The organism is Blautia sp. St.27G3, assembly GCF_059728505.1.
In genome coordinates this window covers 634,385-675,834 of record NZ_BAAGFO010000003.1, presented here as the reverse complement: position 1 = coordinate 675,834, position 41,450 = coordinate 634,385, and the positions used below count along the sequence as shown (strand labels likewise).

The following is a 41,450-nucleotide window of genomic DNA, read 5'->3' as shown; positions in this document are numbered from 1 at the left end:
TATTTATGAAAGGAGAAAAAAAGTGAGCAAAAACAGAAAAGCATTTAAGCAGTAAGATACGCATATTTGAGGATATGCTGCTACGAAGTAAAAATGTCTATGAAATGGAAACACTCAGAAGTGAACTTGCAAAGATGCGTATATCATTACAGAAATTACAGTATGAGAGAGAGTCCTAACAAGGGCTCTTTCTTTTTGCGCTTAAAATACAACCCCCTTTATGAAAAACCAACGTTTGGAAAGGAGAAAAAGGAGTATGGACGAAATGAAAATCAACTCAAAATTCTTGAGGAACTTGATTGCCAAGTTTGTAAAAAGAGAGGTAAAGAAAAAAGCCGGATATGAAGTGGATATCCAGTTGAATGAATTCACCGCAACGGTTACAGACGGAACGGCTCATGTTCACTTGAATATAGATGCGGAATTGGGAAAAGATGAGCTTACAAAGCTCCTGGCAGCGATTGGTTTATAAAGAGTTGAGACTGTGGAAACACGGTCTCTTCGCTTTTACATACGCAAAATTTACAACTTCTTTTATGAAAAAAATAGAAGGAGGATGAAAGTATGCTTACTATTATTTTATTGGTTACGGGGATTCTTATTTTGGGGACGCAGTTTAAAATCGTAAGAATGCTGAAACAAATTGGGAAAGAAATTAACCAGATCGAAGGATGGAACGGTATACCGAAAGAACACTATTTTTAACAGGAGTGGAGTCCTAACAAGGGCTCTTTCTTTTTGCGCGATATTTACATTGCGTATTATGAAAGGATGGTGAAGAGTTATGACTTTATTAGGATGTGCACTGATTTTGATTGGGGTGTTAATTCTGATAAAAGGTAGAAACGATACCAACGATTAGCAAAAATGTAAAAAGGGAATGCGTTTAAACGGGTTCTCTTTTTTCTTCGCATAAAATACAACTTCTTTTATGAAAAAAATAGAAGGAGGATGAAAGTATGCTTACTATTATTTTATTGGTTACGGGGATTCTTATTTTGGGGACGCAGTTTAAAATCGTAAGAATGCTGAAACAAATTGGGAAAGAAATTAACCAGATCGAAGGATGGAACGGTATACCGAAAGAACACTATTTTTAACAGGAGTGGAGTCCTAACAAGGGCTCTTTCTTTTTGCGCGATATTTACATTGCGTATTATGAAAGGATGGTGAAGAGTTATGACTTTATTAGGATGTGCACTGATTTTGATTGGGGTGTTAATTCTGATAAAAGGTAGAAACGATACCAACGATTAGCAAAAATGTAAAAAGGGAATGCGTTTAAACGGGTTCTCTTTTTTCTTCGCATAAAATACAACTTCTTTTATGAAAAAAATAGAAGGAGGATGAAAGTATGCTTACTATTATTTTATTGGTTACGGGGATTCTTATTTTGGGGACGCAGTTTAAAATCGTAAGAATGCTGAAACAAATTGGGAAAGAAATTAACCAGATCGAAGGATGGAACGGTATACCGAAAGAACACTATTTTTAACAGGAGTGGAGTCCTAACAAGGGCTCTTTCTTTTTGCGCGATATTTACATTGCGTATTATGAAAGGATGGTGTAACGATATGATATTATTTACGGTGTTATTGATTCTGTTACTGGTATTTAGTGTATGTGCTATTTTCACGATTGGAACATGTGGAATAGTATTTATACTGATGTTTGGTGATGTGATTATATGTATCGGTCTAATAGTTATCATTATTAGATACATTATCAAGCGAAGGAAGTGAGCCGCTAACAACGGCTCTTTTTCTTTTTACGCGAAATTTACAGGTTATATTATGGAGAGACAGTAGCTCAATTGGTAGAGCGCCACACACCCGTGGAAGTTATAGGTTCGAGTCCTATCTGCTTCTCTTAAGTTTGGAGTCGGCAACGGCTCTTTTATTTTTGCCAAAAATGAAAGGAGAAAACATATGGGCAAATTTACAATGGGGTTGCGACGATCATCCCCGACAATCCTAACTGCTTTAGGAATCGTCGGCGTTGTTGGTACGGCTGTAACGGCAGTACGAGCAACACCTAAAGCATTGCGGCTTATTAAAGCCAAGAAAGATGAGCTGGAAACGGATAAGCTTACACCTATGGAACTTGTACAGACGACTTGGCAATGTTATATTCCGTCAGTCTTGATAGGTATTGGCACCGTTACGTGTATTGTTGGTATTGGTGTAATGGACAAGCGCAATCAGGCGGCTTTGACGAGCGCATACGCTATGCTTAACGAATCCTACAAGCAGTACCAACAAGCAGCCAAAAAAGTTTATGGCGAAGATGCTGATAACAAAATCCATGCTGAAATAGCTAAAGAAACCTATATTTCGGCTGACGGGTTAGGTGTCTATTCGGCGGATATGGACTCGGAAAGCGAAAAAATTCTTTGTTATGACATGTTTTCCAAGAGATATTTTACTGCAACAATGGCCGCCATAGTGAACGCTCAGTATCATATAAATCGAAATCTTCAACTTCGAGGCTATACAACTATAAATGAGTTCTATGATTTCCTTGGTCTTGACGGAATCAAATACGGAGATGAAATAGCCTGGGCTATGGACGATCTTATGGAAGGTGGAATTATGTGGCTTGACTTTGAAAATCATCGCACTGTGATGGAAGACGGTTTGAAATGTTGTGTGATATCCGCTGTCTGGGACCCTAACAAATTTGATGGGAAATTGGATATTTCTTAGTTCGCAAAAATTGCAAGTTCTATTATGAAAAGGAGGTAATCGCTTTATGGCTACTAAGAGTAAATTGATTAAAGTTCTTGGTCTGGCGGCGACTTTTATAGGAGTGGCGGCAACGCTTGTAACCGATTGGGTCAACGAGCAGAAGATGGATGAAAAAATCGAAGAAAAAGTAAACGAAGCACTTGCCAAAAGAGATGACGAAATTGAGGAGTCCTAACAGGGACTCTTCTTTTCTGTTATAAGGGGAGAGCTATGTCTAAGTATGAACAGGTTATTTTGATTATTGAGGATTATATTTTCGATTTCACAGAACCACAACGAAGTTGGGATAAGCATTGGTTCAAGGAAGTTAGTTATCAACGATGGGCTGGAAACGAACTCTTGAATTGTATTCGCAAAAATCCGGAACAAGACCCAATTGATATCATTTCGGACTTCGCAACAAAGACACGAGAATTTTCTATGAAAGACCACGCTGATAAAAGAGACAGGCAGATATTTAATGTTGCCTATGAAATAGCAACAGACATCTTGGAAATTACAAGATGTTTGAAATAATTAGCCAAAATTGAAAGGAGAAAAAAATCATGAAGGTAGCAAGAAAGGTGCTGTTCAAGACAAACGAAATTTGTGTAGGAGATCAGATTACGGTGAGGCTGAGCGGCTTCGGAAAGTTTACGGCCACGGCTCAGAGAGTGACGGACAAGGGAATTCTTTTCCTGTTTGACGAGGTTATCGCCCGGCATCCGATGAATGAGACCAACACCAATGAGGGTGGTTTCGATAAATCGGATATGTGCAGGTGGCTCCGCGAAACGGTTCTTCCGGAAATGCCGGAAAAGCTGAGAACCAGAATCCGCGAGATTACGCTTCCTACATACGGGGAGATTTTCGGCCATGACGATTTTTACGAAAACTTTGAGCCGGATAATGATGAACAGTTCGAGCTTATGAAGCGGCGCGGAAACAGAGTCTGTGATTTTGAGGATGACTGGTGTTGGTGGTGGCTCCGCAATGCTACTAAGAAAAACATTTCTTCGGCTTATTTCGCTCGTGTGAGCGCCGGTGGCTATACGGGCTCCGGCGGCGCTTCGGCCTCTGGTGGGGTTCGTCCGGAGTTCTGGTTGGTTAAATAATCGCCGCCCCTTGTGGGCGGTTTTATATTTTTGAAAGGGGATGCGCTTATGTGCGACCAGAATCGAAAGGAGAACATCAATGGACAAAAAAACAATAGCGGCAACTATTCGAAACATGCAAACTGCCGTGAAAAAACACAGTCCGGAAATTCTAACCGGAATCGGGATTGCCGGAATGATTACAACAACCGTACTGGCGGTCCGGGCTACACCAAAGGCTTTAATTCTTATTGAAGAAAAGAAAGATGAGCTGGAGGTAAATGAACTTACACCGAAAGAAACCGTTCAGGCTGCATGGGCTTGTTATATTCCGACGGCTGTTATAGGAACTGTTTCGATAGCTTGTTTAATCGGAGCCAGTTCAGTAAATATGAGGCGTCGGGCTGCTCTTGCCACGGCTTATACACTCTCGGAGTCCGCTTTGAAAGAGTATCAGGAGAAAGTAGTAGAGACCATCGGAGAGAAGAAAGAACAGAGTATACGGGATGCGGTCGCCAAGGACAAAATCGAGAAGAATCCAGTAAGCAATCGTGAAGTGGTTATCGTTGAGCGAGGAAATACTCTTTGCTACGATACCGTGTCTGGACGATATTTTAAGTCGGATATTGACAAGATCAAGAAAGCTGTCAATGAACTTAATCTCCGGATGCGGGACGAGATGTATATTTCCCTGAACGAGTTCTATTATGAAATCGGTTTGAACGGGACTCTCCTTGGCGATGAACTCGGCTGGAATATTGACCAGGGATATATTGATGTGTCATTCAGCTCTCAATTGGCTGACGATGGGACTCCCTGTCTCGTAATTGAGTATCATATTGCTCCGAGATACGATTTCAGCAACGGCTAATACGCGAAAAAAACAATGTCTTTAATGGAAGAACCACCTATTTTTCTAACTATGAAAGGAGAACAAAAATGGAAGCTAATGAAATTATGACGAACGAAGAGGTTATGGAAACCACTACTGAGGAAATCGTTAAAGCAAGTTCCGTGAGCGGATTTAAGACCGCGGCTGTTTTCGGATTGGTGTTTATCGCCGGCTATGTGGCTGGTAAGTACATCATCGACCCGACGATAGCACGTATCAAGGCCCGCAAGCTGAACAAGCAGACGGTTATGCAGGACGACTTCGATGACTTCGAGGAAGCAGCTATCGTAAGCGGAGAAAGTGTTGAAAATCCGGAATAAGGATTAGAAAACAGGGTTCGGACGAGGGAGAGTGCCTGAAACAAGGTGCTTTCCCTTTTCCTTTTTGCAAGGAGGTGCTATATGAACCAGTATGCGTATGATGGACCGGTTATGGAATTTGAAAACTGTGTAGCGCATCGTTGGAAATCAACCACCTATGCCGTGTCTGAGAAAAAAGCAAGGAGTAACCTTGTATATCAATTTAAAAAGCAGCACAACAGACTTCCTAATACGAAAATTACGTTACCTGGGAAGCTGATTGCTGTCTAGGGAAAGGAGAAAGTAAATGGAGGAGTACAAGCCGAATTCTCATAAATCAAAAGAGGAACAGCGAGAATCCGATGCTTTGCCTGAGAAAAAAGTGGGGAAAGTAATCACCGGCTCTGCGAAATCAAAAAAGAAAGGTGAAATGCAGAAGTTCGCAGATGTCTTTATCTCCGAGGATGTCGGGAATGTCAAATCTTATATCATTATGGAGGTGCTGGTACCGGCGGTAAAGAAAGCCATCTCTGATATAGTGACAAACGGGATTGACATGATTCTGTATGGAGAAACGGGCCGCACCAAGAAAAATTCAACCGCTTCCAAGGTATCCTACGGAAAATTCTATGACAGGGAATCGGACCGGAGGCGGGATTATCGCTCGTCTGGAACCCGAAGCGGGTATGACTATGATGACATTATATTTGAAACCCGTGGGGATGCGGAATCCGTTCTCGATGCCATGAATGACATTATCAGTCAATACGGAGTTGTCAGTGTTGGAGACCTGTATGACCTCGCTGATGTATCAACAAACAATTATGCCGTGAATAAGTACGGCTGGACAGATATTAGCGGATGCAAGCCTGTTCGGGTGAGAGATGGTTATATTCTCAAATTACCTAAGGCACTGCCACTGAATTAAGGAGGGGTTATCATGTATGAATCAAACGATAAAATGGTATCCCATCCGGATCACTATCAGTCGGAAACAGGTCTGGAAGTGATTCAGGCGATAGAGGCTTTCACATTTGATCTCAAGGGTATCGAAGCAGTGGATACCGGTAACATCATCAAATATGCGTGCCGCTGGAAGAAAAAGAACGGAATCCAGGATTTAGAGAAAATCATGTGGTACACGCAGCATCTTATCGATCATCTTAAAAATTTGGAAAAGGAGACTATTTAACCATGAAAAAAGAAGAGATTGTGACGAAGGTAAGCGGAACCTTCAATAAAGTCGGATTTCAGTTGAAGAAACACAGCCCGGAGATTCTCATTGTGGCGGGTATCGTTGGAACGGTGGCAAGTACAGTTATGGCGTGCCGGGCGACAACGAAGGTCGGAAAAATCATCGACAAGACTAAGAACGACGTGGATGAGATCCACGATGCAACAGAAAAGGGCGTAACAAAGGCTGGCGAGGATTACTCAATCGAGGATTCCAAAAAGGATCTGTCGGTTGTCTATCTTCAGACCGGGGTAAAATTGGCTAAGCTGTATGCTCCGGCTGTAGCTCTTGGAACTTTATCCATCACCAGCATTCTGGCATCGAACAATATTCTTCGTAAGCGGAATGTAGCGCTGGCAGCGGCCTATGCGACAGTGGACAAGAGCTTCAAAGAATACCGGAAACGGGTTATTGAGCGCTTTGGTAAGGAGATTGACCGGGAACTAAAGTATAACATCAAGGCGGAAAAGGTAAGCGAAACCGTTATTGACGAGGAAACCGGCAAGGAAAAGAAAGTGAAGAAGACCGCTTTTGTCGTGAATCCGTCTGATGTAAGCGGATACGCCCGGTTCTTTGAGAAGTATACGATGGATGAAGACGGAAACAGTGTCCTGAACCCTCATTGGGAAAGCAACAATGAATACAATCTGATGTTCCTGAAAGCACAGGAGAAGTATGCCAACGATTTGCTCCGGGCAAAGAAGCGCCTTTTCCTGAACGATGTTTATGACATGCTGGGACTGCCCCCGACAAAGGCCGGCCAGGTTGTTGGATGGGTTTATGACGCCGAACATCCCATCGGCGATAACTATGTTGATTTTGGTTTGTATGCGGATAATCTGAGCTATTCGGACTTTGTAAACGGCGCTGATCCGGCTATCCTTCTCGACTTCAATGTGGACGGAAACATCTGGGAATTGATGTGACTGACAGATGGATTGGATGGTTTTGGCTCAGGAAATCCATATCGGGACATGACTGACTGCCCTTGGTTTGGTTCTAAAGACTGGCGGAGGGCAGCCGGATATTTTTAAGGAGATGTACATGAAAAAAATAACTGCAATAGCTACGGCTTTTTCTTTGTGTATGATTCTGATATTTTCAATCACTACACACTCTGCCGGAAGTGAAATCCCTGCTGATTCACAGGCAATAGAAATCATTCCGGTATCTATGCCGGTGGTTACTTATATTCCGATAGAGGGAATCTCAGAGTCAAATGTGGAAGAAGTTACAAAGGAAGAACTTTTATCGGAGGAAGATATTTCGCTGATAGCGTTAGTAACGATGGCAGAGGCTGAAGGAGAATGCGAAAAAGGAAAGCGATTGGTAATCGACACCATACTTAACCGTATGGACTCAGAGTATTTTCCTGATACAACCTATGATGTTATTTATCAGCCGTATCAGTTTTCTTCAATGTGGAACGGACGTGTAGACCGCTGTGAAGTAAGGGAGGATATTTGTCAGCTTGTCCAAGAAGAACTGGAGGTTCGGACAAACTACGATGTTATATTCTTTACCGCTGGTTGCTACAGCGATTACGGCGTTCCCATGTTTCAGGTAGAAAACCATTATTTTTCGAGTTATGAATGAAAGGTGATTCTTATGAACGGTTTTTTAACATTGGTATCTTATACACTGGCTGCTATGGCCGGAATCTGTTTTGTCGGTGGGCTTGCCGTATTATCCGGCGGAAAGGAGCAGTAATCGTGGATGGTATTGGGAATTTGATATCCATGCTCGATTATGTGCTGGATACAAAAAGAAAAAGGCACATTACCGGCGGTATTCTGCTGAGCGTTTCCTTACTCTTCGGAGGACTGGCGCTTACGGTAATGACTATCAAAAACGAGGAGGACGAAGAAAATGAGTAAAGCAACGGGGTTCGTGATGTTTGTTTTGGGCGCGGCTATTGGCTCCATAGTAACCTGGCAGTATACCAGGAAAAAATATGAACAGATTGCCCAGGAGGAAATTGATTCGGTAAAGGAGATATTTTCCAGACGGGAATCGGCTGCGGATGTTGAAATTACAGCTCCTAAGCCGCAGACGGCAAAGATTGGTAAGCCGGAGGAAAAACCGGATATTACCGAATATGCTGCAAGGCTGGAACGGGATGGGTATACCAACTATTCAAACGTGGGCGCCGAACAGAAAAAAGAGGAGCAGGAAACGATGGAGATTAAACCCTATGTAATCTCACCGGAAGAATTTGGCGAGTTTGAGGATTATGAGAGAATCAGTCTCAGTTACTATGTGGACCAGGTTCTGGCAGATGAAGACGATGAAAAGGTAGACGATGTGGATAATGTTGTAGGTCTTGAATCTCTGACCCATTTCGGGGAGTTTGAGGACGATTCGGTATTTGTCAGAAATGACAGGCTGAAATGCGACTATGAAATTCTTCTGGACCAGAGGACTTATTCAGACGTTATGAAACAGAGGCCGCATCAGATGGAGGTATGATGACAAGGAGCGAGCTGAATAGCGAATACTTCGATTGGATGTGTCGGCTCGTATGCAACCGCCGGTATACCAGAGGTCTGTCCTATCAAAAACTTTTGCGGTTTCTTCGTAACGTGGATTTTAATTACACGATTGAAATGGATGGAAACCGGGAAGAAGATGGGATAGATCTCCGGTATCGGTTTGGCTACGAGAATTCATACGAAAACGCCATGATTTCAAGCTATTTGGATAATAGTCCCTGTAGCGTTTTGGAAATGATGATTGCCCTCGCTATTCGTTGTGAAGAACATATTATGGACGACCCGGATATCGGGAATCGGACCGGACAATGGTTCTGGGGTATGATTGAGAATCTTGGTTTAAGGAAACTGACCGATGCGAGATTTGATGAGGATTATGCGGAGGAAATCGTTCAAAGATTCTTAGACCGGAGATACAAACGAAATGGAGAGGGCGGCCTGTTTACGGTGGAACATTGCCGACGGGATTTAAGAACGGTTGAAATCTGGTATCAGATGTGCTGGTACTTAGACGAAATCGTATAGTTTGGGAGGTTTCGTATGACTCACAACGAAGTGTATAAATGGTTTGAATTATATTTTCCGCTTTATGCGGGCGAGAACGCCGCCGCATGGTTTCCAAACGGTAAAAACAGCATTCGGGTCAGACAGACCAATGGAGCAGAGTTTATATTTACCTATGGCGGCAAAGACGATTGGCGGTTTGAAACCGTTAAAAGTTTTATCAAGGACATGAAAGGAGGAAAAGGCTGATGTGCGAAATGCTTGGTTATATTTTTGGAAATTTACGGTCATCGGAAACGGCGATTAAAGAAATTCGCAGAACACTCAAGTATCAGAGCAGGTTTAACCGCAATGTTGGGATTTGGGTCGGCGCCATCACTGCTTATGTGGTTATTACGGAACTGGACCGCCGGGAACAGAACAAAAAAATAAAGGAACTCAGAAATGAGATTGAGGAATTAAAGCGCTCGGAAGGAGAGTAAAAAATGCGATGATCGACTTTTTGATGATTTCAACACGTAGTACAAAGCGTGGTGTAATAGAAATCTATCCGAAGTTCATTATTAAAAAAAGCTCCGATCTGATGATTCGAGGTGGTGACTTCTACGCTATCTGGATTGAGGAACGTGGTTTATGGTCTACGGACGAGCAGGATGCTTTGCAGCTCATTGACTGCGAACTGGATAGATATGCAGAAGAAAACCGCCGGCGCTTTGACTCCGATATAAAAGTCCTGCATATGTGGGATGCAGAATCCGGAATGATTGATTCTTGGCACAAGTATTGTCAAAAACAGATGCGGGATTCATTTCATATGCTGGACGAAAAACTTATATTTTCCAACACAGAGACCAACAAAAAAGATTACGCCAGTAAAAAGCTGAATTATCCGCTTGAAGCTGGCGATTTGTCTGCTTATGAAAAGTTGATGTCAACTTTATATTCTGAGGAAGAACGGCAGAAGATTGAATGGGCGATTGGTTCGATTGTGTCTGGAGAATCCAAACGGTTGCAGAAATTCATGGTGTTATATGGAGCCGCAGGAACGGGTAAATCCACAGTGCTGAACATCATTCAGCAGCTCTTTGAAGGGTATTACTCGGTATTTGATGCGAAAGCACTGGGTTCATCCAGTAATTCTTTTGCGTTGGAGGCGTTTAAGAGCAATCCTCTTGTGGCGATCCAGCATGACGGCGACTTGTCCAGAATTGAAGATAACACAAGGCTTAACAGTCTGGTTTCTCATGAACTTATGACGGTGAACGAAAAGTTTAAATCGACCTACTCCAACCGGTTCAAGTGTTTTCTCTTTATGGGGACAAATAAACCGGTGAAGATTACGGACGCGAAATCCGGTTTGATTCGGCGATTGATAGATGTTTCGCCAACAGGTAACAAACTGAATCCGAACGATTACAAAGACATTGTGAAGCGGGTTGGGTTTGAACTGGGGGCGATTGCGTATCACTGTCAGGAAGTATATTTATCCGCGCCGGGTATGTATGACGATTATATTCCGATTGCCATGCTTGGGGCGTCCAATGATTTCTATAACTTCATTGTTGATTCATACCATGTGTTCAAAAAAGAAGACGGGACGACAATGAAAGCGGCATGGGAGATGTACAAGACTTACTGCGACGAAGCAAAGGTATCTTTTCCATTCTCCCAAAGAATCTTTAAGGAGGAATTGAAAAACTATTTTCGGGACTATAAGGAACGGTTCAATCTTGAAGATGGTTCGCGGGTTCGCAGTTACTATTCCGGATTTCGGACTGAGAAATTTGAAACCGAAAAAAATCCGGCAGGTGAAAATGCGGAAACAAAACCAACATCCATCGAGTTCAAAGAGCAGGAATCTGTTTTCGACAAGGAATGTGAAACCTGCCCGGCCCAATACGGAACAGATGCTGGTACGCCTGGGAAAAAGTGGGCGAATGTCAAAACAACCTTGGCCTCTTTGGATACTTCACAATTACACTATGTCAAGGTTCCCGAAAACCATATCGTAATTGATTTTGATATTCCGGACGAGGAGGGAAATAAATCTTTTGAAAGGAATGTAGAAGAAGCAAGTAAATGGCCGCCAACTTATGCGGAACTCAGTAAAAGCGGATGCGGAGTGCATCTGCATTATATTTATACGGGAGATCCGGCAAGACTGAGCCGCATTTATGATGACCATGTAGAAGTTAAGGTGTTCACAGGCAACAGTTCATTAAGACGAAAAGTGTCGAAATGCAACAACCTGCCTATCGCGACAATTAGCTCTGGTTTACCGCTGAAAGGAGAAAATAAAATGGTAAATTTTGAAGCAGTTCAAAGCGAGAAAGGGCTTAGAACACTGATAAAACGTAATCTCAACAAAGAGATTCATCCGGGTACTAAGCCCAGTATCGACTTTATTTACAAAATACTGGAGGATGCATATTCCAGTGACTTAAAATATGATGTCACGGATATGAGGAATGCAGTATTGGCATTTGCAGCGAACAGTTCTCATCAGGCTGATTACTGTATCAAGTTGGTAAACAAGATGCAGTTTAAATCTGCCGACACGTCCACAGCCGTGAAAAATGAGAATGCGAAACTGATATTTTATGACGTTGAGGTCTTTCCCAACCTGTTTCTTGTAAACTGGAAAATCGAAGGTGAGGGAAAGCCGGTTGTACGGATGATTAACCCGACGCCATCTGAGATAGAGGACTTAATGAGGTTCCGTTTAGTTGGATTTAATTGCCGCAGGTATGACAATCATATTCTGTACGCCCGGCTTATGGGATATTCAAACGAGCAGCTCTATAATCTGTCCCAGAAAATTATCAATGGCAGCGCAAATTGTTTCTTCGGAGAAGCCTACAATGTCAGTTATACAGACGTTTATGACTTCGCTTCTGCCGGAAACAAAAAAAGCCTGAAGAAGTTGGAAATCGAAATGGGAAATGTCACAGAAAAGGAGCTGAAAAAGAAAGGGTTTTCCGATGACGAAATTAGAATCATCAAAGCGGGAACCCATCACCAGGAGCTTGGCTTACCGTGGGATCAACCTGTACCGGAAGAACTTTGGACAAAGGTTGCCGAATACTGTGATAACGATGTAATTGCTACCGAGGCGTCTTTTGTTTACTTGAAAGCGGATTGGACGGCAAGGCAGATTCTGGCGGATTTGGCGGATATGACCGTCAACGACACGACGAACAGCCTAACTACCAGAATTATATTTGGAAATAACCGAAAGCCGCAGGATCAGTTCCACTACCGTAATCTGGCAGAACCGGTGCATGATTTGGACGAGGAAACCTATTCATTCCTTGCCGAAGCGTGTCCAGAAATGATGGAACGTACTCACGGCGAAGCAGGAAGTCTCCTTCCATATTTTCCAGGATACAAGTTCGAAAATGGAAAATCCACTTATCGCGATGAAGAAGTTGGCGAAGGCGGGTATGTCTATGCTGAGCCGGGTATGTACGGAAATGTTGCATTACTGGATATTTCTTCGATGCATCCTCACAGCGCAATTGCAGAAGTCCTATTCGGCGTGAAATTCACAAGAGCATTTCGGTATATTGTCGAAGGGCGTGTAAGCATCAAGCATGAAGCATGGGATATTGTCAATACGATGCTGGATGGAAAGCTCACACCGTATATCCAGAAAGTAATTGACGGTGAAATGACATCCAAGCAGCTTGCTGATGCTCTGAAGACAGCAATCAATTCGGTTTACGGCCTTACTTCTGCCTCTTTCGAGAACGCATTCCGCGATCCGAGAAACAAAGACAATATTGTAGCTAAACGAGGAGCTCTGTTCATGATTAACCTCAAACATGAGGTGCAGGAACGGGGCTTTACTGTTGCCCATATCAAGACAGATTCCATCAAGATTCCTGACGCTACGCCGGAAATTATCCAGTTTGTTATGGATTATGGTAAACGGTATGGGTACACATTTGAGCACGAGGCTACATACGACCGGATGTGCTTAGTGAATGACGCGGTCTATATCGCCAAGTACAAAGATGGTAAGCACGCCGGCGAATGGACAGCTACCGGTACCCAGTTTGCAGTTCCTTATGTGTTCAAGAAACTTTTCAGTGGAGAAGATATTGCTTTCGAGGATATGTGCGAGACCAAATCTGTAAGTAGCGCTTTATATTTGGATATGAACGAAGGGCTGCCAGATGTGTCTGAACATGAGAAAACATTCTCTAAAGCTGAGAGCGATTACAAAAAGGGGCTTCTTTCGGATACAACTTTTGAAGCGACTTGCGATGAACTCCGTCCACAGATTGAGGAGGGACATAATTATCGTTTCATTGGAAAAATCGGACAGTTCTGCCCTATCAAGGATGGATGCGGCGGCGGACTCTTAATGAGGGAGAAAAATGGAAGATACTATGCCGCTACCGGTTCAAAAGGATACAGGTGGCTGGAATCGGAAATGGTTCGGGAGCTGGACAAGCAAGATGATATCGACCGTAGCTATTATGATAAGCTGGTTGATGATGCAGTTAAGACTATTTCGGAGTATGGCGATTTTGAGTGGTTCGTTTCAGAGGACCCGTATATCAAGGAGCTTGGAGCCAACGATGCTGATGTTGACTCTGAGGTTCCGCCGTGGATGCCGCCTTGCGGGGAAATGAAATATGCGACATGCTTTGATTGTCCAAACTTTCATAACGACAAATTCCATATGGACTGCAACCTTGGGTACGATATTTCGGACGTGATTATGAGTCATTCTATGAATCCGCCGGAAGACGATCCCGACGAAGAATATTTACCATTTTAAAAAGAAAAGGAGAACGATTATGTCTAAAAGAGTAAACGACAACATTATCATGGAGAATGCCCGCATCATCTTCCGGAACTTTTCCGGTAAAGAGGGGAAATACAACAGAGTCGGGAGCCGCAATTTCTGCGTGGTAATTGACGACCCGGAACTGGCCCAGAGATTGGCTGAGGAGGGATGGAACATCCGCGTTCTTACCCCGAAGGATGAGGGCGATGAGCCGAAGCACTATCTCCAGGTCGCGGTAAGCTTTGAAAATATCCCGCCCAAGGTGTTCATGATTACTAGAAGGGCAAAAACGCAGTTGGACGAGGAATCGATTGCTTCCCTGGACTATGCGGAGATTCGTAATGTGGATTTGACCATCCGCCCCTACAACTGGGTAATTCAGGAAGGAACGAAGAACGAAAAATCGGGGGTTAAGGCATATTTAAAGACGATGTATGTCACCATTGAGGAAGACGAGTTCGCCGAAAAGTATGCTAAAATGGAGGGTCCGGACGAACTTCCGTTCAACTAAGACTTATATTCTTGAAAGGAGAATCTATGGCGTTTTGGAAGAAAAAGAAGAAGCGGCAAACCACAGCCAAAAAGAAAATACATGCTGCTTCACCTAAGACAAATCCGCCAAAAATGAAGCCGGTTCCGGAATGGAAACCTACGATTTCTATGCCGACTTATAAACCGCCGAGTAAGAATATTGATTCGGAAGTTTCCAAAAAGCCGGAGCCGAAACCCAAAACAAATCCCAGGAAAAACGATGGTAGAAAGGAGTTTTTAGATTCTTTCAGAAAACTTACCTATCGTCATAGAGCTTGGGATATTTGGAGGGATTTTGTAATCATGTTTGCCTGCTCACTCTCAAATCCGGTGGATAAAACCCATTATGATGAGCGGGAAAAACGGTACATGAAAATCATCAAAAAATACAACAAACAGGAACAGGCGATATTTCCCGAACTTGCTGCTCAGACAGTCTTGGCCTTGGAAGAAAACCAGGAACAGGACTTTCTGGGCAGTATTTTCATGGAGCTTAACCTCGGAAATGAATCCGGAGGACAATTCTTTACGCCGTATCATGTTTGCGAACTTATGGCAGAAATTGCTTTAGGTGATAATGTGGTGCAGCAGGTTAATGAACAAGGCTATATAACTATCTGTGACTCATGCTGTGGTGCGGGAGCTACTTTGATTGCTGGCGTTCATGCTGCGAGAAAGCGATTGGAAAAGGAAAATTTGAATTATCAGAATCATATTTTGGTGGTCGCGCAGGATATTGACGAGATTGTGGCTATGATGTGTTATATTCAGCTTTCACTGCTTGGCGTGGCAGCTTATATCAAAGTCGGAAACACATTTACAGAACCTATTGCTGAGGGCGACTCGACAGAAAATTACTGGTTCACAATGATGTACTTTTCCGATGTGTGGACAATGCGAAGGATGGTTCGTAAAATGGATGAGCTTTTGAAAGGGGGATCTAATGAAAGAAAGACTGACTAATCTGCTGGGGGAGCTTGATTTCTTCTTGAACAATTCTCCCATAGAAGATGATTGCACTGATAAGGAAAACGAAATGTATTCCGATATGGCGAATCTGAAAAACAGCATCGAAGCGGTGCTTGAAGACATGTGAATGAAAATTGAAAGGAGAAAAAATCATGAGCAAAGAAATGACTGCACGCGAGTTTATGAAAACCATGGAGGGGTTGATCAACTCTCCGAATCAGAAGCTGATTGGCGACATGAGCGGGGGCTATGTATATGCCGTTGATACGGACGGATATAAGCCGGAGCTAATGTACGCTGCTACCGAAATCAGCAAAGCGAATCAGAGGGCAACGGAGGCTGAGAATCGTCTTGATGCTCTTAAATATGCGGTGAACGATGTGTTCGGTACCGCGGAACTGCATAGAAAAATGACATTGGAAATTAAGAAAGTCATCTTCAACAATCCTGCAACGATTGTCTTCTGGGCAGACGGCACCAAGACAGTAGTAAAGGCAAAAAATGAAGACTTCGATCCGGAGAAGGGTCTGGCGATGGCTATCGCAAAAAAAGCGTTGGGTAACAAGGGCAGCTATTTCAACAAGATTAAGAGATGGACCAACGACTACAACGAGGGTGACTGATTATGGCAGGGGTGCAGCTCTACGACTATCAATTAGATGCTGTCAAGAAGATGAAAAATGGCTGCATTCTTTGTGGTGGCGTAGGTAGTGGAAAATCACGAACTGCACTTGCTTACTATTATATTTGCAATGGCGGAGAAATTGATACTGAGGAGTATGCTGTGATGGATGATGTTGGAATTAAAGACCTTTATATCATCACAACTGCTCGGAAACGGGACACGAAGGAGTGGGAGGGTGAGCTGTCGCCCTTCCTTCTTTCTACTTCTCATGAATTCAATCTGTATCGAAACAAAGTAATTGTAGATTCGTGGAACAACATAAAAAAATACGCAGAGATTACGGACGCCTTCTTTATATTTGACGAGCAGCGCGTGGTTGGCTCTGGTACATGGGTAAAGTCATTTCTGCGAATAGCAAAAAACAATCAGTGGATTCTTCTTTCCGCTACTCCAGGAGATACTTGGCAGGATTATATTCCGGTCTTTATTGCGAATGGGTTTTATCGGAATCGAACCGAGTTTACCAGAGAGCATATTGTTTACAGCCGATTCAGCAAATTCCCGAAAGTGGACAGATATTTGAATACTGGTCGGTTGATTCGGCAGAGGAATGATATTTTGGTAAACATGGATTTCGAGAGGACTACTGTTTCTCATCACGAAGACGTGTATGTTAAGTACGATGTTGAGAAATACAAGGATGTGTCTCGAACCAGATGGAATCCTTATAAGGACGAGCCAATTGTCAATGCGGGTGAGCTTTGTTATGTCTGGAGAAAGATTGTAAATACCGACCAATCAAGGCAAGTGGCATTACTGGAAATCATCGAGAAGCATCCCAGAGCTATTATATTCTACAATTTTGACTACGAACTTGATATATTGAAGAATTTGGCTTACGGAAATGATGTTGAAATTGCAGAATGGAATGGGCATTGTCATCAACCGGTTCCGGATAGTAAAAAGTGGGTGTATTTGGTTCAGTATAATGCTGGTGCTGAAGGTTGGAACTGTATCAAGACGGATACCATTATATTTTACTCACAAAACTATTCCTACAAAATCATGAAGCAATCGTCTGGACGAATTGATAGGTTAAATACACCGTTCAAGGATTTATATTATTACCATTTGAAATCTCGTTCGGGGATTGATTTGGCAATTAGTAGGACGTTAAAAGAAAAGAAAGATTTTAATGCAACAGGATATGCGAAGCGGTATACATTTACTCCCGAAGCATTACCTAAAGCCGCATAGAAAGGAGAATTTAATGAAGGGGAAAGCCGATACCATCCTTGTAAGCTTTGACTATACACATGGGGATATTCCGGTACTGATTGTTGGTAGAAAAGATAAAGGCGAGATTGATATTATCAACGCTTTTAAGGGCGATGAAGCAAAGGAGTTATATCAGAAACTTACAATGAAGAAAGGAGAAGTGTGAATGGGACTATCACAGTTATCTGAAAGATGTCGGAAGTGTCCTTTTGTTGATAAATGCGATCATAAACGAATGGAAGCTCTGGCATATTTACCCGAACCGCAAATAGCAATGAATGCTTCTCAATCTGCGGGTATAGATGCAGCACAACCTCTGCTCCGTGAAACCATGACAATTCATATAGCAGGAAAACCGGTGGTGGTCTATAAGGATGAGATAGAAAAGCAACTATACAACCATTTATATTCTCATTTTGGACTACAATATGGAGGATGATTCGATGACTACGGATGAATGGAATGCGTTACTTAATAAGCTCACGGAAGCATGGGAACAATTTGCAGTTACTGTTAGGCAGGCTGCGGACACACTCGCAAAAATATTTGGACAGATTCGTGATGAGGAAGAAAAACGCGCCAAAGAAAAAGCAATGTTTGTGCCTCATTGTAAAAAGAATCAGTATCTAAAAAACTACACGCCGAGATATAAGGTGGAAAGGAGAATTCAAAAGCATCTCCCCTATCAACGGCGTAATTACTAATTGGTTTTCTGAAAGGAGAAAAAGAGATGGAAAACAAAATTATTGCGGTGGATTTTGACGGTACTTTGTGCAAAAACAAGTGGCCGGAAATCGGAGAAGCAAACAAAGAGATGATTACATATCTGAAAGACCGGCAGGCGAATGGATACAAGCTCATCCTCTGGACATGTCGGGTGGACGATATGCTGAAAAATGCAATTAGCTGGTCTGCCGAGCAGGGACTTGTGTTTGATGCTGTCAACGAGAACCTGCCGGAAATTGTGGCATCTTTCGGGACGGATACGAGAAAGATATTTGCCAACGAATATATTGACGACCGGAATGCTTGGCTTCCTTCAAAGGAGGTAGCGGACATTCTTTATCTCTGTGACGGAAAACAGTGTGGTGATTCCTGTCCGTCGGCGGAATGTAAGCACACTTCGGATATATCTCACGCCAAGAATTTTGTAAAGGGAGATTACGATTCTTACTGGGAAAAGAGGAACAGGCGATATTTCCCGAACTTGCTGCTCAGACAGTCTTGGCTTCTGCATATTCATAGAAATCCTCATCATTGGCAGCACTGGGTTCTCATTAACGATGACCCCAAAGAGGGTGAGATTGCCCTGGATATACCTTACAATTATATTCTCGAAATGATTTGCGATTGGTGGGCGTTCAGTTGGCAGAAGGATAATCTCAATGAGATATTCAACTGGTATGACGAGCATAAGGCTTACATAAAAATGAGTCCGAAAACTCGGAAGTCGGTTGAAGCCATTCTTGAAAAGATGAAAGAGAAGCTTTCCGAATCTAATTTGAAAGGAGAAAATTTATGAATTTTGTACAGTATATGCTTGCTTTTTTGGTCCTCTATCTTTGCGCGTATGCGCTGATTAACAGAGTGTGCCAGTGTATTGAGCACTGTGCGACCGCCAGAGCATATTCCAAATTCAGAGAAAACGGTGTGCTGGTAAAGATGGATGATGTAGAGGCAGGTATCATGAAATCGAAAAAGGAGAAGGACAATGTCAAAGAAACAGTTTCATAAGTTGATTCTTCATTTTGTTCTGACTTTGGCAGCGATTGTGGTCTTATTGATTGCAGTCGCTTTTTTCGTGGCTTGGATTGCCTGGAGATCGGGCGCACCGTTGCCGTCGTAAAGGGAGGATATTATGTGGAGGCGCGAATTGATAAAGAACAAATTATATTCCGCTGCGCTTATCTCTCTGGGAGCCCTTAGCATCCCGATTGAATATGATGCAACGGCTTTTATATTCACCCTGATAATGGGACTACCGCTCTTCTTTGCAAAGGAGAACTGGATTATGTGAGGAGGGCTGTGAGATGCGGATAAAGAAAGCTGCTGGGAAAGTATACGGAGCCGCTATGACTGTTGCCGAGAAAAAAGCTATGAACCTCGAAATTCAGAGGCAACTCGCAGAGTACGATAAAAAACACGCGACAGAAATTGACGCGCTCATTTTATGGGTTCTCCATTCAGAGTTCGGTTTTGGAGAAAAAAGGCTGCGTAGGTTCTATGACCGATTCAACAAAGCCATAGCAGAACTTCTCGAACGATATGTTATGGAGGAGAACGATAAAGTTTGGCTTTGTACATATTTATTGAAGCAATATGGAATCGATCTGGAAAAATGGCGTGAAGAAGGAGGTGAGAAGTCTTTTGACGGATAGAGATTTACGAAAGAATGCAGAGGGTTATTCTGACCCGACTGCTTATGAGGCTATGAAGAATCTGGATAGGGATGACGAGCGGTTTCACAAACTGTTACATACCATCTTTGATATGTGTGAACTGGCCGGCTTCCATCTGGAGGAGCGAATCGTTTTACGGGACGAGCAGACAGGAAAGATTTGGAGGTAGAACTTATGGCAACATGTGAAAAATTGGAGGTGAAGTTTGTGGACGGAGGAGTTAGGGAGACAATGTGTACTCGTTGTACACACAGAAAAGTATGCAAAAACATCGAAACATACATGGAATTTCTCAAGAAATCCGAGAGAGTGTACGAAGAATTTCCGAAAGATGTTGATTTTATAGAGCGGAAAGATCCGGTATGCAGATTCTACGATAAGAAACCCGACGTCAATTTACGGTGAATTTTGTCGTCCGTACCAGTCTTCGGAGCCCGATGAAGGCTAATCTAGGTTAAAAATCTCTGCCCACTTTTGGTTTTTGAAAATGGGCTTTTGGTCAGAAAAAGTGGGTTTGGGGTGAATCTGGGTAGAATTTGGGCAGCCTTTTGAGATTTGTACGGATGATTTTACCCAGATTTTTGCCCACTTGCCCACTTTCTGCCCACTTTTAAAACATGGATTTGGCCACAAATTTGGAGATTTGACCATCGAAAAACCCAGTATTTATGCGGGTTTGCGGGTTTTGAAAAATTAAAAAGCCCACTTGCCCACTTTTTTTCTTAAACTATTATGATAGAAAGTTTAATAGTATATATAAATAGGGACGGAAAAAGTGGGTTTTTGGCCACAAGCAAGAAAAGAGGTGTTATATGAGTAAAAAAGTTACATGGCTTGAAATCTACAAGGACTTTCAGAGGAGGTTTCCGAGGCTGTCAAAAAACGCTGCCCGCTACCAGCCGAATGGGTATCTGTCCATACTGGTATATTTTATGGATGGTACGAAGATGGTCTATGACTACATGGAGCAGCGGGGACAATTGATTACGGCGTAAAGCCCATAGTACAAATTTTGGGAAATGTCAAGTGATTGGTGGAAAATTTCTTGGAAAGTGTTTCTTTTTTCGGAGTGTTGTGCTATACTTAGTTTGCGACACAATTTCATATATCTCGTTTAAGGGAAATCACTTTGGCAAAGGGTGTTTTTTCTCTTTACTTATGCCTTAAACGGGATGAGATTGTGTCGCAACAATGAGGGATTCACTTTTGCGGGTGCGTCTCATCATTGGGGCGCACTTTTTTATTGCGCTAAAATATTGAATAATTGGAGGAGACGAGATGAAAAGAGCAATAACAATTTTTTTAATCGGCATTATGATGCTGGTTATGTCGGCATGTGGTGGGAAGACTACCTCGGATGAGATTGAAATGGAAACAGAATCCGAATCAATCAAGGCAACTAGTGAACAGGATTCTTCCGATTCAGAATCGGAAAGTGAAAAAGATGAAGAAATCTGTTACGCAGATATGCTTCCTGTTACCAGCGACTATTTTAAGAACGGAGAAGTCTCAATTATCGATCAAGATGGAGGAACATCATATTCGTTTCGTGTTGCGAATTATCAGGATGGGGAATATGAGGAATATATTGAAGCGTGTAAATCAAATGGGTTCAACGATGTTACATATGAAGGCGAAAACGATGGTGGAAAAATGTTTTATGCCTACAGTAGTGACGGAAAATATTATTTGCAGGTGATGCTTGGATATCAAATTGAAGCCATTGATATTACTTGTAAAGAGAGTACAAAAGACAGAACCGATTCTAATACTACATCAGAAGAAAATGAATCTTCCGTAGAAACTTCAGATAACGGCGAAATAAGTCCGGAATTTAAAGAAGCAATGGACAGTTATGAAGAATTCTTTGACGAGTATTGTGAGTTTATGAAGAAGTATACAAATTCTGATGATGCCACATCTATGCTGACCGATTATGCGGATTATATGGCTAAGTATGCTGAAACCATGGAAAAGATGGAAGCAATAAATCAGGACGAGTTATCGACGGCCGAAGCAGCCTATTATGCTGAGGTGTCGGCGCGGATTTCTCAAAAACTATTGGAAGTTGCTCAATAACAAAAATACACAATTAAATAGAGTTTCATTTATACAGAGATGCTTTCAGGTGTCTCTGTTTTTTTTACGCTTAAATTACAATGCCTTTTATGAAAAAATCTATTCTGAAAGGAGAACAATTATGGATATTACAAAAAAGGTGGCAAAAATGAGATTTATTTATCACACAAACATGCTTGACATTTGTAATGTGCTGAATCAACTTGGCATATTGAAAGACGACAAAGCAGAGATTGTGATGAAAGATCACTGTATGAAATCTTTTGATTGTATGGAAAGAATGGGTCTTGACGTGAAAGGTTATTTCAACAAACACAAAAATGAGGATGAGTCCTGACAAGGGCTCTTTCTTTTGCTCTTTTTTACTCCGCGAAAAAAACATTCCCTTTTATGAAGAGAGAGGATAAAATAGTCATTTTTAAAGACTACATTCTCTTTTTCGTTTTCTGAAAAACAAAGAAAGGAGGTTCGCTAAAATGTTGGAGAGTAATTTTCAGGCGCAGTTGATAAAAGAACTGAAAAAAATGTTTCCCGGTTGCATCGTCACAAAGAATGATTCCAGTTATATTCAAGGTATTCCGGACCTGACTATCCTCTACAAGAACAAGTGGGCGTCCTTGGAATGTAAGAAAAGCGCTGGAGCAAAAAAGCAGCCAAATCAAGAATACTATGTCGGATTGATGAACGAGATGTCATTTTCAAGATTCATCTGTCCGGAGAACAAGGAGGAAGTGTTATATGAACTTCAACAATCATTTGAATCTTGAAGGGCAACACGCTTTTCTCGGCGCAAGTAAATATCATTGGATTAACTATGATGAGTCCAAGGTTGCCGAATCCTATTCAAAGTTTTTGGCAACACAAAAAGGAACCGTTCTTCATGAGTTCGCAGCACAGTGTATTCGTTTAGGGCAGAAGCTGCCGAAGTCACAGAAAACATTGAACATGTATGTGAACGATGCTATCGGATTCAAAATGGTTCCAGAACAGATTCTTTTTTATTCGGAGAATTGTTTTGGAACGGCGGACAGTATTGCGTTTAGAAACGGTTTGCTTAGAATTCACGATTTGAAAACTGGTGTGATTCCGGCACACATGGAGCAGCTTATGATTTATGCTGCTCTTTTTTGTTTGGAATATAAAGTGAAGCCTGGCGAGATTGAAATCGAATTACGTCTGTACCAGAACAATGAAATTTTGTATCATGCACCAACGGCTGAAGAAATTGTTCCAATCACAGATAAGATTATTACCTTTGATAAGATTATCAACAAAATCAAAGAACAGGAGGGCTAAGCCATGAATCCCATTGCGGAAGAAATGTTAATGCATTACGGGATGCCGAGACGTTCCGGCAGATATCCTTGGGGTTCTGGAGATAACCCTTATCAACACAGCGGAGATTTTCTGAGCCGTGTTGAGGAATTAAAAAAGCAGGGACTCAGCGAAACGGATATTGCAAAATCAATGGGTCTCACCACCACACAGTATCGTACTCAGAAATCGTTAGCCAAAGATGAAAGAAGAGCTTTGGATGTAGCAAGAGCGAGGTCTCTTCGTGAAGACGGAAAAAGTCTGAATGAAATCGCAGCAATTATGGGTTTCTCCAACGATTCCTCTGTTCGCTCTCTTTTGAATGAAAATTCGGAAGCTCGTATGAATCAGGCCAAAAAGACCGCCGAATTCCTTAAGAAACAAATAGAAGAAAAAGGAATGATTGACGTTGGAACTGGTGTTGAGCGAGAACTCGGTATTTCAAAAGAGAAACTGAACCAGGCGCTTTACATACTGGAACAGGAAGGTTATCCGGTTTATGGCGGTGGCGTTCCACAGGTTACAAATCCGGGAAAACAGACAAATATCAAAGTTATCTGTCCTCCTGGAACAGAACATAGGGAAATCTACAATTTTGAGAATGTCCATTCGTTGAGCGATTACGTTTCTCATGACGGCGGCGAAACCTACGATCCGAAATATGTCTATCCCAAAAGTATGGATTCCAGTCGGATTCAGATAAGGTACGCTGAAGATGGCGGAACTCAAAAGGATGGTGTTGTTGAGATTCGAAGAGGTGTCGATGATTTGTCTCTCGGTGAATCTCACTATGCGCAGGTTCGGATTCTTGTTGACGGCACACATTACATTAAAGGAATGGCTATTTACTCAGATGACCTTCCCGATGGTGTAGACGTTGTGTTCAATACCAATAAGAAAACCGGAACACCAATGCTCGGACCTAAGAATGACACCGTTTTGAAACCTATCGGAAAAGACCCGGATAATCCGTTCGGTTCTTTGATAAAGGACGGTATCGTTGACCCTGATGACCCGACTTCTAAAAAAGGTGGACAGAGTTATTACTATGACAAGGATGGTAAAAAACAGCTTTCACTTATTAACAAAAGAGCGGAAGAAGGAGATTGGGGTGAATGGAGCGACCATCTACCTTCACAATTTTTGTCAAAGCAAAGTATGACTCTGATTAAGAAGCAGCTTGGTTTAGCTACCGCTGATAAGCAGGCAGAATTTGACGAGATTTGTTCTCTCACGAATCCTACGGTTAAAAAAGCTTTACTAAAATCCTTTGCCGATGATTGTGATTCTGCGGCAGTCCATCTACAGGCAGCGGCTTTACCGAGACAAAAGTATCAGGTAATTCTACCAATCACCTCTATGAAAGACAACGAGGTGTATGCTCCTAACTATCGGAACGGAGAGCAGGTTGCTCTTATCCGATTCCCTCATGGTGGAACCTTTGAAATTCCGGTTCTTACTGTAAACAATAAGCAGGCCGATGCCAAAAGAATTCTCGGCAATGCTATGGATGCCGTTGGCATCAACAGTAAGGTTGCAGGAAGATTATCTGGTGCCGATTTCGATGGCGATACCGTTATGGTAATTCCTACTGGCGGTAAAGTAAAGATTACATCGACTCGTGCATTAGAAGGACTGGAAGGATTCGATCCGAAGCTTGAGTATGGCGGAAAACCTGAAGGCAGCTTCAAGCCTATGAGAAATACTCAGACTGAGATGGGTAAGATTTCAAATCTGATTACCGACATGACGCTTCGTGGCGCTGTTCCAGAGGAACTTGCTCGTGCAGTAAGGCACAGTATGGTTGTTATTGATGCTGAAAAGCACCATCTCGACTATAAGCAAAGCGAGATTGACAACGGGATTGCGTCTTTGAAGAAGAAGTATCAGGGAAGCTATGACGAAGATGGCCGGTATCACGAAGGAGCCGCAACTCTGATTTCAAGAGCCAAGTCTGAGACATCTGTACTGAAACGAAAAGGAAGTCCCATCATAAATCCGGAGACCGGAGAGCAGACCTACAAAGAAGTTTATGAGGAGTACATTGACAAGAATGGAAGAACAAGAGTCAGAACTCAGGCGAGTACCAAGATGGCTGAGACTAAGGATGCATTCACCCTTGTTTCTGATGTAGATACCCCCCAGGAAAGAGCCTATGCTACTTATGCAAATGAGATGAAATCTCTTGCGAATCGGGCTCGTAAGGAGATGCTCAGTACAGGTAAGATTGCCTACTCCGCCTCTGCTAAAGAGACATACCAGGAGGAGGTGGATCATTTGATGGCCCAGTTAAATGTGGCACTCCGGAACGCTCCTCGTGAAAGGCAGGCTCAGGTTATTGCGAATGCTACCGTAGCTGCTAAGAAACAGGAGAATCCCGACATGACAAGGAGCGAGATTAAGAAAGCATCTCAACAAGCATTGACGGCGGCTCGTACCACTGTTGGGGCATCAAGAGAAACAATCTCAATAAGTGACCGTGAATGGGAAGCTATCCAGGCTGGTGCTATCAGTGAGAATCGGCTTACCCAAATCATTAACAATGTTGACATTGATACTCTTAGACAGCGTGCAACACCTCGCTCCACCACAGTTCTGAGTACAGCCAAGGTGAACAAGATTGCATCTATGAGTGCCTCTGGGTACAGCACTGCTGAAATAGCCGAGGCTCTCGGAGTATCCACATCAACCGTGAACAAATACCTAAAATGAAAGGAGTGAGCTAAGTATTTATGGAAAGACGATGTGCTTTGACAACGGTTGACAATCCTTTCAATCCATTCGAACAGTTCACTTCTTGGTTCTTGTTCGATGAGGAAAAAGGTTATCACTCAAGCGCATACTTAGGAAGAATTGCTCGAACTTCCGATCAGCTTTCGGATGAAGAAAACAATCAGGAAATTGAAAGAGCAATTGACGAGATTATCAAGTATGACTTCACCAATATCTACCGAAAAGTGATACAGCAAGTTGTGACTGCTTAAAAAGAAAAATAAAAAAGTGGGTTTCTGGCTACAGAATCGCTTTTCGACACAAATAGGGTTAGGACAGCCCGTTAGACTGGCGGATAAAAGACATAGGGGGAGGGTCGCTGAAAAGGCACCCCCTCCCACATCGCGGCGGTCTTTAAAAATTCTCCGGGGGTATATTTTGGATTTACCCTTGTCGTTCTTCTACGGTGTTTAAACGAACTCGCGGGGTTGGCGTGGCATTGGCTGTGGTTCTTTTGCTCTTTTTCTCCTTTCAGCGAAAAAGTATATTTGCCGGCTTCGTGAGTTCTTTTAAACACCGTAGGAGAACTATTCTAAAAGGTATGAAAAACGAGTAACAAACTAATCGAGAGGAGGCGGCAAGTATGGGAAAAGCCAAGGCTGCAAGCTCTTCTAATTCTTCAAGAAAGATGCGACCGGCGTTGACACCCGAAGCGAGGGAAAATCAAATGATTTCTCTTGCGGTAGATCTTGCTGAGAAACAATTGATGGAGGGAACAGCCTCCTCTCAGGTCATAACACATTATTTAAAACTGGGATCTACGAGGGAGCGTCTGGAGAGGGAGAAGATAGAACGTGAAAACGAGTTATTAAGGGCAAAAGTGGAATCGCTGCAATCTGCACATCGGTCAGAGGAATTGTACGAAAATGCACTGAAAGCGTTTCGACGGTATAGCGGAGAGGAGGATTCGGATGAAGAAGACTTATAGTGAGTTAATCCGAATTCCAACTTTTGAGGAACGGTATCAGTATCTCAGACTTTGTGGAAAAGTTGCAGAAGAAACTTTTGGTTTTAAACGTTGGCTTAATCAGGAATTCTATCATTCCGACGAATGGATAAGATTCAGAAACAAAATCATCATTCGAGATAATGGGTGTGATTTGGCTTTAGAGGGATTTGAGATTTTTGGGTCGATTATTATTCACCACATCAATCCTATAACCTATGAAGATATTCTGAATCGGAATCCATGCGTGTTTGACCCAGACAACGTTGTGTCTACAAAACTTTCAACCCACAACGCAATTCACTATGGAGACGAAACTCCAATCCCCCATATTCCAGTTGAACGAACAAAAAACGATACCTGTCCATGGAGACATTAAGGAGGAAACAAATTATGGAATCTAAAGAAATGACTGCAATACAGAAAGAGCCTGTAATCGGTCTGGTGAGCAATTGTGCGAATCTCAGAATCCGTAAAGAACCGGATGACAAGGCTGAGGTTCTTGGCACGATTCCGGTCAATACGGAAGTTATAGTTGACAAGGATAAATCTATCGGCGAGTTCTACAAGGTTTATACCGATTCCGGTTTGGAAGGCTTTTGTATGAAACAGTTCATCACAGTTTAAGTAAAAAGGAGGACCGCGATGGAAAAGAACATACCAAGCATACTGACATCAATAAAAAAGTTGCTCGGAATCGCAGAAGAATACCAGGTATACGATGCTGATCTCATCATGCATATTAACTCTGCGTTTTCAATTTTGACACAGCTTGGCGTCGGTCCTGCTGATGGATTTTCCATTGAAGATGAAGACGCTTTATGGACCGATTTCATTCCTGAAAAATCTAAGATTGAATTCGTAAAGTCCTATATGCATCTGAAGGTTAAACTACTCTTTGATCCGCCGCTTGCTTCTGCGGTTATCGAATGTATGAACCAACAGATAAAAGAGCTTGAGTGGCGTATCCAGGTTGCATCTGATTCGAGTGGAGAGGAGGAAAATCAAAATGGATGATAACATTTTAACCCATTACGGTGTGCTTGGAATGAAATGGGGAGTTCGGCGTACTCCTGCACAGTTGGGCAGAAAGAAATCTTCAGGAGGCGACAAAGAAGAAATTAAAAAAGCCGGAGGGAAAGGAAAAGTATCTTCTGGAAATTCCGGCCGTAAAGCTGTCAAAGACATGACAGATGCCGAGCTGAAAGAACTGATAAGCCGTCTGGAACTGGAAAAGCGTTACCGTGATTTATCCAAAAGCGAGGAACAGGTGCGCAGTGCAAAGGGGCGGGACTTTGTTGCTGACGTCCTTGAAAAATCCGGGAAAAACATCGCAACACAGTTTACAACTTACATGATGGGAACAGCGGTGAATAAGCTGGCCGGTTCCGAGATTGTTAATCCTAAAAAGGGACAGAAAGATAAGTAGGTGATTCATTATGACATTGTCGAACACTGCCGTTCCAAAGTATTACGGCGCGTTCAGAGATGCCGTAATTCGGGGAGAAATACCTGTCTGCCGTGAAATCGAGATGGAAATGAACCGGATCGACGAACTTATCGCAGACCGTGGGATTTATTATGACGACCGTCCGGTTGAGGGGTGGATTGCATATTGTGAGGAGGAACTCACTTTAACCGATGGTGCCAATCTTGTTATGCTTGACACTTTTAAACTTTGGGGTGAGCAGATATTTGGTTGGTACTACTTCGAGGAGAGGGAAGTATGGGAGCCAAACCCGAATGGTCCCGGCGGGCATTTTGTAGTAAAAACCATCAAGAAGCGGCTTATCAATAAGCAGTATTTGATTGTTGGGCGAGGGGCCGCCAAGTCTTTGTACGATTCCTGCATCCAATCCTATTTCGAAAACATTGATACTTCTACGACTCACCAGATAACAACCGCTCCGACTATGAAACAGGCAGAGGAAGTAATACAGCCGATAAAGACAGCCATCACAAGAGCCAAAGGTCCGTTGTTCCGGTTTCTTACGGAAGGGTCGTTACAAAATACCACGGGTGCCAAAGCAAACCGTGTAAAGCTTGCCTCAACCAAAAAGGGAATCGAAAATTTTTTCACGGGTTCTCTGATAGAGGTTCGTCCGATGTCTATCGATAAACTTCAAGGCTTGAGGACTAAAGTATCAACAATCGATGAGTGGCTGTCCGGTGATGTAAGGGAAGACGTGGTTGGAGCCATTGAGCAAGGCGCTTCAAAACTTGACGATTACCTTATCATTGCGACCAGCTCTGAAGGAACCGTTCGGAACGGAAGCGGCGATACAATCAAAATGGAATTGATGAAAATCTTAAAGGGCGAATACCCGGCAATCAATACTTCCATTTGGTGGTATAAGCTCGATTCCATTGATGAGATTTCAGAGCCTAACAAATGGCTGAAAGCCAATCCTAACCTCGGAAAAACCGTCACTTTTGAAGTATACCAGCGTGATGTTGAAAGAGCCGAGAATGCTCCGGCAGCCAGGAATGATATTTTGGCAAAGCGGTTTGGTCTGCCAATGGAGGGTTATACCTATTACTTTACTTACGAAGAAACTTTGAAATATCGTAAGCGGGATTTTTCTGGTATGCCTTGTTCTATGGGCGGCGATTTATCAAGAGGCGATGACTTCTGTGATTTTACCTTTATGTTTCCTTTATCAAACGGGACATTTGGAATCAAAACCAGAGCGTATATTTCAGACCTGACGTTTCGGAAACTTCCATCTGCAATGCGCAGTAAGTATGAGCAGTTCATACTGGAAGGCAGTTTGATTGTCATGGAAGGCACTGTTTTGGATATGATGCAGGTGTATGAAGACCTGGATAACCATATCGTAGAGCGTGGGTACGATGTTCGTTGTTTTGGATATGACCCTTACAATGCCAAAGAGTTTGTTGAGAGATGGGCATCCGAAAACGGTCCGTTTGGCATTGAGAAAGTAATACAGGGGGCAAAAACAGAATCCGTTCCTTTGGGAGAGTTAAAGAAACTTTCCGAGGAGCGGATGCTTTTATTTGATGAAGAATTGATGTCTTTCTGTATGGGCAATTGCATTACCATCACAGACACTAACGGGAACCGAAAGCTTTACAAAAAGCGGGGCGACCAAAAGATTGATGCTGTGGCGGCTATGATGGATGCTTACATCGCCTATAAGCTGAACAGAGATGCGTTTGAGTAAAGGAGGTGAGCGCGTTTGTCAGAGATGATAGAACATCATGGGATTTTGGGACAGAAATGGGGCATCCGCCGTACCCCGGCTCAACTCGGAAATCTCAGTAAAAAAGATGCAAATTGGGTCAAGAAGAAAAGCGAGAAGATTACGGAACAGGCTCGCAGAAAATCTTCAAAAGAAATGAGCCGATATGCAAATGAAATACTTCGGTCTCCCGGCGCTGTAAATAAATCGGGAAAATTGAGTTCCTCGGCGATCAACGCCTACAACAAGAAAATGGCTGAACTTATGAGTCAGTCAGCTTCAAAGATTCGGTCTCCGTCTGGAAAGGTTGTTCAATTCGTAGCAAAACGAGGGGAAATTGGCGTTATGATGGCGCTCGCTGATGAAGGTTACAACATGGCGCAGCTCCGAAATGGTGTATGGGCTTCCGGTCGGGTTGCTTACAAAAAGACAGTGCTGGATAAGGCGTAGGGAGGTGATGAAAAAATGGATATAGCGATTGGCTCCAGGTTTAAACATGCCTGGAATGCTTTCCGAAATAACGGTCAGCAAAACTATTACCGTGATATCGGAACAGGGTATTCTTACAGACCAGATCGTCCTCGGCTTACCAGAGGAAATGAGAGGTCTATTGTCACTTCCGTATACAACCGTATTGCATTGGACGTAGCACAAATAAACATTCAACATGTTAAGTTGGATGAAAACGACCGATTTCTCGAAATTATTAACTCTGGATTGAACAACTGTCTTTCGTTGGAAGCCAATATTGACCAAACTGGACGTTCTTTTATTCAGGATGTTGTTATGTCCATGTTTGACGAGGGTTGCGTTGCAGTTGTTCCAGTTGATACGGATGACAATCCGGAAGGTGGACAGCCAGGTTCTTTTGATATTGATACCATGAGAACCGGAAAGATTCTGGAATGGTATCCGCAGCATGTCCGTGTTCGACTTTATAACGACCAAACTGGGATGAAAGAAGATATTTTGCTGCATAAGAGCGCAGTAGCGATTATCGAAAATCCGTTATATGCCGTTATAAACGAACCCAATTCAACAATGCAGCGACTGATTCGAAAACTTAATTTGTTGGATGTCGTGGATGAGCAAAGCAGTTCTGGTAAATTGGATTTAATTATCCAATTGCCATACGTTATTAAGACAGATGCGAGGCGTTTGCAAGCCGAAAATCGGCGTAAAGATATAGAGAAACAATTGTCTGGTTCTAAGTATGGTATTGCCTATACTGATGGTACGGAGCATATCACACAATTGAATCGTCCGGTCGGCAATAATCTGATGACTCAGATTGAATACTTGACGAGTATGCTATATAGCCAGTTAGGGATCACTCAGAGTATTTTGGATGGTACTGCCGATGAGAAAACGATGCTCAACTATTATAATCGAACGATTGAGCCGATTGTTTCTGCTATTGCAGACGAGATGAAACGTAAATTTTTGACTAAAACAGCTCGGTCACAGCGGCATTCCATTAAGTTCTTCAGAGATCCATTTAAACTGGTTCCCGTTACGGAACTTGCTGAGATTGTTGATAAGCTTACGAGAAATGAGGTGGCTACATCAAATGAGGCACGGCAGATTATCGGATGGAAACCGTCGAAAGATCCGAAAGCGGATGAACTTCGGAACAAGAATTTAAGCGAACCAGCGGGAGGCGACACTGGAAACTTAGAAAAACAAACAATAAAGGAGGAAAATCAAAATGGCGAAATATGATTTCAGTGGCTGGGCCACGAGAAATGATTTGCAGTGCGCCGACGGAAGAATTATCCGTAAGAATGCTTTTAAACAGCAGGACGGCGAGACTGTAAGCCTGGTTTGGAACCATCAGCATGATTCCCAGAATAATGTTTTGGGGCACGCATTGTTGGAAAACAGGGATGATGGGGTTTATGCCTACTGTACGTTTAACGATACGGAATCCGGACAGACGGCTAAAAAGTTGGTTCAGCACGGGGACGTTGTTTCTTTGTCCATCGCGGCAAATCAGTTGAAGCAGATGGGGAAAGATGTCGTTCACGGTATCATCCGTGAGGTGAGCCTTGTTCTGGCGGGTGCAAATCCCGGAGCCTACATTGACACAGTTATGAATCACGGCGTTGCCGTCGAGGATGAGCTGATTATCAATTACAACGAAAACATCATGCTCTATCACTCTGATGAGGGCGAAAACAAAGACAAGAAGCCGGACGACAAGCCGTCTGAAGACGACGAAACCGTCGGCGAGGTCTTTGACCGGATTTGTAAGAAGCTCGACGAAAAGGAGCAGAACGTGATGTTGGCTATGGTCGGGATGGCTCTCGGTGAAAATGGGGAGCCGGAAGATAACAATGACGATTCTAAAGGAGGAAACGAAGATATGAAACATAATGTGTTTGACAACAAGGGTGAGACTCAGGAGAATGTTCTCTCTCACGCGGCTCAGAGTGAAATTCTGGAGATCGCTAAATCCAGCAACGTTGGCTCGCTCAAGCTTGCTATGAAAATTTATAGTGAGGAGCATGGTCTTCAGCACGCCGATATCAGTGGCTTTATTCAGACCGGCAACGGAAACATCACCACCATGTTCCCGGAGTATGTTGAGGCGCATCCCAGCCGCACTCCCGAACTTATCACCAATGATATGGGATGGGTTGACGCTATCATGGCCAAGACTCAGAAAATCCCTCACGGCCGGGTTCGTACTTCTCATGTAGACATTCGGAACATCGATGCACTGTCCGCCAAGGGTTATCAGAAAGGAAACGAGAAGAAAATCACCGGCAACTACGAGCTGGTAAGGCGTACCACTGACCCCCAGACGGTATACGTCACTTCCGAACTGCATCGTGACGATGTGGTGGACATCGAAGATTTCGACTATGTTCAGTTCCAGTACAGCATCGACCAGATTTCTTTGAAGGAAACTTTGGCTGTTGCTACCATGCTGGGTGATGAGCGTCCTAACAGTGACCCTGAGAAAATCTTCCCGGACAAGATTCGTCCCATCTGGACTGACGATGAGCTGTACACCATCCACAAGGATGTGGACTTTGCAGCCATGGCAAAAGAGCTTCAGGGTGCCAATACTGAGCAGTATTTCGGCGAAAGCTTCATTTATGCCGAGGCTATGGTTACGGCTCTGCGTAAGGCTCGTAAGGATTTCCGCGGTACCGGTAAGCCCGACCTGTTCATCACTACTGACATGCACAACACCATGATTCTCGCTCGTGACCGTAATGGCCGCCGTATTTACGAGACCGATACCGAGCTTGCTGCGGCTTTGGGCGTTGCCAATATCTATGAGGTTACGCAGTTCGAAGGGAAGGTTCGTACCGATTCCGAAGGCGTTAAGCACAAGCTGCACGCGATTTGCGTGAATATGGCTGATTACGGATACGGCGCTTCCAAGGGCGGGGATGTGACTCACTTCACCGATTTCGATATCAAGTTCAATCAGCTTCAGTCGCTGCTGGAGACGCGCAAGTCCGGTCAGCTTACCAGAATCAAGTCTGCTATCGTCATCGAGGAGAAAGAGACGAACGCATCTGTCAGCGGCTAATGTCCAGGAGGTGAAAATTCAAAATGGCGAAATTTTACGGACCAATCGGCTATGCTGAAACAGTGGAAACGAGACCTGGTGTGTGGGAAGAGCAGATTACCGAGCGTATGTACTTTGGCGATTTGACTCGTAATATGCGCAGGCTCCAAAGCGCTGAAACACTCAATGACGACATCAATGTCGCAAATGAGATCAGCATCGTTGCCGATCCGTTTGCCAATGAGAATTTTCATTCGATGCGGTACGTTGGGTTTATGGGTGCTAAATGGAAAATTTCAAATGTAGAAGTTCAGTACCCACGGCTGATTCTGACAATAGGGGGTGTATATCATGGCGACGAACAGACGTCTTCTGCTACATGAGATATTCTGTGAAATCCTTGGAACGAGGAACGCTTATTTTCAACCCCCGGAATCGGTTAAGATGAATTACCCCGCCATCGTATACGGTCTTGACGGTATCGAGAACACGTATGCGAATGACGGGGTTTATTTGTCTTATCGAAAATATTCAGTAACAGTCATCGATAAAGATCCGGATAGTCCGCTCGTAGGTAAAGTAGCCACTTTGCCCACTTGTCGGTTTATCCGGCACTACGAAAAAGACAACCTGAATCATGATGTCTTTACCATATTCTTTTAAGGAGGAACAAATCTATGAAACTTGTTTGGGATAAAACTGGCGAGCGTCTGTATGAGACCGGTGTGGATCATGGCGTTCTTTACCCTATTCAGGCTGGCGGCGTTTACAGTAAAGGCGTTGCGTGGAATGGTCTGAGTGCTGTATCGGAAAGCCCTTCCGGAGCGGAGGCTTCTCCGATTTATGCGGATAACATCAAGTATCTGAATCTGATGTCCGCGGAGGAATTCGGGGCTACCATCGAGGCATATATGTACCCTGATGAATTCGCAGAGTGCGATGGGTCGGTTGAGGTTGTGCCCGGTATGTTTGCAGGGCAGCAGTCCAGAAAAACGTTTGGTCTCTCTTACCGGACGATTCTGGGCAACGATGTTGATAACAATGATTACGGCTATAAGCTGCATCTGATTTACGGTGCTTTGGCGGCTCCTTCGGAGAAAGGCTACTCGACTATCAATGATAGTCCGGAACCCATCACCCTTTCCTGGGAGATCAGCACGACTCCGGTGGCTATCAACACGGTTATCGATGGTAAGAAGCTCAAGCCGACGGCGTGCCTTACTTTCGATTCCACCAAGTTTGATGCCAAGTTCATGGCTAAGCTTGAGGAGATTCTGTACGGTACAGAGCCTACCACCGAGGACGGCGATGACGGAACTACTGCAAGGCTGCCGCTGCCGGATGAGATTCTGAAGCTTTATCAGGAGTCTCAGACAGCGGGCTAATTCACATTTTCATATTTAAGCAGATTGGGAGCCGTTTCAGGGTAAAAGCTGGCGGCTCCTTTTTTTTTATTGTTGAAAGGAGAAAAACATTATGTTAAAGAAAACGATTACCTACAAGGATTACAACGGAACTGAGCGCACCGAGGACCATTACTTCAATCTTTCTGAGGCTGAAGTTATGGAAATGGAGATGAGTACGGCCGGCGGGCTGGCTGAAATGATTCGTGGAATCGTGGCGGCTCAGGATGCGCCCGCGATCATTAAGATTTTCAAGGATCTGATTCTGAAAGCTTACGGTGAGAAAAGCCCGGATGGAAGACGGTTTGTCAAGTCTGATGAACTGTCCAAGGCTTTTTCTGAAACGGAGGCTTATTCTGTGCTGTTTATGGAGCTTGCGACGGATGCCGATGCAGCGGCAAAGTTTGTAAACGGTATCGTCCCGAATTCCAGGCAGGGAGTTCCTGCACCGGCGTTGGCTCCGGTAGCAAATTAAATCTGAAAACAGGAGGAGGCGAAAGGGATGCTGCGAATTACAATACCTGCTGGCGAGGAACAATGGGATGAAATAAACCAGATGTTTATCTACCCCAAAGAGCAAACATTGCAGTTGGAGCATTCCCTTGTCTCCCTTTCAAAATGGGAATCCAAATGGTGCAAGCCCTTCCTTACCAAACAGGAAAAGACGCTTGAGGAAACGTTGGATTACGTGCAATGTATGACGCTTACGCAGAATGTGAATCCGGAAGTGTATAACTATCTGACGACATCCTGTATCGACCAAATTAACCAATACATCGATGCTCCGATGACCGCCACTCATTTTACAGAGGAAAAGGCAGTAAAAGCCAGCAGGGAACAGGTTACAGCAGAGATTATTTACTACTGGATGATTGCCCTGAATATTCCGTTTGAGTGTCAGAAGTGGCATCTCAATCGTCTTCTTACTCTTATTAAGGTATGTAACATCAAAAATTCGCCGCCTAAAAAGAGAAGCAGAAGGGAAATCATGAAACGCAATGCCGCTTTAAATGCGGCACGAAGAAAACAGTTAAATTCGAAGGGGTGATGATTATATGTCTAAAGAGCGTGGAGCAGATATTTCGACCTGGCAGGGGGATGTGGATTTCAACAAAGTTAAAGCTTCCGGAATCCAGTTCCTGATTCTCCGGTCAAGCTATCGCCAGACAGTTGACGGAAGATTTCACGGGTATGTAAAGGCAGCTAAAGCGGCAGGAATCTCGGTTCTTGGCGTTTACCATTTCAGCTATGCGATGAACGTTGAGCAGGCCAGGCAGGAAGCCGTTTTCTGTATTTCACAGTTGGAAGCAGCCGGTCTTGGAAAAGACGTTATCGTGTTTTTCGATTTCGAGTACGACACGATCACGAAAGCAAAGGTTGCCGGGGTTAGTTTAGGACGGGCTGAATGCAACGCCCATACCAAGGCGTTTTGTGAATATGTCACGGAGAAAGGATACAGAGCTGGCATCTATTCCAATATCGATTATTACAGGAATATGTTCGACCACGACCTGCTGGACAAGTATGTATTCTGGCTGGCGGATTGGAGCGGGGAAGCTGATTATCCCTGTGATTTCCACCAGTATACAAGCAAAGGCGTCGTGGACGGAATCAAAGGGAATGTGGACATGGATTACCGCTTCGTCAATTCTGATGAAAAGAAGGAGGAAGCGTCCATGAGCTACTCAAGACAGGCTGTAGTCGATTTGGCAAGGTCCTGGATCGGAAAGAACGAGTCCGATGGTTCGTATAAAGAAATCATCGATATTTACAATTCCTATACCGGAAGTTTTCCCCGCGGAACAAAGATGCTTTACGGTTGGGCGTGGTGTGCGGCAACGTGGTCTGCCCTGGCGGTTAAGCTTGGTTATACGGCAATTATGCCGATTGAGATTAGCTGCTATTACATCATCGAAGCTGCAAAGAGGATGGGATGCTGGGTTGAGGATGATGCGTATGTACCCTCTCCCGGCGATGCGGTTTTGTATGACTGGGAGGATTCCGGAATCGGTGATAACACCGGTAATCCGGATCACATCGGTACTGTTGAGTATGTATCCGGCGGTTACATTACGGTTATCGAGGGGAACTTCAGCAATGCGGTAAAGCGGCGTACCTTGTCGATTAACGGAAAATTTATCCGCGGTTTCATTACACCTAAGTATGATGAGGGGACGGTTGCTCCGCCTGCGCAGAGCGAGAAAAAGAGCATCGGCACTATTGCTCATGAGGTTATCACTGGTATCTGGGGGAATGGGCCAGATCGTAAAGCTGCTCTGACCGAAAAAGGGTACGATTATGACGAGGTTCAGACCCGTGTCAATGAAATTTTGAATGGTTCGGCGACGAAACCCAGTAGCGCAGTTCAGAACCAGAATCAGCCGGCATCGAAGAAAGTCACGGCTACGGCTTATGCGAAATCTCTCAATAAGAGTTTGTCAGGTACATATAAGGTGACTGCAAAGGATGGACTCTACTGCCGTAACGATGCCGGAACAAACAAGAAGGCGCTGTGTCTCATTCCACATGGAACGGAAGTTCAGTGCTACGGTTATTACACGGCGTACAACGGAACAAAGTGGCTGTACATCCAGTTTGTCATGGATGGTATTCAGTACACCGGTTTCAGCTCCAGTGTGTATCTGAAAAAGTAAAGGAGTGTTCCAATGATAACGTTCAGACAAAAGGGCGACTTCTCCAAACTGACAAGATATTTGGAGAGGGCAAAAGAGGTCGTTAAACTCGGAGACCTTGACAAGTATGGCCGAGAGGGAGTTGCCGCCCTTGCGTCTGCAACACCTGTCGATTCGGGGCTGACAGCGGCTTCGTGGTCATACGAGATTACGAACAGGAATGGATCTGCAACGATCTCATTCAAGAATTCAAATATTCAAAATGGAGTTCCGATTGCCATCATTCTGCAATACGGGCACGGAACAAGAAACGGCGGCTGGGTACAGGGGCGAGATTATATCAATCCTGCTATCCAGCCTATTTTTGACAGAATTGCTAACGAAGCGTGGAGGGAGGTTACGAAGCTATGAGTAAGACGATTGACGAAAGAGTCGTTTCAATGCGGTTTGACAATAAGCAGTTTGAACAGAACGTTCAGACCAGTCTCTCCACGCTTGATAAACTGAAACAGAAATTAAATCTGACCGGCGCCGCAAAAGGATTGGAAGAAGTAAATTCCGCAGCCCGTAAATGTGACATGAACCCCCTTAGCAATGCGGTGGAGACTGTAAGGGTAAAGTTCTCCGCGATGGAGGTAATGGCGATTACGGCTCTCCAGAACATAACCAATTCTGCGCTTGCCGCAGGTAAAAATATTATTTCGGCCCTTACGATTGACCCGGTTAAGTCCGGTTTTCAGGAGTATGAAACACAGATCAACGCCGTCCAGACAATTCTTGCAAATACGTCTTCCAAAGGGACGACGCTGGAGCAGGTAAATAAGGCACTGGATGAACTGAATCACTATGCCGATATGACCATTTACAATTTTACGGAAATGACCCGTAATATTGGTGCGTTCACTGCGGCTGGCGTTGATTTGGATACTTCCGTAGCGGCAATTAAAGGTATCGCTAACCTCGCTGCTGTATCCGGTTCTACTTCCCAACAGGCAAGCACGGCTATGTACCAGTTATCCCAGGCGTTGGCGGCGGGAACAGTGAAGCTTCAGGACTGGAATTCGGTTGTAAATGCCGGTATGGGCGGTCAGGTATTTCAGGATTCCCTAAAAGAGACGGCCAGGGTGCATGGTATAGCAATTGACCAGATGATTGAAGATGAGGGCTCTTTCCGTGAGACGTTAAGTAAAGGCTGGCTCACATCGGACATTTTAACAGAAACACTCTCGAAATTTACGGGTGATCTGAACGAGAAACAGCTCAAGACCATGGGGTATACGGAGGAGCAGATCAAATCCATCATAAAGATGGGACAGACTGCGAATGATGCCGCGACAAAGGTGAAGACTTTTACCCAGTTATTTGACACATTGAAGGAAGCGGCTCAGTCAGGATGGACTCAGAGTTGGGAAATCATCATTGGCGACTTTGAAAAAGCGAAAGAGCGGCTGACGGAGTTATCAGATATATTCAGCGGAATTATCGGACGTTCGGCGGACAGCAGAAATGCAGTCTTGGAGGGTGCGTTCAGTTCAAAATGGGATGTGCTTGTAAACAAGCTTAATACTGCTGGCATTGAAACAGAAACTTTTCAGAACAAGGTCAAGGAACTGGCTAAGAGCCACAATGTTGACCTGGATGCAATGATAGAAAAAGAGGGTTCCTTTGAAAAAGCTTTAAAAAAAGCCTTTAACGACGGAACTCTAAATAAGAGTATCCTGAAGGATGCACTTAAAAGCTTGGTGGGGGATCTTACCGGAGCAACAAAGTCTACGGAAGAAATGGCCGGACAGATGGAAAAGTACGGTGAAATCGTTGATAAAGTTATCCGTGGAGACTTTGGCAGCGGGGAAGCAAGAATAAAAGCACTGACCGAAGCCGGTTATGATTATGCAACGGTTCAGAATTTGGTTAATGAGAAACTTGGCAGTAGTGTCCGCCATATGTCTTCCCTGACGGAAGAACAGTTGAAAAATGCTGACAGTCTGGCTTCTTTATCGGACGAGCAGTTGAAAAACAAGGGGTATACGGAAGAACAGATTACCGCGCTCCGTGATTTGCAGAGGGAAGCAAATACAGCCGGTTCGTCCATAGATGAGTTGATAAACGATTTTGAGAAATCATCGGGAGCTGAGTTGGTGTGGGGGTCCGTTCTCAATGTAATCCATAGTGTTGTGGATTCTCTCGGCGCGGTCAAGAAAGCGTGGAACGATACATTTCACCATGGAATGACCGAAGATGATATCATCAAAGAACGTTCTGAAAAACTCTATAACCTGATTAAAGCCATTAACACATTTACCGAAAAATTAGAGATTACCGACGATAAGGCAGATAAGATCACAAGAACTTTTAAAGGACTGTTTGCTATTCTCGATATCGTCATGACAGTTACGGGAGGCGGATTACGCCTTGCGTTTAAAGGGTTGTCTGTGATTTTAAATGCGTTTGACATGGATGTTCTTGATCTGACGGCGAAGGTGGGTGATCTGATTTCAGGATTCCGTGATTTCATTCTCAACAATGACCGTGTGACCAGGGGCGTCAAGACGGCGGCCAGCGGGATAAAAACAGCCTGTACGGAGGTTAAAAAGTGGATTGATGCTTTTATGGCGCTTCCGGTGGTGCAGAAGAATATCACACGCTTTGAAACTGCCTTTAGCAATACGTTCTCCGAATTTGGCAAGTATTTCCGGGGCGGAATTGACCGGATTAACGATTTTATTGAACGTGTGAAAGCTCTGGACCATATTACCTTAGATGATCTCAATAATATTTTCAGGGATTTCAAGGATAACGTGATTGATTATTTTCTGGATGTTGACGGGAAGTTTGACGACATTAAGAAAGCTATCAGGGAGTTTAAAGATGATGTCAAGAAGCATTTTGCGTCTGTCGGAGAAGATCTTGACGGCTTAAAAGAGAAAATCTTCAATTTTGCAAAATCCATAAAGCAGAAATTCAGCGACCATATCGGCATAGGGGGAATCCTGACTATTGGTCTTGGCGGCAGTTTGATTTTGTTCGTCAAGAAAATTGGAGATGCTTTGGAAACGCTGGCCGGCCCATTTGATGATTTGTCAGGAATTCTGAGCGGGTTTGACAAATTGCTTAAGAGTGCATCTAAGGCGATCAACGCTTTTGCGATGAAGACAAAATCCCAAGCGTTAATGAATGTCGCCATATCCGTCGGTATTCTTGCGGCTTCCATTGTTGCTTTAACGCTTGTTGATCAGACAAAGCTCTGGTCTGCTGTTGGAGCGCTTGGCGTTTTATCTGCCGGTCTTCTCGGTGTTTCTGCGGCAATGGGAATCATTGGCAAAATTGGTGGCGGAAAAGGATCAACGTCTATGCTTGGAATCGCCGCTTCTCTACTGATTCTTATTCATACACTGAAATCCATGGAAGGTCTTGACCAGGATAAAGTATGGCAGAATGTGGCTGTTCTTGGTGTGATGGCTTCCGGCCTTGCTGTTATGGCTGGACTGCTCGGAAAATTTGCACCGAAGCTATCGGAAGGTTCTGTCGCGTTGCTGGTGATTTCTGGTTCTTTGAAAATCATGGTCAGCGCATTTAAGGATTTGGACAGCCTGCAACTGAACAATCTGGATCAATCGATTAAGATTCTTCTTGGTGCGATGGGCGGTCTTGTGGCTCTGGCTGTAATCTGTAAAAATATCAAGCTTGGTTCCGCAGTTACGATTCTTGCTACCGTGGTGGCATTAAAAATCTT

At 43.7% G+C, this 41,450-nt stretch carries 60 protein-coding genes and 1 tRNA gene (1 of these 61 cut by a window edge); all 61 read left to right on the top strand.

All coding sequences use genetic code 11. The annotated features are described in order from the left end of the window. Nucleotides 1-256 precede the first annotated feature (256 nt). A complete protein-coding gene (locus AC6I2O_RS17390) occupies nt 257-472 on the top strand; it encodes a CTP synthase (protein ID WP_120484277.1) in 216 nt (71 codons plus the stop codon). A gap of 92 nt (nt 473-564) precedes the next feature. Then, the gene (locus tag AC6I2O_RS17385) at nt 565-705 is read left to right on the top strand and encodes a hypothetical protein (RefSeq protein ID WP_158604885.1); all 141 of its coding nucleotides are present in this window, start codon (nt 565-567) and stop codon (nt 703-705) included. Between the two features lie 254 nt (nt 706-959). Beyond that, nucleotides 960-1,100, top strand: coding sequence for a hypothetical protein (locus tag AC6I2O_RS17380; protein WP_158604885.1), 141 nt, complete (start codon nt 960-962; stop codon nt 1,098-1,100). A gap of 254 nt (nt 1,101-1,354) precedes the next feature. After that, nucleotides 1,355-1,495, top strand: coding sequence for a hypothetical protein (locus AC6I2O_RS17375; protein ID WP_158604885.1), 141 nt, complete (start codon nt 1,355-1,357; stop codon nt 1,493-1,495). A gap of 303 nt (nt 1,496-1,798) precedes the next feature. Further along, a tRNA-OTHER gene (locus AC6I2O_RS17370) sits at nt 1,799-1,868 on the top strand. A gap of 60 nt (nt 1,869-1,928) precedes the next feature. Further along, on the top strand, nt 1,929-2,705 hold the full coding sequence (locus AC6I2O_RS17365; protein WP_497741536.1) for a DUF6353 family protein: 777 nt from the start codon (nt 1,929-1,931) through the stop codon (nt 2,703-2,705). A 46-nt stretch (nt 2,706-2,751) separates the two neighbouring features. Beyond that, entirely contained in the window at nt 2,752-2,922 is a 171-nt protein-coding gene (locus tag AC6I2O_RS17360; protein ID WP_166545148.1) for a hypothetical protein, read from the top strand. A gap of 35 nt (nt 2,923-2,957) precedes the next feature. Further along, nucleotides 2,958-3,263 (top strand): hypothetical protein, encoded by a 306-nt coding sequence (locus tag AC6I2O_RS17355; RefSeq protein ID WP_120484280.1) that lies wholly within the window; start codon nt 2,958-2,960, stop codon nt 3,261-3,263. A 29-nt stretch (nt 3,264-3,292) separates the two neighbouring features. Then, on the top strand, nt 3,293-3,841 hold the full coding sequence (locus AC6I2O_RS17350; RefSeq protein ID WP_497741537.1) for a DUF6273 domain-containing protein: 549 nt from the start codon (nt 3,293-3,295) through the stop codon (nt 3,839-3,841). A gap of 79 nt (nt 3,842-3,920) precedes the next feature. After that, entirely contained in the window at nt 3,921-4,691 is a 771-nt protein-coding gene (locus tag AC6I2O_RS17345) for a DUF6353 family protein (RefSeq protein ID WP_497741538.1), read from the top strand. Nucleotides 4,692-4,759: 68 nt separating this feature from the next. Continuing rightward, entirely contained in the window at nt 4,760-5,032 is a 273-nt protein-coding gene (locus AC6I2O_RS17340; protein WP_497741539.1) for a hypothetical protein, read from the top strand. A gap of 81 nt (nt 5,033-5,113) precedes the next feature. Further along, nucleotides 5,114-5,302, top strand: a complete 189-nt coding sequence (locus AC6I2O_RS17335; RefSeq protein ID WP_130435793.1) for a hypothetical protein — start codon at nt 5,114-5,116, stop codon at nt 5,300-5,302. Nucleotides 5,303-5,318: 16 nt separating this feature from the next. Then, nucleotides 5,319-5,939, top strand: coding sequence for a hypothetical protein (locus AC6I2O_RS17330; protein ID WP_130435794.1), 621 nt, complete (start codon nt 5,319-5,321; stop codon nt 5,937-5,939). 12 nt (nt 5,940-5,951) lie between these two features. Next, complete coding sequence (locus AC6I2O_RS17325; protein ID WP_130435795.1) at nt 5,952-6,203, top strand: DUF3310 domain-containing protein; 252 nt, start codon at nt 5,952-5,954, stop codon at nt 6,201-6,203. Between the two features lie 2 nt (nt 6,204-6,205). Next, nucleotides 6,206-7,171: a DUF6353 family protein gene (locus tag AC6I2O_RS17320; RefSeq protein WP_497741540.1), complete on the top strand. Its 966-nt coding sequence runs from the start codon at nt 6,206-6,208 to the stop codon at nt 7,169-7,171. Nucleotides 7,172-7,289: 118 nt separating this feature from the next. Then, nucleotides 7,290-7,841: a cell wall hydrolase gene (locus AC6I2O_RS17315; protein ID WP_497741541.1), complete on the top strand. Its 552-nt coding sequence runs from the start codon at nt 7,290-7,292 to the stop codon at nt 7,839-7,841. A 116-nt stretch (nt 7,842-7,957) separates the two neighbouring features. Continuing rightward, nucleotides 7,958-8,122, top strand: coding sequence for a histidine kinase (locus AC6I2O_RS17310; RefSeq protein WP_130435798.1), 165 nt, complete (start codon nt 7,958-7,960; stop codon nt 8,120-8,122). Continuing rightward, a complete protein-coding gene (locus AC6I2O_RS17305) occupies nt 8,115-8,714 on the top strand; it encodes a hypothetical protein (RefSeq protein ID WP_497741542.1) in 600 nt (199 codons plus the stop codon). Before AC6I2O_RS17310 ends, AC6I2O_RS17305 begins: the two co-directional genes overlap by 8 nt. Then, complete coding sequence (locus AC6I2O_RS17300; protein ID WP_497741543.1) at nt 8,711-9,262, top strand: hypothetical protein; 552 nt, start codon at nt 8,711-8,713, stop codon at nt 9,260-9,262. Before AC6I2O_RS17305 ends, AC6I2O_RS17300 begins: the two co-directional genes overlap by 4 nt. A gap of 15 nt (nt 9,263-9,277) precedes the next feature. Continuing rightward, nucleotides 9,278-9,490 carry a forkhead box protein gene (locus tag AC6I2O_RS17295; RefSeq protein WP_130435800.1) on the top strand — a complete coding sequence of 71 codons (213 nt, stop codon included), beginning with the start codon at nt 9,278-9,280 and terminating at the stop codon, nt 9,488-9,490. Further along, entirely contained in the window at nt 9,490-9,723 is a 234-nt protein-coding gene (locus tag AC6I2O_RS17290; protein WP_497741544.1) for a hypothetical protein, read from the top strand. Before AC6I2O_RS17295 ends, AC6I2O_RS17290 begins: the two co-directional genes overlap by 1 nt. 8 nt (nt 9,724-9,731) lie before the next feature. Beyond that, nucleotides 9,732-14,030 (top strand): DUF5906 domain-containing protein, encoded by a 4,299-nt coding sequence (locus AC6I2O_RS17285; protein WP_497743339.1) that lies wholly within the window; start codon nt 9,732-9,734, stop codon nt 14,028-14,030. Nucleotides 14,031-14,049: 19 nt separating this feature from the next. Beyond that, the gene (locus AC6I2O_RS17280; protein WP_497743338.1) at nt 14,050-14,550 is read left to right on the top strand and encodes a hypothetical protein; all 501 of its coding nucleotides are present in this window, start codon (nt 14,050-14,052) and stop codon (nt 14,548-14,550) included. A gap of 26 nt (nt 14,551-14,576) precedes the next feature. Next, entirely contained in the window at nt 14,577-15,533 is a 957-nt protein-coding gene (locus AC6I2O_RS17275; protein WP_497743337.1) for an N-6 DNA methylase, read from the top strand. Continuing rightward, nucleotides 15,514-15,666: a hypothetical protein gene (locus tag AC6I2O_RS17270; RefSeq protein WP_497743336.1), complete on the top strand. Its 153-nt coding sequence runs from the start codon at nt 15,514-15,516 to the stop codon at nt 15,664-15,666. The genes AC6I2O_RS17275 and AC6I2O_RS17270 overlap by 20 nt, the downstream gene beginning before the upstream one ends. A 25-nt stretch (nt 15,667-15,691) precedes the next feature. Next, on the top strand, nt 15,692-16,162 hold the full coding sequence (locus AC6I2O_RS17265; RefSeq protein WP_497743335.1) for a hypothetical protein: 471 nt from the start codon (nt 15,692-15,694) through the stop codon (nt 16,160-16,162). A gap of 2 nt (nt 16,163-16,164) precedes the next feature. Continuing rightward, nucleotides 16,165-17,421, top strand: a complete 1,257-nt coding sequence (locus AC6I2O_RS17260) for a DEAD/DEAH box helicase family protein (protein WP_497743334.1) — start codon at nt 16,165-16,167, stop codon at nt 17,419-17,421. A 13-nt stretch (nt 17,422-17,434) separates the two neighbouring features. After that, entirely contained in the window at nt 17,435-17,608 is a 174-nt protein-coding gene (locus AC6I2O_RS17255; RefSeq protein ID WP_166545150.1) for a hypothetical protein, read from the top strand. Then, a complete protein-coding gene (locus AC6I2O_RS17250) occupies nt 17,609-17,881 on the top strand; it encodes a hypothetical protein (RefSeq protein WP_120484299.1) in 273 nt (90 codons plus the stop codon). Between the two features lie 4 nt (nt 17,882-17,885). Beyond that, nucleotides 17,886-18,146 (top strand): hypothetical protein, encoded by a 261-nt coding sequence (locus AC6I2O_RS17245; RefSeq protein WP_279101611.1) that lies wholly within the window; start codon nt 17,886-17,888, stop codon nt 18,144-18,146. Between the two features lie 26 nt (nt 18,147-18,172). Further along, nucleotides 18,173-18,964, top strand: coding sequence for a DUF5662 family protein (locus AC6I2O_RS17240; protein WP_497743333.1), 792 nt, complete (start codon nt 18,173-18,175; stop codon nt 18,962-18,964). Next, complete coding sequence (locus AC6I2O_RS17235) at nt 18,961-19,176, top strand: hypothetical protein (RefSeq protein ID WP_120484303.1); 216 nt, start codon at nt 18,961-18,963, stop codon at nt 19,174-19,176. Before AC6I2O_RS17240 ends, AC6I2O_RS17235 begins: the two co-directional genes overlap by 4 nt. Beyond that, on the top strand, nt 19,154-19,288 hold the full coding sequence (locus tag AC6I2O_RS17230) for a hypothetical protein (RefSeq protein ID WP_285828669.1): 135 nt from the start codon (nt 19,154-19,156) through the stop codon (nt 19,286-19,288). The genes AC6I2O_RS17235 and AC6I2O_RS17230 overlap by 23 nt, the downstream gene beginning before the upstream one ends. 12 nt (nt 19,289-19,300) lie before the next feature. Continuing rightward, on the top strand, nt 19,301-19,459 hold the full coding sequence (locus tag AC6I2O_RS17225) for a hypothetical protein (protein ID WP_171332383.1): 159 nt from the start codon (nt 19,301-19,303) through the stop codon (nt 19,457-19,459). 13 nt (nt 19,460-19,472) lie between these two features. Then, entirely contained in the window at nt 19,473-19,820 is a 348-nt protein-coding gene (locus tag AC6I2O_RS17220; protein ID WP_120484304.1) for a hypothetical protein, read from the top strand. Next, a complete protein-coding gene (locus AC6I2O_RS17215) occupies nt 19,810-20,010 on the top strand; it encodes a hypothetical protein (RefSeq protein WP_120484305.1) in 201 nt (66 codons plus the stop codon). Before AC6I2O_RS17220 ends, AC6I2O_RS17215 begins: the two co-directional genes overlap by 11 nt. 5 nt (nt 20,011-20,015) lie before the next feature. Beyond that, the gene (locus AC6I2O_RS17210) at nt 20,016-20,246 is read left to right on the top strand and encodes a hypothetical protein (RefSeq protein ID WP_120484306.1); all 231 of its coding nucleotides are present in this window, start codon (nt 20,016-20,018) and stop codon (nt 20,244-20,246) included. 407 nt (nt 20,247-20,653) lie between these two features. Further along, complete coding sequence (locus tag AC6I2O_RS17205; protein ID WP_120484307.1) at nt 20,654-20,836, top strand: hypothetical protein; 183 nt, start codon at nt 20,654-20,656, stop codon at nt 20,834-20,836. A gap of 283 nt (nt 20,837-21,119) precedes the next feature. Further along, nucleotides 21,120-21,920, top strand: a complete 801-nt coding sequence (locus AC6I2O_RS17200; RefSeq protein ID WP_497743332.1) for a DUF6591 domain-containing protein — start codon at nt 21,120-21,122, stop codon at nt 21,918-21,920. Between the two features lie 121 nt (nt 21,921-22,041). Continuing rightward, nucleotides 22,042-22,257, top strand: a complete 216-nt coding sequence (locus tag AC6I2O_RS17195) for a hypothetical protein (protein WP_171332379.1) — start codon at nt 22,042-22,044, stop codon at nt 22,255-22,257. A gap of 139 nt (nt 22,258-22,396) precedes the next feature. After that, nucleotides 22,397-22,687 carry a hypothetical protein gene (locus AC6I2O_RS17190; RefSeq protein WP_120484310.1) on the top strand — a complete coding sequence of 97 codons (291 nt, stop codon included), beginning with the start codon at nt 22,397-22,399 and terminating at the stop codon, nt 22,685-22,687. Continuing rightward, the gene (locus AC6I2O_RS17185) at nt 22,659-23,216 is read left to right on the top strand and encodes a PD-(D/E)XK nuclease family protein (protein ID WP_279101620.1); all 558 of its coding nucleotides are present in this window, start codon (nt 22,659-22,661) and stop codon (nt 23,214-23,216) included. The genes AC6I2O_RS17190 and AC6I2O_RS17185 overlap by 29 nt, the downstream gene beginning before the upstream one ends. Nucleotides 23,217-23,219: 3 nt before the next feature. After that, complete coding sequence (locus AC6I2O_RS17180) at nt 23,220-25,946, top strand: helix-turn-helix transcriptional regulator (RefSeq protein WP_497743331.1); 2,727 nt, start codon at nt 23,220-23,222, stop codon at nt 25,944-25,946. Between the two features lie 20 nt (nt 25,947-25,966). Then, nucleotides 25,967-26,218, top strand: a complete 252-nt coding sequence (locus AC6I2O_RS17175; protein ID WP_289689307.1) for a hypothetical protein — start codon at nt 25,967-25,969, stop codon at nt 26,216-26,218. A 371-nt stretch (nt 26,219-26,589) separates the two neighbouring features. Continuing rightward, entirely contained in the window at nt 26,590-26,934 is a 345-nt protein-coding gene (locus AC6I2O_RS17170) for a hypothetical protein (protein ID WP_120484314.1), read from the top strand. After that, nucleotides 26,918-27,331 (top strand): hypothetical protein, encoded by a 414-nt coding sequence (locus AC6I2O_RS17165; protein WP_120484315.1) that lies wholly within the window; start codon nt 26,918-26,920, stop codon nt 27,329-27,331. Before AC6I2O_RS17170 ends, AC6I2O_RS17165 begins: the two co-directional genes overlap by 17 nt. Before the next feature lie 14 nt (nt 27,332-27,345). Further along, on the top strand, nt 27,346-27,579 hold the full coding sequence (locus tag AC6I2O_RS17160; protein WP_158604886.1) for an SH3 domain-containing protein: 234 nt from the start codon (nt 27,346-27,348) through the stop codon (nt 27,577-27,579). 18 nt (nt 27,580-27,597) lie between these two features. Then, nucleotides 27,598-27,969, top strand: coding sequence for a phage head-tail connector protein (locus AC6I2O_RS17155; protein WP_199735697.1), 372 nt, complete (start codon nt 27,598-27,600; stop codon nt 27,967-27,969). Continuing rightward, nucleotides 27,962-28,381, top strand: coding sequence for a DUF7211 domain-containing protein (locus AC6I2O_RS17150; protein WP_199735698.1), 420 nt, complete (start codon nt 27,962-27,964; stop codon nt 28,379-28,381). The genes AC6I2O_RS17155 and AC6I2O_RS17150 overlap by 8 nt, the downstream gene beginning before the upstream one ends. A 10-nt stretch (nt 28,382-28,391) precedes the next feature. Further along, complete coding sequence (locus AC6I2O_RS17145; RefSeq protein WP_497743330.1) at nt 28,392-30,137, top strand: terminase TerL endonuclease subunit; 1,746 nt, start codon at nt 28,392-28,394, stop codon at nt 30,135-30,137. A 24-nt stretch (nt 30,138-30,161) separates the two neighbouring features. Beyond that, a complete protein-coding gene (locus AC6I2O_RS17140) occupies nt 30,162-30,605 on the top strand; it encodes a hypothetical protein (RefSeq protein WP_120484355.1) in 444 nt (147 codons plus the stop codon). Between the two features lie 15 nt (nt 30,606-30,620). Next, complete coding sequence (locus tag AC6I2O_RS17135) at nt 30,621-31,877, top strand: phage portal protein (protein ID WP_497743329.1); 1,257 nt, start codon at nt 30,621-30,623, stop codon at nt 31,875-31,877. Next, nucleotides 31,864-33,702: an HK97 family phage prohead protease gene (locus AC6I2O_RS17130; protein ID WP_497743328.1), complete on the top strand. Its 1,839-nt coding sequence runs from the start codon at nt 31,864-31,866 to the stop codon at nt 33,700-33,702. Before AC6I2O_RS17135 ends, AC6I2O_RS17130 begins: the two co-directional genes overlap by 14 nt. Before the next feature lie 23 nt (nt 33,703-33,725). Further along, complete coding sequence (locus AC6I2O_RS17125) at nt 33,726-34,064, top strand: DUF7253 family protein (protein WP_120484321.1); 339 nt, start codon at nt 33,726-33,728, stop codon at nt 34,062-34,064. Then, nucleotides 34,033-34,344 (top strand): hypothetical protein, encoded by a 312-nt coding sequence (locus tag AC6I2O_RS17120; RefSeq protein ID WP_120484322.1) that lies wholly within the window; start codon nt 34,033-34,035, stop codon nt 34,342-34,344. Before AC6I2O_RS17125 ends, AC6I2O_RS17120 begins: the two co-directional genes overlap by 32 nt. A gap of 14 nt (nt 34,345-34,358) precedes the next feature. Then, the gene (locus tag AC6I2O_RS17115) at nt 34,359-35,066 is read left to right on the top strand and encodes a hypothetical protein (protein WP_120484324.1); all 708 of its coding nucleotides are present in this window, start codon (nt 34,359-34,361) and stop codon (nt 35,064-35,066) included. A gap of 91 nt (nt 35,067-35,157) precedes the next feature. Next, entirely contained in the window at nt 35,158-35,559 is a 402-nt protein-coding gene (locus tag AC6I2O_RS17110) for a hypothetical protein (RefSeq protein WP_120484325.1), read from the top strand. A gap of 27 nt (nt 35,560-35,586) precedes the next feature. Beyond that, the gene (locus AC6I2O_RS17105) at nt 35,587-36,132 is read left to right on the top strand and encodes a hypothetical protein (protein ID WP_497743327.1); all 546 of its coding nucleotides are present in this window, start codon (nt 35,587-35,589) and stop codon (nt 36,130-36,132) included. A 7-nt stretch (nt 36,133-36,139) separates the two neighbouring features. Continuing rightward, nucleotides 36,140-37,738 (top strand): GH25 family lysozyme, encoded by a 1,599-nt coding sequence (locus tag AC6I2O_RS17100; RefSeq protein ID WP_120484327.1) that lies wholly within the window; start codon nt 36,140-36,142, stop codon nt 37,736-37,738. A 12-nt stretch (nt 37,739-37,750) separates the two neighbouring features. Further along, nucleotides 37,751-38,128, top strand: a complete 378-nt coding sequence (locus AC6I2O_RS17095; protein WP_120484328.1) for a ricin-type beta-trefoil lectin domain protein — start codon at nt 37,751-37,753, stop codon at nt 38,126-38,128. After that, nucleotides 38,125-41,450, top strand: partial view of a tape measure protein gene (locus AC6I2O_RS17090; protein ID WP_497743326.1) — the 5' portion only. The gene runs 3,874 nt beyond the window's last position; only the first 3,326 of its 7,200 coding nucleotides appear in the window; it begins with the start codon at nt 38,125-38,127; the stop codon falls past the right edge of the window. The genes AC6I2O_RS17095 and AC6I2O_RS17090 overlap by 4 nt, the downstream gene beginning before the upstream one ends.

Coding starts and splice junctions, on each gene's coding strand:
- AC6I2O_RS17390 (WP_120484277.1), top strand. CDS start 257: ATGGACGAAATGAAAATCAACTCAAAATTCTTGAGGAACTTGATTGCC.
- AC6I2O_RS17385 (WP_158604885.1), top strand. CDS start 565: ATGCTTACTATTATTTTATTGGTTACGGGGATTCTTATTTTGGGGACG.
- AC6I2O_RS17380 (WP_158604885.1), top strand. CDS start 960: ATGCTTACTATTATTTTATTGGTTACGGGGATTCTTATTTTGGGGACG.
- AC6I2O_RS17375 (WP_158604885.1), top strand. CDS start 1,355: ATGCTTACTATTATTTTATTGGTTACGGGGATTCTTATTTTGGGGACG.
- AC6I2O_RS17365 (WP_497741536.1), top strand. CDS start 1,929: ATGGGCAAATTTACAATGGGGTTGCGACGATCATCCCCGACAATCCTA.
- AC6I2O_RS17360 (WP_166545148.1), top strand. CDS start 2,752: ATGGCTACTAAGAGTAAATTGATTAAAGTTCTTGGTCTGGCGGCGACT.
- AC6I2O_RS17355 (WP_120484280.1), top strand. CDS start 2,958: ATGTCTAAGTATGAACAGGTTATTTTGATTATTGAGGATTATATTTTC.
- AC6I2O_RS17350 (WP_497741537.1), top strand. CDS start 3,293: ATGAAGGTAGCAAGAAAGGTGCTGTTCAAGACAAACGAAATTTGTGTA.
- AC6I2O_RS17345 (WP_497741538.1), top strand. CDS start 3,921: ATGGACAAAAAAACAATAGCGGCAACTATTCGAAACATGCAAACTGCC.
- AC6I2O_RS17340 (WP_497741539.1), top strand. CDS start 4,760: ATGGAAGCTAATGAAATTATGACGAACGAAGAGGTTATGGAAACCACT.
- AC6I2O_RS17335 (WP_130435793.1), top strand. CDS start 5,114: ATGAACCAGTATGCGTATGATGGACCGGTTATGGAATTTGAAAACTGT.
- AC6I2O_RS17330 (WP_130435794.1), top strand. CDS start 5,319: ATGGAGGAGTACAAGCCGAATTCTCATAAATCAAAAGAGGAACAGCGA.
- AC6I2O_RS17325 (WP_130435795.1), top strand. CDS start 5,952: ATGTATGAATCAAACGATAAAATGGTATCCCATCCGGATCACTATCAG.
- AC6I2O_RS17320 (WP_497741540.1), top strand. CDS start 6,206: ATGAAAAAAGAAGAGATTGTGACGAAGGTAAGCGGAACCTTCAATAAA.
- AC6I2O_RS17315 (WP_497741541.1), top strand. CDS start 7,290: ATGAAAAAAATAACTGCAATAGCTACGGCTTTTTCTTTGTGTATGATT.
- AC6I2O_RS17305 (WP_497741542.1), top strand. CDS start 8,115: ATGAGTAAAGCAACGGGGTTCGTGATGTTTGTTTTGGGCGCGGCTATT.
- AC6I2O_RS17300 (WP_497741543.1), top strand. CDS start 8,711: ATGATGACAAGGAGCGAGCTGAATAGCGAATACTTCGATTGGATGTGT.
- AC6I2O_RS17295 (WP_130435800.1), top strand. CDS start 9,278: ATGACTCACAACGAAGTGTATAAATGGTTTGAATTATATTTTCCGCTT.
- AC6I2O_RS17290 (WP_497741544.1), top strand. CDS start 9,490: ATGTGCGAAATGCTTGGTTATATTTTTGGAAATTTACGGTCATCGGAA.
- AC6I2O_RS17285 (WP_497743339.1), top strand. CDS start 9,732: ATGATCGACTTTTTGATGATTTCAACACGTAGTACAAAGCGTGGTGTA.
- AC6I2O_RS17280 (WP_497743338.1), top strand. CDS start 14,050: ATGTCTAAAAGAGTAAACGACAACATTATCATGGAGAATGCCCGCATC.
- AC6I2O_RS17275 (WP_497743337.1), top strand. CDS start 14,577: ATGGCGTTTTGGAAGAAAAAGAAGAAGCGGCAAACCACAGCCAAAAAG.
- AC6I2O_RS17270 (WP_497743336.1), top strand. CDS start 15,514: ATGAAAGAAAGACTGACTAATCTGCTGGGGGAGCTTGATTTCTTCTTG.
- AC6I2O_RS17265 (WP_497743335.1), top strand. CDS start 15,692: ATGAGCAAAGAAATGACTGCACGCGAGTTTATGAAAACCATGGAGGGG.
- AC6I2O_RS17260 (WP_497743334.1), top strand. CDS start 16,165: ATGGCAGGGGTGCAGCTCTACGACTATCAATTAGATGCTGTCAAGAAG.
- AC6I2O_RS17255 (WP_166545150.1), top strand. CDS start 17,435: ATGAAGGGGAAAGCCGATACCATCCTTGTAAGCTTTGACTATACACAT.
- AC6I2O_RS17250 (WP_120484299.1), top strand. CDS start 17,609: ATGGGACTATCACAGTTATCTGAAAGATGTCGGAAGTGTCCTTTTGTT.
- AC6I2O_RS17245 (WP_279101611.1), top strand. CDS start 17,886: ATGACTACGGATGAATGGAATGCGTTACTTAATAAGCTCACGGAAGCA.
- AC6I2O_RS17240 (WP_497743333.1), top strand. CDS start 18,173: ATGGAAAACAAAATTATTGCGGTGGATTTTGACGGTACTTTGTGCAAA.
- AC6I2O_RS17235 (WP_120484303.1), top strand. CDS start 18,961: ATGAATTTTGTACAGTATATGCTTGCTTTTTTGGTCCTCTATCTTTGC.
- AC6I2O_RS17230 (WP_285828669.1), top strand. CDS start 19,154: ATGTCAAAGAAACAGTTTCATAAGTTGATTCTTCATTTTGTTCTGACT.
- AC6I2O_RS17225 (WP_171332383.1), top strand. CDS start 19,301: ATGTGGAGGCGCGAATTGATAAAGAACAAATTATATTCCGCTGCGCTT.
- AC6I2O_RS17220 (WP_120484304.1), top strand. CDS start 19,473: ATGCGGATAAAGAAAGCTGCTGGGAAAGTATACGGAGCCGCTATGACT.
- AC6I2O_RS17210 (WP_120484306.1), top strand. CDS start 20,016: ATGGCAACATGTGAAAAATTGGAGGTGAAGTTTGTGGACGGAGGAGTT.
- AC6I2O_RS17205 (WP_120484307.1), top strand. CDS start 20,654: ATGAGTAAAAAAGTTACATGGCTTGAAATCTACAAGGACTTTCAGAGG.
- AC6I2O_RS17200 (WP_497743332.1), top strand. CDS start 21,120: ATGAAAAGAGCAATAACAATTTTTTTAATCGGCATTATGATGCTGGTT.
- AC6I2O_RS17195 (WP_171332379.1), top strand. CDS start 22,042: ATGGATATTACAAAAAAGGTGGCAAAAATGAGATTTATTTATCACACA.
- AC6I2O_RS17190 (WP_120484310.1), top strand. CDS start 22,397: ATGTTGGAGAGTAATTTTCAGGCGCAGTTGATAAAAGAACTGAAAAAA.
- AC6I2O_RS17185 (WP_279101620.1), top strand. CDS start 22,659: ATGAACTTCAACAATCATTTGAATCTTGAAGGGCAACACGCTTTTCTC.
- AC6I2O_RS17180 (WP_497743331.1), top strand. CDS start 23,220: ATGAATCCCATTGCGGAAGAAATGTTAATGCATTACGGGATGCCGAGA.
- AC6I2O_RS17175 (WP_289689307.1), top strand. CDS start 25,967: ATGGAAAGACGATGTGCTTTGACAACGGTTGACAATCCTTTCAATCCA.
- AC6I2O_RS17170 (WP_120484314.1), top strand. CDS start 26,590: ATGGGAAAAGCCAAGGCTGCAAGCTCTTCTAATTCTTCAAGAAAGATG.
- AC6I2O_RS17165 (WP_120484315.1), top strand. CDS start 26,918: ATGAAGAAGACTTATAGTGAGTTAATCCGAATTCCAACTTTTGAGGAA.
- AC6I2O_RS17160 (WP_158604886.1), top strand. CDS start 27,346: ATGGAATCTAAAGAAATGACTGCAATACAGAAAGAGCCTGTAATCGGT.
- AC6I2O_RS17155 (WP_199735697.1), top strand. CDS start 27,598: ATGGAAAAGAACATACCAAGCATACTGACATCAATAAAAAAGTTGCTC.
- AC6I2O_RS17150 (WP_199735698.1), top strand. CDS start 27,962: ATGGATGATAACATTTTAACCCATTACGGTGTGCTTGGAATGAAATGG.
- AC6I2O_RS17145 (WP_497743330.1), top strand. CDS start 28,392: ATGACATTGTCGAACACTGCCGTTCCAAAGTATTACGGCGCGTTCAGA.
- AC6I2O_RS17140 (WP_120484355.1), top strand. CDS start 30,162: ATGATAGAACATCATGGGATTTTGGGACAGAAATGGGGCATCCGCCGT.
- AC6I2O_RS17135 (WP_497743329.1), top strand. CDS start 30,621: ATGGATATAGCGATTGGCTCCAGGTTTAAACATGCCTGGAATGCTTTC.
- AC6I2O_RS17130 (WP_497743328.1), top strand. CDS start 31,864: ATGGCGAAATATGATTTCAGTGGCTGGGCCACGAGAAATGATTTGCAG.
- AC6I2O_RS17125 (WP_120484321.1), top strand. CDS start 33,726: ATGGCGAAATTTTACGGACCAATCGGCTATGCTGAAACAGTGGAAACG.
- AC6I2O_RS17120 (WP_120484322.1), top strand. CDS start 34,033: ATGGCGACGAACAGACGTCTTCTGCTACATGAGATATTCTGTGAAATC.
- AC6I2O_RS17115 (WP_120484324.1), top strand. CDS start 34,359: ATGAAACTTGTTTGGGATAAAACTGGCGAGCGTCTGTATGAGACCGGT.
- AC6I2O_RS17110 (WP_120484325.1), top strand. CDS start 35,158: ATGTTAAAGAAAACGATTACCTACAAGGATTACAACGGAACTGAGCGC.
- AC6I2O_RS17105 (WP_497743327.1), top strand. CDS start 35,587: ATGCTGCGAATTACAATACCTGCTGGCGAGGAACAATGGGATGAAATA.
- AC6I2O_RS17100 (WP_120484327.1), top strand. CDS start 36,140: ATGTCTAAAGAGCGTGGAGCAGATATTTCGACCTGGCAGGGGGATGTG.
- AC6I2O_RS17095 (WP_120484328.1), top strand. CDS start 37,751: ATGATAACGTTCAGACAAAAGGGCGACTTCTCCAAACTGACAAGATAT.